Here is a 57,671-nt window from a genome sequence, read left to right as displayed (position 1 = left end):
GTTATCCGCCAGCGCCATTGTGTTATCCCGATGATGATGGGCGAGGTTGTCTAACATGAGATCCAGCGAGCCGGATACCTCTCCTGTTCTCACTAATTGCAAACAGAGCGGGCTAAACTCACCGGTATTTTTTAGCGCCAGCCAGATGGGATGACCGTTACTGATATCGTGCTGGATTTGTGTCAGAAGTTGCACCCAGTACGGGCAGCGCATTGTTTCTCTGACGCTCTCTACGCCCTGTAAAAAAGTAATGCCTGCACTTTGAGTCAGCGCCAGAATCGTAAAGATCTGCGTGAGTTTTTGTCCCCGCATCAGTGAACCCATAATCGGGATGCGTAACAGCCATTTCTGCCGCGCGATAAGCCAGGTCGGGCGGCGCATCAGCAACTTATTGGCTATTGCCAGCAGTAAGCCGAACAACAGCAGCAGCCAGCCCCATTCGCCACTAAAGTCTGCCAGCGTCATGATCCCCTGCGTTAGTACCGGTAGTGGGGTGTTGAAGGTCTTATAAATAGCAGCAAACTCCGGCAGCACAAAATGCAGCATTGCCACAACCACCATTATTGCCATCGCTAAAATGATGATGGGATAACGCAACGCTGATTTCACTTTATCGGCTAACTGACGCTGGGCTTTTTGCTGTCGAGCAAGTTCAAAGCAACATTCATCTAACTTACCGGTCAATTCCCCCGTGCGGATCATTGCCTGATAGAGCGGCGGAAATACCTCTGACCAGGGTAATAAGGCATTCGAAAAGGCAACGCCCTGTTCGAGATCGAGCGCCAGTGATTGCAGTAACGCTTGCCATTGCTTACTGGGATGCTGTTCCGCAAGCAGTGCCAGCCCTTCAGAAAGGGTTAACCCGGCTTTGAGTAGCGTCGCCAGTTGATGAATGACTTCCGCGCTTTTATCTCCTCGCCACTGCGCAGAATTGATGGCGATTCGCTTCAGGCTAAGTGGGGTAACCATCTGTTGCTGAAGTGCCATAAGCAGCAAAGCACGGCTTTCTGCCCATAGCATTCCATCTTGCGCATTGCCGTCGCCGGTTATGCCATGCCAGCGCCAGAGTTGCTTACTCGCCATGCGGCATTCCCAATACGCGGATTAACTCTTCAAAGGTGGTTAAGCCTTGCTCCACGGCCAGGCAGCCGTTTTCAAAAAGCGTTCGCATACCCGCCTGTCGGGCGTGCGTTTCCAGCGATTCAACGTCGGTATTAGCGGAAATAAGCTGACGTATGAACGGTGTTATGGGCAGAACTTCAAATAAGGCAGTGCGACCATAAAAACCGTGGTAGCAATGTACACAACCGGGTGCTTGCCAGCGGGGCAGCGGCGACGGCCATACATTGTCTGGAATATGGATGGGCTCCCCTTGCTGCAGGCGACAATGTGGGCAAAGTTTACGTACCAGACGCTGGGCTATTACCAGCGTAAGCGCCGATGAGAGCATCCAGCGGGCGACTCCCATTTGCTGTAAACGTACCAGCGTTTCGCAGGTGGAATTCGTGTGTAGGGTAGACAACACCAGGTGGCCCGTTTGCGCGGCTTTAATGGCAATTTCTGCCGTTTCGCCATCGCGGATCTCTCCGATCATGATGACGTCAGGGTCCTGGCGCAATAACGCACGCAAAACGCCCTGAAAGGTAAGACCGGCACGCGGATGGATTTGCGTCTGGTTTAGTCCGGCTATGGGGATCTCAATCGGATCTTCCACGCTGCAAATATTAATATCAGCGATATTTAGCGTTTGCAGGGCGCTATACAGCGTGACCGTTTTGCCGCTGCCAGTAGGGCCAGTTACCAGCACCAATCCCTGTGGTTGCTGCAAGGCGTAGGTAAAGTCAGTCAGTTGTGATGGTTGCATCCCCAGCGTGTTGATATCCAGCGCCTGGTCCACCTGCTGTAACAACCGTAATACCACCTTTTCACCGCCGCGACATGGCAAGGTAGCAATGCGAAATGAGACGGCGTTCCCGCCCAGTTCGACAGTGAATTGCCCGTCCTGTGGCAGGCGATGTTCCGCGATATCCAGGTTGCCCAGCACTTTTAATCTGGCGGTTAATGCGACTCCGGCATCCGGTAAAACATCCGGTAAAGGATGCAATACACCGTCGATACGCAAGCGGATGCGGTAGGCATTGTCCGCTGGTTCGATATGAATATCAGACGCGCGTTGTTCCAGCGCAGATTGTAACGTTCGAGTCAGTAACTCTGCTTTGGGCTGATGCTTCTCATGAATAGCTACGGGCAATGTCTGTTGGGTGCGACTGGCGTGACCTTCCATTTGTTGGCGCGTCCAGCAGGTGATCTCAATACGTTTGGTGGTAGCGAAATGCAATGCGTCCAGTAGCTCATGCGAAGGGGCATCGACCACCGCAACATGAACCACCTCTTTGCTGGCATCCAGCAAGACTCCCTGATAACGCAGACACAGGGCGGTGAGCTGTGGAATATTCATTGCCGCTCCTTAGTTGGCGTCATCAAAGCGAAAGACATCTTCGCAGGCTTGCTGCAATGCGCTGTCACTTTGAATATTGCAGTTGCGCGTCCAGCCGGTGACGCCGTTTGCGTTATCCCAACCCGGTGTCATGACGACGCTTAGCCCATTGAGACTTTCTTGCCCGGTCAGCGACACCACGCCCTTTGCCACACTCATGGCTGAAACATAGCGGGTGGTGGTAGGCGAGGGAATGCCATTGCTGCCACCGTCGCAGGTATCTAATCCACCATGTTCCAGCGCGCACAACTCTACGGCGGTACGGTAAGGCACAAAGGTTTGTAGCATGTCGGTGAGTGCGGCTTTGCGCAGGTAGTTTTGATAAGCGGGAATACCAATGGCGCTTAAAATGGCAATGATGCCAATAACCACCATCAGTTCGATAAGTGTAAAACCGCGTTGCTTGTCCATTTGTTTCGCTCCTTGATTTGGTTGGCGCTACTTTGGCAAACGCCATCAGCACAAGCGAGGGGCAAAAAACGAAACGGGAAAGCAGCTTCCGGAGTTTTTTATTACGTTGCAGCGAAAGACAAGAAATTTGCGAGGCGTTACGAAGAAAGTTGGGAAAGGGGAGATTATCCGCCCGCGATGGAGCGGATAAATCTGTCAGCAATCAGCGAAAACGCATTGAAAGGTCGAGTGCCTGTACGTGTTTAGTTAGCGCACCGACGGAGATAAAGTCCACGCCCGTTTCGGCAAATTCGCGCAGTGTTTTGTCAGTGACGTTGCCAGACACTTCCAGTAGCGCCTTGCCGTTGGTGCGTTTGACGGCTTCGCGCATCTGTTCTGTTTCGAAGTTATCCAGTATGATGATATCGGCACCTGCTTTCAGGGCTTCATCAAGTTCTTCCAGATTCTCTACTTCGACTTCTACTGGCGCATCTGGGTGCAGCCAGGACGCTTTTTCGACCGCCTGGCGCACTGAGCCGGAGGCAATAATATGGTTTTCTTTGATCAGGAAGGCATCAGAAAGCCCCAGGCGGTGATTCGCTCCGCCGCCGCAAAGTACCGCGTATTTCAGAGCTGAACGCAGGCCGGGTAAGGTTTTGCGCGTATCCAACAACTGCGTGTTGGTGCCCTCCAGTAATTCGACATAGTGGCGTACCTTACTGGCAACCCCTGAAAGGGTTTGCACAAAATTAAGTGCAGTGCGTTCGCCCGTTAACAGCACGCGGGATGGGCCTTCAAGTTCGAACAAGGGTTCATTGGCGTTGATGACATCGCCGTCATCCACATGCCAGATTATGGTGACATCGTCGCCTGCCAGTTGAATAAACACCTCTTCAACCCAGCGTTTGCCGCAAAATACGCCATTCTCGCGTGTGATCACTGTGGCATGAGAGCGAGAGTTTTCCGGTAAAAGTTTTGCCGTAATGTCATTGTTGGCATCGACTGTTCCGCCTAAATCTTCCCGCAGCGCCTGGGCCACCGCGCCGGGGATATCGAGATTAATGCGTTCCAGCAGCTCGTCACGTCGGGTGTCAGGGTTATAGCGGCGAGGCGGCATGTTAAAACTCCAGATAGCTAACGAATCATAAGGTAGAAACATGCTACTCTGAACCGGGTATTAGCACCACATATAAGGAGATCCTGCATGTTGTTAGAACAGGGGTGGCTGGTTGGCGCGCACCGCGTTCCCTCACCACATTACGATTGCCGCCCGGATGACGAAACACCCACCCTGCTGGTGGTGCACAATATTAGCCTGCCGCCAGGCGAGTTTGGCGGTCCGTGGATCGACGCATTATTCACTGGAACTATTGATCCGCAGGCACATCCTTTCTTTGCTGAGATCGCCCATTTGCGCGTCTCCGCTCACTGTTTGATTCGCCGTGATGGTGAAATAGTCCAGTATGTTCCTTTTGATAAACGTGCCTGGCATGCGGGAGTCTCTCAGTATCAGGGGCGTGAACGCTGCAATGATTTTTCTATTGGGATTGAGCTGGAAGGCACCGATACGCTGGCGTATACCGATGCGCAGTATCAACAGCTTGCGGCGGTTACACGGGCACTGATTGATCGCTATCCAGATATCGCTAATAACATGACGGGCCATTGTGATATTGCGCCGGATCGGAAAACCGATCCCGGTCCTGCATTTGATTGGGCACGGTTTCGTGCGCTGGTCAGCAAGGAGACAACATGACGCTATTTACAACCTTACTGGTGTTAATTTTCGAGCGCCTGTTTAAGTTGGGCGAGCACTGGCAGCTTGATCATCGTCTTGAAGCGTTCTTTCGGCGGGTGAAACATTTTTCTCTCGGGCGCACGTTATGCATGACCATTATTGCGATGGGCGTGACTTTTTTACTGTTACGCGCATTGCAGGGTGTATTGTTCAACGTTCCCACGTTGCTGGTGTGGCTGCTGATTGGTTTGCTGTGTATTGGCGCAGGTAAAGTTCGTCTTCATTATCATGCTTATCTGACAGCTGCTTCACGTAATGATAGCCATGCCCGTGCCACGATGGCTGGCGAACTCACCATGATTCACGGCGTCCCGGCAGGTTGCGATGAACGTGAGTATTTGCGTGAGCTGCAAAATGCATTGCTGTGGATTAACTTTCGTTTTTATCTTGCTCCGCTGTTCTGGCTGATTGTGGGGGGAACCTGGGGACCCGTTACGCTGATGGGGTATGCGTTTTTGCGTGCATGGCAATACTGGCTGGCGCGTTACCAGACGCCGCATCATCGTTTACAGTCCGGCATTGATGCTGTGCTTCATGTACTGGATTGGGTGCCGGTTCGTCTTGCGGGTGTGGTATATGCCTTGATCGGTCATGGGGAGAAAGCGTTACCGGCCTGGTTTGCTTCGCTGGGTGATTTCCATACTTCGCAATATCAGGTATTAACACGTCTGGCACAGTTCTCTCTGGCGCGTGAACCGCATGTCGATAAGGTGGAGACGCCGAAGGCAGCGGTTTCAATGGCGAAGAAAACCTCGTTCGTGGTCGTGGTGGTAATTGCGCTACTGACGATTTACGGGGCGTTGGTGTAAAGATTGTCGCCCTCACCCAGCACGGGTGAGGGCGTAGAGAGATTAATGCGCTTTTACGGCTTTGGCGGTTTTCTCTTTAAACAGATAGCCGATACCTAACACGATCAGCCATACCGGGATCAGGTATACCGAAATCGCCATTCCTGGGGTCATCAGCATAATCACCAGTACCGCCGCCATAAACAGCAGGCAGATCCAGTTACCCAGCGGATAAAGCAGAGCAGGGAAGCGAGTTACCACGCCTTGTTCCTGCTTGGCGCGACGGAATTTCATATGCGCCAGGCTAATCATCGCCCAGTTGATTACCAGTGCAGATACCACCAGCGCCATTAACAGTCCGAATGCGGATTCCGGTGCAAGGTAGTTAATCAGCACGCACAATGCCGTAACCAGCGCAGACACCAGAATAGTGTTAACCGGTACACCGCGTTTGTCGACAGACGCCAGCGCTTTTGGCGCGTTGCCCTGTTGTGCCAGACCAAACAGCATACGGCTGTTGCAATATACGCAGCTGTTGTACACGGAGAGCGCAGCAGTCAGTACTACGATGTTTAGCGCATTCGCCACAAAGGTATCGCCCAATTCGTGGAAGATCAGTACAAACGGACTGGTATCAGCGGTAACGCGGGTCCATGGCATCAGGGAGAGCAGGACGGCTAATGAACCAATGTAGAAAATCAGGATGCGGTAGATAACCTGGTTAGTCGCTTTTGGAATGCTTTGCTCCGGGTTATCAGCTTCTGCGGCAGTAATCCCTACCAGTTCAAGTCCCCCAAACGAGAACATGATAATTGCCATCATCATCACCAGCCCGGTGAAGCCGTGCGGCAGGAAACCACCCTGATCCCACAGGTTGCTGACGGTCGCCTGCGGGCCGCCGTTGCCACTGAACAGTAGCCAGCCGCCGAAGATGATCATCGCTACCACTGCGATAACTTTGATAATGGCAAACCAGAACTCCATCTCGCCAAACACTTTTACGTTTGTCAGGTTGATGGCGTTGATCACCACAAAGAACACGGCGGCAGAAACCCAGGTGGGAATTTCCGGATACCAGAACTGAATGTATTTACCCACGGCAGTCAGCTCTGCCATGGCAACTAAAACGTACAGTACCCAGTAGTTCCAGCCAGAGGCGAAACCGGCAAAACTGCCCCAGTATTTATAAGCAAAGTGGCTAAAGGAGCCTGAGACAGGTTCTTCGACCACCATTTCACCCAGCTGACGCATGATCAGAAAGGCGATAAAACCAGCAATGGCGTATCCCAGGATAATCCCTGGCCCTGCGGACTGTATTACGGAGGCGCTACCCAGGAATAGCCCTGTCCCTATCGCGCCACCCAGCGCGATAAGCTGAATATGGCGGTTTTTAAGGCCGCGCTTTAGCTGCTCGCCGTGCTGTTGACCTTCCATCATGAAACCTCGTACGGTGATTATTTTTTTGATCTACGCAGTGATGCGTGTGTAAGTTTGCAATTCCGTTTTTTGTATTAATTTGTTTACATCAAAGACGTTTGAATTGTTACAAAAGGACTTCCGTCAGATAAAGAATAATGGTATGCGGCAGCGAATGCACCCGCTTTATGCATGGTTGAAGATGAGTTGCTTAAAAAGGAACCGTTTGTAAAGGTCAGCCTCAAATCCCCTCAACATACAGAATGAATATAAATTCATTATTTTTGAATTAAAAATCGATAAATTGGTAAGTGAATCGGTTCAATTCGGATTTTTATAGTTTAATAATCGTTAAAAAATCCCTTTCCTACGTAAAGTCTACATTTGTGCATAGTTACAACTTTGAAACGTTATATATGTCAACTTGTTAAAATGTGCACAGTTTCATGATTTCAATCAAAACCTGTATGGACATGAGGTGAATACTTTGTTACTTTAGCGTCACAGACATGAAATTGGTAAGACCAATTGACTTCGGCAAGTGGCTTAAGACAGGAACTCATGGCCTACAGCAAAATCCGCCAACCAAAACTCTCCGATGTGATTGAGCAGCAACTGGAGTTTTTGATCCTCGAAGGCACACTCCGCCCGGGCGAAAAACTCCCACCGGAACGCGAACTGGCGAAACAGTTCGACGTCTCCCGTCCCTCCTTGCGTGAGGCGATTCAACGTCTCGAAGCAAAGGGCTTGTTGCTTCGTCGCCAGGGTGGCGGCACTTTTGTTCAGAGCAGCCTCTGGCAAAGTTTCAGCGATCCGCTGGTGGAGCTGCTCTCCGACCATCCTGAATCACAGTATGACTTGCTCGAAACACGACACGCCCTGGAAGGTATCGCCGCCTATTACGCCGCGCTGCGTAGTACCGATGAAGACAAGGAACGCATCCGTGAACTCCACCACGCCATAGAGCTGGCGCAGCAGTCTGGCGATCTGGACGCGGAATCAAACGCCGTCCTCCAGTATCAGATTGCCGTCACCGAAGCAGCCCACAATGTAGTTCTGCTTCATCTGCTAAGGTGTATGGAGCCGATGTTGGCTCAGAATGTCCGTCAGAACTTCGAATTGCTCTATTCGCGTCGCGAGATGCTGCCGCTGGTGAGTAGTCACCGCACTCGCATATTCGAAGCGATTATGGCCGGTAAGCCGGAAGAAGCACGCGAAGCATCGCATCGCCATCTGGCCTTTATCGAAGAAATTTTGCTCGACAGAAGCCGTGAAGAGAGTCGCCGTGAGCGTTCTCTGCGTCGTCTGGAACAACGAAAGAATTAGTGATTTTTCTGGTAAAAATTATCCAGAAGATGTTGTAAATCAAGCGCATATAAAAGCGCGGCAACTAAACGTAGAACCTGTCTTATTGAGCTTTCCGGCGAGAGTTCAATGGGACAGGTTCCAGAAAACTCAACGTTATTAGATAGATAAGGAATAACCCATGTCAGAACGTTTCCCAAATGACGTGGATCCGATCGAAACTCGCGACTGGCTCCAGGCGATCGAATCGGTCATCCGTGAAGAAGGTGTTGAGCGTGCTCAGTATCTGATCGACCAACTGCTTGCTGAAGCCCGCAAAGGCGGTGTCAACGTAGCCGCAGGCACCGGTATCAGCAACTACATCAACACCATCCCCGTTGAAGAACAACCGGAGTATCCGGGTAATCTGGAACTGGAACGCCGTATTCGTTCAGCTATCCGCTGGAACGCCATCATGACGGTTCTGCGTGCGTCGAAAAAAGACCTCGAACTGGGCGGCCACATGGCGTCCTTCCAGTCTTCCGCAACCATTTATGATGTGTGCTTTAACCACTTCTTCCGTGCACGCAACGAGCAAGATGGCGGCGACCTGGTTTACTTCCAGGGCCACATTTCCCCGGGCGTTTACGCTCGTGCTTTCCTGGAAGGTCGTCTGACTCAAGAGCAGCTGGATAACTTCCGTCAGGAAGTTCACGGCAATGGCCTCTCTTCCTATCCGCACCCGAAACTGATGCCGGAATTCTGGCAGTTCCCGACCGTATCTATGGGTCTGGGTCCGATTGGTGCTATTTACCAGGCTAAATTCCTGAAATATCTGGAACACCGTGGCCTGAAAGATACCTCTAAACAGACCGTTTACGCGTTCCTCGGCGACGGTGAAATGGACGAACCGGAATCCAAAGGTGCGATCACCATCGCTACCCGTGAAAAACTGGATAACCTGGTCTTCGTTATCAACTGTAACCTGCAGCGTCTTGACGGCCCGGTCACCGGTAACGGCAAGATCATCAACGAACTGGAAGGTATCTTCGAAGGTGCTGGCTGGAACGTGATCAAAGTGATGTGGGGTAGCCGTTGGGATGAACTGCTGCGTAAAGATACCAGCGGTAAACTGATCCAGCTGATGAACGAAACCGTTGACGGCGACTACCAGACCTTCAAATCGAAAGATGGTGCGTACGTTCGTGAACACTTCTTCGGTAAATATCCGGAAACCGCAGCTCTGGTTGCAGACTGGACTGACGAGCAGATCTGGGCGCTGAACCGTGGCGGTCACGATCCGAAGAAAATCTACGCTGCATTCAAGAAAGCGCAGGAAACCAAAGGCAAAGCGACAGTAATCCTTGCTCATACCATTAAAGGTTACGGCATGGGCGACGCAGCTGAAGGTAAAAACATCGCGCACCAGGTTAAGAAAATGAACATGGACGGCGTGCGTCATATCCGCGACCGTTTCAATGTGCCGGTGTCTGATGCTGATATCGAAAAACTGCCGTACATCACCTTCCCGGAAGGTTCTGAAGAGCATACCTATCTGCACGCTCAGCGTCAGAAATTGCACGGTTATCTGCCAAGCCGCCAGCCGAACTTCACCGAGAAGCTGGAGCTGCCGAGCCTGCAAGACTTCGGCGCGCTGCTGGAAGAGCAGAGCAAAGAGATCTCTACCACTATCGCTTTCGTTCGTGCCCTGAACGTGATGCTGAAGAACAAGTCGATCAAAGATCGTCTGGTGCCGATCATCGCCGACGAAGCGCGTACTTTCGGTATGGAAGGTCTGTTCCGTCAGATTGGTATTTACAGCCCGAACGGTCAGCAGTACACCCCGCAGGACCGCGAGCAGGTTGCTTACTATAAAGAAGACGAGAAAGGTCAGATTCTGCAAGAAGGGATCAACGAGCTGGGCGCAGGTTGTTCCTGGCTGGCAGCGGCGACCTCTTACAGCACCAACAATCTGCCGATGATTCCGTTCTACATCTATTACTCGATGTTCGGCTTCCAGCGTATCGGCGATCTGTGCTGGGCGGCTGGCGACCAGCAAGCGCGTGGCTTCCTGATCGGCGGTACTTCCGGTCGTACCACCCTGAACGGTGAAGGTCTGCAGCACGAAGACGGTCACAGCCACATTCAGTCGCTGACTATCCCGAACTGTATCTCTTACGACCCGGCTTACGCTTACGAAGTTGCTGTCATCATGCATGACGGTCTGGAGCGTATGTACGGTGAAAAACAAGAGAACGTTTACTACTACATCACTACGCTGAACGAAAACTACCACATGCCGGCAATGCCGGAAGGTGCTGAGGAAGGTATCCGTAAAGGTATCTACAAACTCGAAACCATTGAAGGTAGCAAAGGTAAAGTTCAGCTGCTGGGATCCGGTTCTATCCTGCGTCACGTCCGTGAAGCGGCAGAGATCCTGGCGAAAGATTATGGCGTAGGTTCTGACGTATATAGCGTGACCTCCTTCACCGAACTGGCGCGTGATGGTCAGGATTGTGAACGCTGGAACATGCTGCACCCGCTGGAAACTCCGCGCGTTCCGTACATCGCTCAGGTGATGAACGACGCTCCGGCAGTGGCATCTACCGACTATATGAAACTGTTCGCTGAGCAGGTCCGTACTTACGTACCGGCTGACGACTACCGCGTACTGGGTACTGATGGCTTCGGTCGTTCCGACAGCCGTGAGAACCTGCGTCACCACTTCGAAGTTGATGCTTCTTATGTCGTGGTTGCGGCGCTGGGCGAACTGGCTAAACGTGGCGAAATCGATAAGAAAGTGGTTGCTGACGCAATCGCCAAATTCAACATCGATGCAGATAAAGTTAACCCGCGTCTGGCGTAAGAGGTAAAAGAATAATGGCTATCGAAATCAAAGTACCGGACATCGGGGCTGATGAAGTTGAAATCACCGAGATCCTGGTCAAAGTGGGCGACAAAGTTGAAGCCGAACAGTCGCTGATCACCGTAGAAGGCGACAAAGCCTCTATGGAAGTCCCGTCTCCGCAGGCGGGTATCGTTAAAGAGATCAAAGTCTCTGTGGGCGATAAAACCCAGACCGGCGCACTGATTATGATTTTCGATTCCGCCGACGGTGCAGCTGACGCTGCACCTGCTCAGGCAGAAGAGAAGAAAGAAGCAGCTCCGGCAGCAGCACCCGCGGCTGCGGCGGCAAAAGACGTAAATGTTCCGGATATCGGCAGCGACGAAGTCGAAGTGACCGAAATCCTGGTGAAAGTGGGCGACAAAGTTGAAGCTGAACAGTCGCTGATCACCGTAGAAGGCGACAAGGCTTCTATGGAAGTTCCTGCTCCGTTTGCAGGCACCGTGAAAGAGATCAAAGTGACCGTGGGTGACAAAGTGTCTACCGGCTCGCTGATTATGGTCTTCGAAGTCGCGGGTGAAGCAGGCGCGGCAGCTCCGGCGGCTAAACAGGAAGCGGCTCCGGCAGCGGCCCCTGCACCAGCGGCTGGCGTGAAAGAAGTTAACGTTCCGGATATCGGTGGTGACGAAGTTGAAGTGACCGAAGTGATGGTGAAAGTGGGCGACAAAGTTGCCGCTGAACAGTCACTGATCACCGTAGAAGGCGATAAAGCTTCTATGGAAGTTCCGGCTCCGTTTGCTGGCGTCGTGAAGGAACTGAAAGTCAACGTTGGCGATAAAGTGAAAACTGGCTCGCTGATTATGATCTTCGAAGTTGAAGGCGCAGCACCTGCGGCAGCTCCTGCGAAACAGGAAGCGGCTGCGCCGGCTCCGGCAGCAAAAGCTGAAGCTCCGGCAGCAGCTCCGGCTGCGAAAGCCGAAGGCAAATCTGAATTTGCTGAAAACGACGCTTACGTTCACGCGACTCCGCTGATCCGCCGTCTGGCTCGCGAGTTTGGCGTTAACCTGGCGAAAGTGAAGGGCACTGGCCGTAAAGGTCGTATCCTGCGCGAAGACGTTCAGGCTTACGTGAAAGAAGCGATCAAACGTGCAGAAGCGGCTCCGGCGGCAACTGGCGGCGGTATCCCTGGCATGCTGCCGTGGCCGAAGGTGGACTTCAGCAAGTTTGGTGAAATCGAAGAAGTGGAACTGGGCCGCATCCAGAAAATCTCTGGTGCGAACCTGAGCCGTAACTGGGTGATGATCCCGCATGTTACTCACTTCGACAAAACCGATATCACTGAGCTGGAAGCGTTCCGTAAACAGCAGAACGAAGAAGCAGCGAAACGTAAGCTGGATGTGAAGATCACCCCAGTTGTCTTCATCATGAAAGCCGTTGCTGCGGCACTTGAGCAGATGCCTCGCTTCAACAGTTCTCTGTCGGAAGACGGTCAGCGTCTGACCCTGAAGAAATACATCAACATCGGTGTGGCGGTGGATACCCCGAACGGCCTGGTTGTTCCGGTATTCAAAGACGTCAACAAGAAAGGCATCATCGAGCTGTCTCGCGAGCTGATGACTATTTCTAAGAAAGCGCGTGATGGTAAGCTGACTGCGGGCGAAATGCAGGGCGGTTGCTTCACCATCTCCAGCATCGGCGGCCTGGGTACTACCCACTTCGCGCCGATTGTGAACGCTCCGGAAGTGGCTATCCTCGGCGTTTCCAAGTCCGCGATGGAACCGGTGTGGAATGGTAAAGAGTTCGTGCCGCGTCTGATGCTGCCGATTTCTCTCTCCTTCGACCACCGCGTGATCGACGGTGCTGATGGTGCCCGTTTCATTACCATCATTAACAACACGCTGTCTGACATTCGCCGTCTGGTGATGTAAGTAAAAGAGCCGGCCCAACGGCCGGCTTTTTTCTGGTAATCTCATGAATGTATTGAGGTTATTAGCGAATAGACAAATCGGTTGCCGTTTGTTGTTTAAAAATTGTTAACAATTTTGTAAAATACCGACGGATAGAACGACCCGGTGGTGGTTAGGGTATTACTTCACATACCCTATGGATTTCTGGGTGCAGCAAGGTAGCAAGCGCCAGAATCCCCAGGAGCTTACATAAGTAAGTGACTGGGGTGAGGGCGTGAAGCTAACGCCGCTGCGGCCTGAAAGACGACGGGTATGACCGCCGGAGATAAATATATAGAGGTCATGATGAGTACTGAAATCAAAACTCAGGTCGTGGTACTTGGGGCAGGCCCCGCAGGTTACTCCGCTGCCTTCCGTTGCGCTGATTTAGGTCTGGAAACCGTAATCGTAGAACGTTACAACACCCTTGGCGGTGTTTGCCTGAACGTCGGCTGTATCCCTTCTAAAGCACTGCTGCACGTAGCAAAAGTTATCGAAGAAGCCAAAGCGCTGGCTGAACACGGTATCGTCTTCGGCGAACCGAAAACCGATATCGACAAGATTCGTACCTGGAAAGAGAAAGTGATCAATCAGCTGACCGGTGGTCTGGCTGGTATGGCGAAAGGCCGCAAAGTCAAAGTGGTCAACGGTCTGGGTAAATTCACCGGGGCGAACACCCTGGAAGTGGAAGGTGAGAACGGCAAAACCGTGATCAACTTCGACAACGCGATCATTGCAGCGGGTTCTCGCCCGATCCAACTGCCGTTTATTCCGCATGAAGATCCGCGTATCTGGGACTCCACTGACGCGCTGGAACTGAAAGAAGTACCAGAACGCCTGCTGGTAATGGGTGGCGGTATCATCGGTCTGGAAATGGGGACCGTATACCACGCGCTGGGTTCACAGATTGATGTGGTTGAAATGTTCGACCAGGTTATCCCGGCAGCTGACAAAGACATCGTTAAAGTCTTCACCAAGCGTATCAGCAAGAAATTCAACCTGATGCTGGAAACCAAAGTTACCGCCGTTGAAGCGAAAGAAGACGGCATTTATGTGACGATGGAAGGCAAAAAAGCACCAGCTGAACCGCAGCGTTACGACGCCGTGCTGGTAGCGATTGGTCGTGTGCCGAACGGTAAAAACCTCGACGCAGGCAAAGCTGGCGTGGAAGTTGACGACCGTGGTTTCATCCGCGTTGACAAACAGCTGCGTACCAACGTACCGCACATCTTTGCTATCGGTGATATCGTCGGTCAGCCGATGCTGGCACACAAAGGTGTTCACGAAGGTCACGTTGCCGCTGAAGTTATCGCCGGTAAAAAACATTACTTCGATCCGAAAGTTATCCCGTCTATCGCCTATACCGAACCAGAAGTTGCATGGGTGGGTCTGACTGAGAAAGAAGCGAAAGAGAAAGGCATCAGCTACGAAACCGCCACCTTCCCGTGGGCTGCTTCTGGTCGTGCTATCGCTTCTGACTGCGCAGACGGTATGACCAAGCTGATTTTCGACAAAGAATCTCACCGTGTGATCGGTGGTGCGATTGTCGGTACTAACGGCGGCGAGCTGCTGGGTGAAATCGGTCTGGCAATCGAAATGGGTTGTGATGCCGAAGACATCGCACTGACCATCCACGCGCACCCGACTCTGCACGAGTCTGTGGGCCTGGCGGCGGAAGTGTTCGAAGGTAGCATCACCGACCTGCCGAACCCGAAAGCGAAGAAGAAGTAATTTTTCGTTTGCCGGGACATCCGGTAATTAAAAAAGCGGCTAACCACGCCGCTTTTTTACGTCTGTAATTTACCTTTCCAGTCGCCTTGCTCCGTGCTCAGAGAGACGTTCGCGTACTGCTGACCGTTGCTCGTTATTCAATCGGGCAGTACGGTTACTGTCGTTTAGACGTTGTGGGCGACTCTCCTGAACTTTCTCCCGAAAAACCTGACGTTGTTCAGGTGATGCCGATTGTATACGCTGGCGGGCGTTATCACGTTGCTGTTGGTTCTGTGGGCGCTGCTGAACTTTTTCCTTAAACACCTGGCGCTGCTCAGGCGAGGCAGACTGAATACGCTCACGCGCTGCCTCTCTTCGCTGCTGGTTCTGTGGGTTAGTCTGCATTTTCTCGCGCAACGCCTGACGCTGCTCAGGCGAGTCTGACTGAATACGCTCACGTGCCGCTTCTCTTCTCTGCTGGTTCTGCGGGTTAGTCTGCATTCTCTCGCGGACTGCCTGGCGCTGCTCAGGAGAGGCCGACTGATAACGCTGACGAGCGGCGTCCTTTTGTTGCTGGGTCAGTGGTTGGCGACGGCTGAAGTCGCGGAAGTCGTCATAGCTCCCATAGTGTTCAGCTTCATTAAACCGCTGTGCCGCTGCCTGACGTTGGGTATCTCGCGTAATGACGGGTGTGGCGTGTGTTCGTTGCTGAAACTGACTTGCTGCCGCCTGACGCTGGCTGTCGCGTGTTGGAGCAGGTAACTGCGTGGCGCTCATGCCGCCGTTGACATCGGTTTGGTGAAACCGCTTTGCCATATCCTGATCATGATAGGGCACACCATTACGGTAGTTTGGATTGTGCCGCCATGCCATATTCTTATCAGTAAGATGCTCACCGGTGATACGGTTGAAATTGTTGACGTTGATATTGATGTTGTCGCCGTTGTGTTGCCAGCCATTACCGTCACGATGACCGCCATCGTGGTGGTGATAATCATCATCGTCATGATGATGGTCATGATCGTCGTCATCCCAGTCGATGCTGCTGAATAGTGCGTATGTAGTAGCAACGCCCATGCTATAGCCGAATCCGCGCACAAAGCTGTCAACAAACGGTTCTCCGGCTGGTGGTGGCAGATAAACCGGCGGATACGCAGTATTGGCCCAGTTCCCGTAAACCACGGTTGGGTTGTAGTTGGGAATATAGATCACATCAGGATTGGCGGGCTCAATGGAAATGACGGTTGTTGCAGGCTCTGTAAAGACAGGGTTGGCAGTTGTAACGGTATTGGATGGTATGACGGGAGCCGTGACTGTCTGTTTTACCGGTATAGCTTTCTTCGTTGTGGTAATAACTTTCTGTTCGGTTGATGACTTCAGCGAGCCGGTTTGTTGCGCCAGTTGCCGCAACCGCTGTACCGAGTCCATCACCTCCTGCGGCTGCGCCAGAAAAGCATCGCCCAGGTTTTGCACCCATTGCGGGTTTTCGCCCATCAACGCCATCAACTGTGGAAAGGCTACCAGTGATTTGACGCTGGCGTCCCACGGCTGGTCAGATACCGCCTGAATAGCAGCATCGCCTTGTTTAAGTGGATTATCGTGCGACCATTGCACTGCTTGCGCAACGTTTGCCGGATAGGTTGATGCCATTAACACTTGTGAAAGCAAAGAGTCGGGGTACAGCGCGACAGGTGCAACCCATTGATCTATTTGCGCAGTGCTGAATGCGGTTTTAACGACGGCGGGCGTTACGGGCGGTGCGGAAACCGTTGCAGGAAGCGTAACTGCGGTGATGTCAGGCGCAGCCAGTTGTGTCGATTGCGCTTCCACAGGCGCTTCCACTGTGCGGCTTTTTATATATAGCCCGGCAGAGGCGGCACAAAGCCCGGCACTGCAAATTAGCGCCAGCACATGGGGTTTAAACGGCAAAGTCATTTTCATAATTCGGATCTCAAGGAAATCGCAATGGTCGGCGAACTGCCACCCGCAGGTGCTGTGAATCCGAGTATAAAGAGGCGGTAGTTTAAATTTTGACTAATCTTGGGATTCGTTGAGAAAGGTGATTATCACCATGCGAATTAACGAAGTTTTTACGGAGGGAAACAATCTCTAGACCATCCTTAACGATTCAGCCACTTTTTTATGTTGCTTTTTTGTAAACAGATTAACACATCGTCAAAATCCTGCTATTCTGCCCGTTGCGGTACTGGGCATTTACCCTACAAACTGCTGTCTCACAGGAGCGTGAAGAGAATCGCCTGCCGCACTATGACAATGAGAGCGAGGAGAACCGTCGTGCTAGAAGAATACCGTAAGCACGTAGCTGAGCGTGCCGCTGAGGGGATTGCGCCCAAACCCCTGGATGCAAACCAAATGGCCGCACTTGTAGAGCTGCTGAAAAACCCGCCCGCGGGCGAAGAAGAATTCCTGTTAGATCTGTTAACCAACCGTGTTCCCCCTGGCGTCGATGAAGCCGCCTATGTCAAAGCAGGCTTCCTGGCTGCTGTCGCCAAAGGCGAAGCTAAATCCCCACTGCTGACTCCGGAAAAAGCCATCGAACTGCTGGGCACCATGCAGGGTGGTTATAATATTCATCCGCTGATCGACGCGCTGGATGATGCCAAACTGGCACCGATCGCTGCCAAAGCACTTTCTCACACGCTGCTGATGTTCGATAACTTCTATGACGTAGAAGAGAAAGCGAAAGCAGGTAACGAATATGCGAAGCAGGTAATGCAGTCCTGGGCGGATGCCGAATGGTTCCTGAATCGCCCGGCGCTGGCTGAAAAACTGACCGTTACCGTCTTCAAAGTAACTGGCGAAACCAACACCGATGACCTTTCTCCGGCACCGGATGCGTGGTCGCGCCCGGATATCCCACTGCACGCGCTGGCGATGCTGAAAAACGCCCGTGAAGGTATTGAGCCAGACCAGCCGGGTGTTGTTGGTCCGATCAAGCAAATCGAAGCTCTGCAACAGAAAGGTTTCCCGCTGGCGTACGTCGGTGACGTTGTGGGTACGGGTTCATCGCGTAAATCCGCCACGAACTCCGTGCTGTGGTTTATGGGTGAAGATATTCCTCATGTACCGAACAAACGCGGCGGTGGTTTGTGTCTCGGCGGTAAAATTGCGCCAATCTTCTTTAACACAATGGAAGACGCCGGCGCACTGCCAATCGAAGTCGACGTCTCTAACCTGAACATGGGCGACGTGATTGACGTTTACCCGTACAAAGGTGAAGTGCGTAACCACGAAACCGGCGAACTGCTGGCGACCTTCGAACTGAAAACCGACGTGCTGATTGATGAAGTGCGATCAGGTGGCCGTATTCCGCTGATTATCGGGCGTGGCCTGACCACCAAAGCACGTGAAGCACTCGGCCTGCCGCAGAGCGATGTGTTCCGTCAGGCGAAAGATGTCGCTGAGAGCGATCGCGGCTTCTCGCTGGCGCAGAAAATGGTCGGTCGTGCCTGCGGCGTGAAAGGCATTCGTCCGGGCGCGTACTGCGAACCGAAAATGACCTCAGTCGGTTCTCAGGACACCACCGGTCCAATGACCCGTGATGAACTGAAAGACCTGGCGTGCCTGGGCTTCTCGGCTGACCTGGTGATGCAGTCTTTCTGCCACACCGCGGCGTATCCGAAACCAGTTGACGTGAATACGCACCACACGCTGCCGGACTTCATTATGAACCGTGGCGGTGTGTCGCTGCGTCCGGGTGACGGCGTAATTCACTCCTGGCTGAACCGTATGCTGCTGCCGGATACCGTCGGTACCGGTGGTGATTCCCATACCCGTTTCCCGATCGGTATCTCTTTCCCGGCGGGTTCTGGTCTGGTGGCATTTGCAGCCGCGACCGGCGTAATGCCGCTGGATATGCCGGAATCCGTTCTGGTGCGCTTCAAAGGCAAAATGCAGCCGGGCATCACCCTGCGCGATCTGGTACACGCCATTCCGCTGTATGCGATCAAACAAGGTTTGCTGACTGTTGAGAAGAAAGGCAAGAAAAACATCTTCTCTGGCCGCATTCTGGAAATCGAAGGTCTGCCGGATCTGAAAGTTGAGCAGGCCTTTGAGCTGACCGATGCGTCCGCCGAGCGTTCTGCTGCCGGTTGTACCATCAAGCTGAACAAAGAGCCGATCATTGAATACCTGAACTCTAACATCGTCCTGCTGAAGTGGATGATCGCGGAAGGTTATGGCGATCGTCGTACCCTGGAACGTCGTATTCAGGGCATGGAAAAATGGCTGGCGAATCCTGAGCTGCTGGAAGCCGATGCTGATGCAGAATACGCAGCAGTAATCGATATCGATCTGGCTGATATCAAAGAGCCAATCCTCTGTGCACCGAACGACCCGGACGACGCACGTCCGCTGTCTGCGGTACAGGGCGAGAAGATCGACGAAGTGTTTATCGGTTCTTGCATGACCAACATCGGTCACTTCCGTGCCGCCGGTAAACTGCTGGATGCGCATAAAGGTCAGCTGCCGACCCGTCTGTGGGTGGCACCGCCAACGCGTATGGACGCCGCGCAGTTGACCGAAGAAGGCTACTACAGCGTCTTCGGTAAGAGTGGTGCACGTATCGAGATCCCTGGCTGTTCCCTGTGTATGGGTAACCAGGCGCGTGTAGCAGACGGTGCGACGGTGGTTTCCACCTCTACCCGTAACTTCCCGAACCGTCTGGGAACTGGCGCGAACGTCTTCCTGGCTTCTGCGGAACTGGCTGCTGTTGCGGCGCTGATTGGCAAACTGCCGACGCCGGAAGAGTACCAGACCTACGTGGCGCAGGTAGATAAAACAGCCGTTGATACTTACCGTTATCTGAACTTCAACCAGCTTTCTCAGTACACCGAAAAAGCGGATGGGGTGATTTTCCAGACTGCGGTTTAATAAGTAAGCGCACCCGCTGCGCATAAACGAGACAATGCCCGGTGAATGAGATTCCCGGGCATTTTTTATTTCTAAACCATCGCCGTTCCGCTGTTTTTCTCCGATAAGGCTGCGATAATTAAATCAATGGCGCAATGCGATTTCGGCGCATTGCCGGGAGCAGAGGAACACACTATGGATTATGAATTTCTGCGCGATGTAACCGGAGTGGTAAAGGTGCGCATGTCCATGGGGCATGAAGTGGTCGGGCACTGGTTTAATGAAGAGGTAAAAGAAAACCTGGCCTTGCTTGATGAAGTGGAAGACGCCGCGCGCACGCTCAAAGGCAGCGAACGTTCCTGGCAGCGGGCAGGGCATGAATACACCCTGTGGATGGACGGCGAAGAGGTAATGGTTCGCGCCAATCAACTGGAATTCGCTGGCGATGAAATGGAAGAGGGGATGAACTACTACGACGAAGAAAGCCTGTCGCTATGCGGCGTTGAGGACTTCTTGCAGGTAGTGGCGGCTTATCGCGATTTTGTGCAGCAGAAGTAGATAAATCTGGCGGAGCCTGCGAGCTCCGCCAGAGCCGTTAAACAGCTGGCATATTGCGCCCGTAATAAATCTCGCGCATTTCTTTCCACAGCGCCGCGGTAATTTCCTCACGCTCGCTGTCGGTTAAATCTTCTGGCCTTGTGTGGAACATATAGTGCTTAAGGTCGAACTCTTTAAGCAACATCTTGGTATGGAAGATATTTTCCTGATAGACGTTCACATCCACCATGTCATACAGCGCCTTCATATCGTCAGACATAAAGTTCTGAATCGAATTAATCTCATGGTCGATAAAGTGCTTCATACCGTTAATGTCGCGGGTGAAACCGCGCACGCGATAATCAATGGTTACGATATCGGACTCAAGCTGGTGGATCAGGTAATTCAGCGCCTTCAGCGGAGAAATCACGCCGCAGGTCGAGACTTCAATATCGGCGCGGAAGGTACATAAACCACCTTCAGGATGGCTTTCCGGGTAGGTATGTACGCAAATATGACTTTTATCGAGATGGGCAACGACCGTTTCTGGCAGTGGGCCGGGGTGTTCTGTTTTGTCGATAAGTTTCGGGTCGACCGGTTCTTCACTCACCAGAATAGTGACGCTGGCACCTTGTGGTTCGTAATCCTGGCGGGCAATGTTAAGAATATTGGCCCCGATAATGGAACAGGTTTCTGACAGGATTTCGGTCAGACGATTGGCATTATAGAGTTCATCGATATAAGCGATATAACCGTCGCGCTCTTCGGCAGTTTTGGCATAGCAGATATCGTAAATACAAAAACTCAGACTTTTGGTCAGATTATTAAAGCCATGCAGTTTTAGTTTTTTCAATTTCTTATCTTCTCCTTAGGACGGCTGTGAGGCCAGTGCGTCTTGCAGATACTGAGGTAAGGCAAAAGCTGCCGTATGGACTGCCGGATTGTAATAACGGCATTTCAGGCCAGAGGCGAGATAACGCGCCTGAATAATTTCGGTAGAGAGATGGCGTAAGGCGTCGTTATCTGTCGCCCATGCAAAGGTCATGATGCCGCCGTAATAGGTCGGGATCGCCGCCTGATAAAAGCCAACATCACTGAAGTAATGGCTGAGTTTGCGATGACTGTCGATAGCCTCTTCCTGCTGTAAAAAGCAGACGCCGTTTTGTGCGACGAAGATACCGCCAGGATTCAGGCAACGTTTGCAACCTTCATAAAATGCTGAGGTGAACAGACTTTCGCCGGGACCGATGGGATCGGTGCAGTCGGAGATGATCACATCAAAGGTTTGGCTGGTTTGATTCACGAAATTGACGCCATCGTCGATCACCAGTTTAAAACGCGGATCGTCGTAGCTACCGGCGTTATGGTTGGGCAAATACTGACGGCAGAACGACACGACACCCGCATCGATTTCCACCATCGTGATTGACTCAACGTTTTTATGTCGGGTCACTTCACGCAGCATGGCACCGTCGCCGCCGCCGATAATCAGCACATGTTTCGCGTGACCGTGGGCTAATAGCGGAACGTGGGTCATCATCTCATGATAGATAAACTCGTCGCGCTCGGTGGTTTGTACTACGCCATCCAGCGCCATTACGCGACCAAATGCGGCGTTCTCAAAAATGATCAGATCCTGGTGATCGGTCTTTTCATGATACAGAACGTTATCTACAGCAAAGTACTGCCCAAACTGGTCGTGTAGCGTTTCATGCCACTGTTTTTTTTCGGCCATGGGTTGATACCTCCTTTGTTAACACCCGTAAAAAAAGGGCGCAACATAATAGCTAACATTGACCGCGGATGCACGGTCAATATTTCTACAAAAAGGTATCAGGGATTATTTGACGTAGGCAAGCAGGCTTAAGGAATCGCGAGCCAGGGCTTTGCATTTTTTAGCAACGGGAATGCCGATGCCGCTGAGATCGCGGTAGCTGTCTTCACCGAGGGCTTTCATGTCGAAGGTATCGTAGTTGCTGAGATCCCACTGGTTTTGCTGGGCGAAAAAGACCAGTGCGCGACGAATCTGCCCGTTTGGTAAGTTCTGGTAACCACAATCGTTCTTCAGAAAGACAAAAACTGCCGTTAAATCGGCCATATCTTCGGCTTCAGACTCGCTGAGCGCGTAACTGTTTGCGCAGACGGCCATCAGGCTGCCGAATAACACTGTTCTGAAAAACGTCTTCATTGCTTCTACCAGGGGCTTAAAGAAGATAAACGTTAGCACACTGCGAGCGAGGCGACGACCATTATTGTTGATTAAATTGTGTCTGCGGCTTGACCTTCCCGTAAGGGGAAGGACTATGCTCAACGTTTGATTTTGTTTCGCCTGCTTAAGAATAAGGAAATAACTATGCAACGTCGTGATTTCTTGAAATATTCCATTGCGCTGGGCGTAGCTTCAGCCTTGCCGCTGTGGAGCCGCGCAGTATTTGCGGCGGAGCGTCCAACGTTACCGATCCCTGATTTGCTCACGACTGATGCCCGCAATCGTATTCAGTTAACTGTTGGCACAGGCCAGTCCACCTTTGCCGGAAAAACGGCAACTACCTGGGGCTATAACGGCAATCTGCTGGGGCCGGCGGTGAAATTACAGCGCGGCAAAGCGGTAACGGTTGATATCTATAACCAACTGACGGAAGAAACGACGTTGCACTGGCACGGGCTGGAAGTACCGGGTGAAGTCGACGGCGGCCCGCAGGGAATTATTCCGCCAGGTGGCAAGCGTACGGTGACGTTGAACGTTGATCAACCTGCCGCTACCTGCTGGTTCCATCCGCATCAACATGGCAAAACCGGGCGACAGGTGGCGATGGGGCTGGCGGGGCTGGTAGTGATTGAAGATGACGAGATTCTAAAATTAATGCTGCCAAAACAGTGGGGTATCGATGATGTCCCGGTGATCGTGCAGGATAAAAAATTTAACGCTGACGGGCAGATTGATTATCAACTGGATATGATGACCGCTGCCGTGGGTTGGTTTGGCGATACGCTGCTGACCAATGGTGCTATCTACCCGCAACACGCCGCCCCTCGCGGCTGGCTGCGCCTGCGTTTGCTCAATGGCTGTAACGCCCGCTCGCTCAATTTCGCTACCAGTGACAATCGCCCGCTGTATGTGATTGCCAGCGACGGTGGTCTGCTACCTGAACCAGTGAAGGTGAGCGAGCTGCCGGTGCTGATGGGCGAGCGTTTCGAAGTGCTGGTGGAGGTTAACGACAACAAACCCTTTGATCTGGTGACGCTACCGGTCAGCCAGATGGGAATGGCAATTGCACCGTTTGACAAGCCGCATCCGGTAATGCGGATCCAGCCGATTTCCATTAGTGCTTCAGGTGCCTTACCTGACGCGTTAAGTAGCCTGCCAGCATTACCTTCGCTGGAAGGGCTGACGGTACGCAAGCTGCAACTCTCTATGGACCCGATGCTCGATATGATGGGTATGCAGATGCTGATGGAGAAATATGGCGATCAGGCGATGGCCGGGATGGATCACAGCCAGATGATGGGCCATATGGGGCACGGCAATATGAATCATATGAACCACGGCGGGAAGTTCGATTTCCACCATGCCAATAAAATCAACGGTCAGGCGTTTGATATGAATAAGCCGATGTTTGCGGCGGCGAAAGGGCAGTACGAGCGTTGGGTTATCTCTGGCGTGGGCGACATGATGCTGCATCCGTTCCATATCCACGGTACGCAGTTCCGTATCTTGTCGGAAAATGGCAAACCGCCAGCGACGCATCGCGCAGGCTGGAAAGATACTGTTAAGGTAGAAGATAATGTCAGCGAAGTCCTGGTGAAGTTTAATCATGACGCCCCGAAAGAACATGCATATATGGCGCACTGCCATCTGCTGGAGCATGAAGATACGGGGATGATGTTAGGGTTTACGGTATAAAAAGACCGTATTCAGAAATATGCCCGGATCTCTCCGGGCATTATGGTTATTTCACATCATCCGGCAACGCATAAGCCACAATATAGTCGCCCATCTTCGTACCAAATGAACCGTGACCGCCTGCGGAGATCACCACATACTGCTTGCCATTCACTTCATAGGTCATCGGTGTTGCCTGACCACCCGCCGGTAAACGGCCCTGCCACAGTTTTTCACCGTTGCTCATGTTATAAGCGCGCAGGTAGTTATCTGCCGTAGCGGCGATAAATAGCACGTTACCCGCCGTGGAGATTGGCCCGCCCAGCATCGGCATACCCATATTGAACGGCACCGGAACGGGCATCGGGAACGGCATGCTGTCCTGCGGCGTACCAATGCGTTTCTTCCACACCACTTCGTTGGTTTTCAGATCCAACGCCGAGATATAGCCCCATGCTGGCTGTTTACACGGCAGACCAAACGGTGAAAGGAACGGGTTGAGCGTAACGCCATACGGTACGCCGTACTGTGGCTGAATGCCGGATTCCGTACCCGTGCCTTTGGCATCTTTTGGCTGTTCCATCGGGTTGCCTGGACCGCGAGGGATCAGTTTCGAAACGAACGGCAGCGCCATTGGGTTGGCAATTGCCACTTCACGATTCGGATCAACGGAAATCCCGCCCCATTCGAACATCCCCAGGTTACCCGGGAAGACCAGCGTACCCTGTTCAGATGGCGGGGTGAAAATACCTTCATAACGCATCTGGTGGAACATTACGCGGCACACCAGTTGGTCAAACATGGTGGCGCCCCACATATCCGCACCGCTTAAATCTTTCGTCGGACGGAAGCTCAGTTCAGAAAACGGTTGAGTAGGGGTAACGTAATCACCTTTCGCTGCGCCTTGCGGCACCGGTTTTTCCGGGGCCGGAACCACCAGTTCACCATTGCGGCGATCAAGCACAAAAATGTTGCCGGTTTTCGCTGGAGCGTAAATAACCGGAACTTTTTGACCATTAACGGTGATATCTGCCAGCGTTGGCTGTGCCGGAAGATCCATATCCCACAGGTCGTGGTGAACGGTCTGATAGCTCCACGCCAGTTTCCCGGTAGTGGCATTCAGCGCCAGAATTGAGCTGGCATAACGTTCCTGTTCTGGGGTGCGGTTACCGCCCCAGATATCTGGCGTGGTAACGCCCATCGGCAGATACACCAGATCCAGCTTCGCGTCATAGGCCGCAGGTGCCCACGAGTTTGGCGAGTTAAAGGTAAAGGTGTGTTCGTCAGACGGGATCGCGTTCGGATCTTTCGCGCCTGGATCAAAGGCCCACAACAGCTCCCCGGTATTGACATCAAAACCACGGATCACGCCAGACGTTTCGCGGGTTGAGAAGTTATCAGTGACGGAACCCGCCATCACGATGGTTTTATCAGTGATAATCGGTGGTGAAGTCGGCTCATACAGACCCGGTTTGGTGTCCGGCATATTGCTTTGCAGATTGAGTACGCCTTTATTGGCAAAGGTTTCGCACAGCTTGCCGTTTTCAGCGTTAATCGCAATCAGGCGGCCATCATTGACCGGGAGAATGATACGACGCGGGCAATCCGCCATCACTTCCGGCGAAGCAGTTTCTGCTTTGGCTTCATGATAAGAGACACCACGGCAGGTTACATGCTGGAAAGACTCGTTGGTTTTCAGCTCAGGATCGTAATGCCATTTCTCTTTGCCGCTGGCGGCATCGAGCGCAAACAAACGCTGGTGAGCGGTACACAGGTAAAGCGTGTCGCCTACTTTAATCGGCGTCACTTCATTGGTGATTTCGCCCGGATCGTTCGGCTGTTTCACATCGCCTGTACGGAACACCCAGGCTTCTTTCAGCTTGTGGACGTTATCAGCGTTAATTTGTTTCAGTGGTGAAAAGCGTTGACCTTCCTGATTGCGACCATAGGCAGGCCAGTCTTGATCGGCAACGGGGGAGATAGCTTCGGCAGGTGTAGCATCAGCGCTTAAGGTGCCGTTGATTTCCTGTGGATCGTTAAATCCGGCCCAGGTGAGGATACCACCGCTAATCAACAGCGCGACCACCAACGCGGCAACTGCGCCGCTGGCAGGAATGACCAGGCGACGCCAGACAAACGGCAGGATCAGCCAGATACCAAAGAAGACCAGAATGTCGCTACGCGGCGTCAGCGCCCAGAAATCGAAACCCACTTCCCAGACGCCCCAAATCATGGTGCCAAGCAGCAATGCCGCGTAAAGCCAAAGTGCGGCGCGTTTGCTGCGCCACAGCATCCAGGCGACGCCGAGCATCATAAGGCCAGCGATAGGGTAGTACCAGGAGCCGCCGATCGCGACCAACCAGCCTCCGCCAATGAGAAGATACAGCCCGCAAAGCGCTGCAAATAGGGCTGTTAGCGTGACGAGTAATCGTCGCGAGCCGGTATTGTTAATTGCCATAAAGAGACACCATTTCAATTCATTAATATTTTAGTAGCAATTAATTATAGGTTTTAACATGTGTGATCGTCATCACAATTCGAGCTTTATTAACAGATTCCGCCAATGAATAGTTTTACTGGTATACTGCGTGTCTTGCGCTTTGTTGCGGTGTCAAAACCTGCCCGTGCGAAGTGATTTGTTTTTAAATCATATGGTTAGAGATATGAAACATACTGTAGAAGTAATGATCCCCGAAGCGGAGATTAAAGCGCGTATCGCCGAACTGGGTCGTCAGATTACTGAGCGTTACAAAGACAGCGGCAGCGATATGGTGCTGGTAGGCCTGCTGCGTGGCTCATTTATGTTTATGGCGGACCTGTGCCGTGAAGTTCAGGTATCTCATGAAGTCGATTTTATGACCGCCTCCAGCTACGGTAGCGGCATGTCCACCACCCGCGATGTGAAAATCCTCAAAGATCTGGATGAAGATATCCGTGGCAAGGACGTGCTGATTGTTGAAGATATCATCGACTCGGGTAATACACTGTCGAAAGTGCGTGAAATCTTAAGCCTGCGCGAACCGAAGTCGCTGGCGATTTGTACGCTGCTGGATAAACCGTCCCGTCGTGAAGTGAATGTCCCGGTAGAATTTATCGGTTTCTCGATCCCGGATGAGTTTGTGGTGGGTTACGGCATTGATTACGCTCAGCGTTACCGCCATCTGCCGTACATCGGCAAAGTAGTGCTGCTGGACGAGTAAGTGCGGATGTGCCGGATGTGTTGCATCCGGCATGGTGTTTTTATTTGTGGTTGGCGTGTTTCAGCTTGAGATTGGAAATCCCGTGACGGTAACGTTGTTCAAGGGTTTCGCGGTTGGTGGCGGTAACATCCAGATCACGCAGCAAACCGTCGTGAATGCCGTAGGCCCAGCCGTGAATGGTGACTTTCTGCCCGCGTTTCCACGCTGATTGCATAATGGTGGAGTGGCCCAGGTTATATACCTGCTCCATGACGTTCAGTTCGCACAAGGTATCCAGACGGCGCTCTTGCGGCATTTCGCCAAGCAATGAGCTATGTTTGAACCAGATATCGCGAATGTGTAGCAGCCAGTTGTTGATAAGCCCCAGTTCCGGGTTTTCAACTGCGGCCTGTACGCCGCCGCAACCGTAGTGGCCACAGATAATAATGTGTTCAACTTCGAGAACATCCACTGCATACTGAACCACGGAAAGGCAGTTCAGGTCGGTGTGAATGACCAGGTTAGCAACATTACGGTGAACAAAGAGTTCGCCCGGCTCAAGACCGGTTAAACGTTCTGCAGGAACGCGACTGTCGGAACATCCAATCCATAGAAAGCGCGGTTTTTGCGCTTGCGCCAGTTTCTCAAAAAACCCGGGATCCTCTTCCACCAGCATTTTTGACCATAGTGCATTGTTGCTGATGAGTGTATCTATGTCTTTCATGGAGGTTAACGACCTGTAACCAAATAATTACGTTTGGCTAATATAGGGCAACTCCGGGACGATTTAAACCACAGATAAAGTGTAAGAACGTAAGGTAAGTAAAAATTTATGACCATTGCACTGGAACTTCAACAGCTTAAAAAAACCTATCCAGGCGGCGTTCAGGCGCTTCGTGGAATCGATTTGCAGGTCGAAGCGGGTGATTTTTATGCGCTTCTCGGGCCGAACGGGGCCGGGAAATCAACCACTATCGGTATTATCAGCTCTCTGGTAAATAAAACCTCCGGGCGGGTCAGCGTATTTGGTTACGATCTCGAGAAGGATGTCGTGAACGCTAAACGTCAGTTGGGACTGGTGCCGCAGGAATTTAACTTCAACCCGTTTGAAACCGTGCAACAAATTGTGGTGAACCAGGCGGGGTACTACGGTGTAGAGCGCAAAGAAGCGTATATCCGCAGCGAAAAGTATCTTAAACAGCTCGATTTATGGGGAAAGCGTAACGAACGTGCGCGTATGTTATCGGGTGGGATGAAGCGCCGTTTAATGATTGCTCGTGCGTTAATGCATGAACCTAAACTGCTGATTCTTGACGAACCGACCGCAGGCGTGGATATCGAACTTCGCCGCTCAATGTGGGGATTTTTGAAGGATTTAAACGACAAAGGCACCACCATCATTCTTACCACGCACTACCTGGAAGAAGCAGAAATGCTGTGCCGCAATATCGGCATTATTCAACACGGTGAGCTGGTGGAAAATACCTCGATGAAGGCGCTGCTGGCGAAGCTGAAATCGGAAACTTTTATTCTCGATCTCGCGCCGAAAAGCCCATTACCGAAGCTCGATGGCTATCAGTATCGACTGGTCGATACCGCTACGCTGGAAGTTGAAGTGCTGCGTGAGCAGGGGATTAACAGCGTGTTCACGCAGTTAAGTGAGCAGGGTATTCAGGTATTAAGTATGCGTAACAAAGCTAACCGTCTGGAAGAGCTGTTTGTTTCACTGGTTAATGAAAAACAAGGAGATCGCGCATGATGCATCTTTACTGGGTGGCACTAAAAAGCATCTGGGCGAAAGAGATCCATCGCTTTATGCGTATCTGGGTGCAGACGCTGGTGCCACCGGTCATCACCATGACCCTTTATTTTATTATCTTCGGTAACCTGATTGGTTCGCGCATCGGCGATATGCATGGCTTCAGCTATATGCAGTTCATCGTGCCGGGGCTGATCATGATGTCGGTAATCACCAATGCCTACGCCAACGTCGCTTCATCATTTTTTGGTGCCAAGTTCCAGCGTAATATTGAAGAGCTGCTGGTTGCACCCGTACCGACTCACGTGATTATTGCCGGATATGTTGGCGGTGGCGTGGCGCGCGGACTGTTTGTTGGCATTCTGGTGACGGCAATTTCACTGTTTTTTGTGCCTTTTCAGGTACATTCGTGGGTATTTGTCGCTTTAACGCTGGTGCTCACGGCGGTGTTATTCTCCCTTGCTGGATTGCTGAACGGCGTGTTTGCCAAAACGTTCGATGACATCAGCCTGGTGCCAACCTTTGTGTTAACGCCACTCACGTATTTGGGCGGGGTCTTTTACTCCCTGACTTTGCTGCCGCCGTTCTGGCAGGGACTGTCGCACCTGAACCCGATCGTTTATATGATCAGTGGTTTCCGCTACGGCTTCCTCGGTATCAATGATGTGCCGCTGGTCACTACCTTTGGCGTACTGGTGGTCTTTATTGTGGCGTTTTATTTGATTTGCTGGTCGCTGATCCAACGTGGGCGTGGTCTGCGTAGCTAAGGCTATTTCCTCTCCTCTGGATTCGGGGGAGAGGAGTTTTGACGACTATCACCCTTTATCAACCATGGTCAGGGTAGACTGATTTTCGGCTAAGGAGGAAGGCGATGCTAGGTTGGGTTATTACCTGTCACGATGATCGGGCGCAAGAGATACTGGATGCGCTGGAGAAAAAACACGGGGCGCTTCTTCAGTGCCGGGCCGTGAATTTCTGGCGCGGATTAAGTTCTAATATGCTCAGCCGTATGATGTGCGATGCTCTGCATGAAGCAGACTCTGGCGATGGGGTGATCTTTTTAACTGATATTGCCGGAGCGCCGCCGTACCGCGTGGCTTCGCTATTAAGCCACAAACACTCCCGCTGCGAAGTGATTTCTGGGGTAACGTTACCGTTAGTTGAACAGATGCTGGCCTACCGTGAAACGTTATCCAGTGCGGAGTTTCGCGAGCGAATTGTCGAACTGGGTGGGCCTGAAGTCAGTAGTCTCTGGCACCAACAACAAAAAAATCCGCCTTTCGTCCTCAAACATAATTTGTATGAGTATTAACCCGCGATCCTGATGACGCTTTTGCTACAATAAAAGCGTTGTTTCATCCCTGGTTATTTTTTCATGTATAAACAAGCTGTTATTCTCCTGCTGATGCTGTTTACCACAAGCGTCAGTGCCGCATTACCTGCCCGTTATATGCAAACTATCGAAAATGCCGCGGTTTGGGCGCAAATTGGCGACAAAATGGTGACGGTAGGGAATATTCGGGCCGGACAAATCATTGCCGTGGAGCCCACTGCCGCAAGTTATTACGCATTTAATTTTGGCTTTGGCAAAGGGTTTATCGATAAAGGTCATCTCGAGCCGGTTCAGGGGCGACAAAAAGTTGAAGACGGTTTGGGTGACCTCAACAAGCCGCTGAGTAATCAGAACTTAATAACCTGGAAAGATACGCCGGTTTATAACGCGCCGAGTGTGGGCAGTGCGCCATTTGGGGTACTGGCGGACAATTTGCGTTATCCGATTTTGCATAAACTGAAAGACAGGTTAAACCAAACCTGGTATCAGGTCCGTATTGGCGATCGACTGGCCTTTATCAGCGCGCTGGATGCCCAACCCGACAATGGCCTGCCGGTGCTAACCTATCATCATATTCTGCGCGACGAAGAAAACACCCGTTTTCGCCATACTTCGACGACCACCTCGGTACGCGCCTTCAATAACCAGATGGCCTGGCTGCGCGACAGGGGATACGCGACACTGAGCATGACGCAGTTGGAAGGTTACGTGCAGAATAACATTAATCTCCCGGCACGTGCCGTGGTGATTACCTTTGATGATGGTCTCAAGTCGGTTAGCCGCTATGCGTATCCTGTGTTGAAACACTATGGTATGAAGGCGACGGCATTTATTGTTACCTCGCGCATCAAACGTCACCCGCAGAAATGGGATCCAAAATCGCTGCAATTTATGAGCATTTCTGAGCTTAACGAAATTCGTGATGTATTTGATTTCCAGTCACATACTCATTTTTTGCATCGGATAGATGGCTATCGCCGCCCCATATTACTGAGCCGTAGTGAGCACAATATTCTGTTTGATTTTGCGCGATCGCGTCGGGCGCTGGCGCAGTTTAATCCACATGTCTTGTATCTTTCTTATCCGTTTGGCGGTTTTAATGACAAAGCGGTGAAGGCGGCACGTGAAGCCGGATTTCATCTGGCAGTGACCACCATGAAAGGCAAAGTAAAACCGGGGGATAATCCGTTGTTACTAAAACGGCTTTATATCTTAAGAACGGATTCGCTGGAGACGATGTCGCGGCTGGTGAGTAACCAGCCGCAGGGGTGATTATCAGGCCACCTGAACTGGAATCGCTTTCGCGGTACGTTTCATTTCATTGTCGCCTTCAAAATAAGCAACGTTGGGTCGCCATGTACGGGCTTCTTCATCCGGCATAGTGACGAAGCTGGCGATGATGACAATATCGCCGACGCTGGCGCAGTGGGCCGCCGCACCGTTAACAGAAATAATTCTCGAACCGCGCTCTGCCGCGATGGCATAGGTGGAGAAACGCTTGCCGTTGGTGACATTCCAGATATCAATGGCTTCGTTTTCGAGAATACCGGCTGCGTCAAGAAAATCCTGGTCAATGGCGCAAGAACCTTCATAGTGCAGGTCCGCATGAGTCACTTTCACGCGGTGGAGTTTGCCCTGCAGCATCGTGCGAATCATAACTTCTACCTTTCTACCCTGTCGTTAACGAAGCAGGCGGTGCCTGCTTTGAGGAAATTCTCACGCAGTATTGCCCGATTTTTGTTTAGTGTCTACTCATCTGACGGCATTTGCATCAGCAGTTTGCGTACCGTGCCGAAGCGAGCCATGTAACACCTGTAACCAATTGAAATTTCTCTGAACGCTGCTCGGTAAACACTAAAGAGGCGGCTGACGACGGCGCGCCTTGACTGGATACTGCCTTCACGCAAGACAACACGGAAGGCAGGGAAGATGGATGCACCGAGTACCACACCGCATGATGCGGTGTTTAAACAATTTTTAATGCACGCGGAAACGGCTCGCGACTTTCTGGATATCCATTTGCCAGCGGAGCTACGCGAACTGTGTGATCTCGACACGCTGCATCTTGAGTCGGGGAGTTTTATTGAAGAAAGCCTGAAAGGGCACAGCACTGACGTGCTCTATTCCGTGCAAATGCAGGGTAATACGGGCTATCTACATGTTGTGATTGAACACCAAAGCAAGCCGGACAAAAAAATGGCGTTTCGTATGATGCGTTATTCTATTGCCGCCATGCACCGGCATCTGGAGGCTGACCACGATAAGCTGCCGCTGGTGGTGCCGATTTTGTTTTATCAGGGCGAGGCCACGCCTTATCCACTCTCAATGTGCTGGTTTGATATGTTTTACTCGCCGGAGCTGGCGCGACGCGTCTATAACAGTCCTTTCCCGCTGGTGGATATCACTATCACACCGGATGACGAAATCATGCAACATCGGCGGATTGCGATTCTCGAACTGCTGCAAAAACATATTCGCCAGCGCGACTTAATGTTATTGCTGGAGCAACTGGTCACGCTGATTGACGAAGGGTACACTAGCGGAAGTCAGTTAGTTGCCATGCAAAACTATATGCTGCAACGCGGTCATACTGAACAAGCGGATTTGTTTTATGGTGTGGTGAGAGACAGGGAAACGGGAGGGGAGTCTATGATGACGTTGGCGCAGTGGTTTGAAGAGAAGGGAATTGAGAAGGGGATTGAGAAGGGGATTCAGCTGGGAAGACAGGAGGAAAGGCAAGAATTCGCCCTGCGTCTTCTGAGTAAAGGAATGTCTCGGGAAGACGTTGCAGAGATGGCAAATTTACCTCTTGCTGAGCTTGATAAGCTGATTAACTAAATTGCCTGCGATATGAATAATCGCTTACAGACGTCATCGCCATGATGTGGGGCAAATTAATAATTGGCGCCATCAGCCGTAGCGCCAGTTATACTCGTCATACTTCAAGTTGCATGTGCTGCGTCTGCGTTCGCTCACCCCAGTCACTTACTTATGTAAGCTCCTGGGGATTCACTCGCTTGCCGCCTTCCTGCAACTTGAATTATTTAGAGTATAAGTATTACGCCAGTTCGACGATTTTGTTGTCGATCAGGCGAGCATCGCCAAGCCAGGCGGCTACCAGAATCACCGCTCGTTTGCTGTTTTCAGCGATTTCCAGCAAGGTGTCGGCATCGCGAATCTGAATATCATCGGAACGGAAACCTTTTTCATTCAGTTCTTGCCCGGCAATAGCAATAATTTCATCGAGATCCCGTTCGCCAGCCTGCAATTTGTCGGCAATTGAACTTAAGACCTTGTACAGACCCGGCGCAATTTTACGTTGTTCCGCCGTCAGATAGCCGTTACGGGAACTGAGCGCCAGACCGTCTTTCGCGCGCATAATCGGCACTCCGACAATCTCAATATCAAAGCCCATATCGGCAACCATTTTGCGGATCAGTGCCAGTTGCTGAAAATCCTTTTCACCGAAGCAGGCGATGTCCGGCTGGACCAGGTTGAACAGTTTGCTGACGATGGTCGATACGCCGCGAAAATGTCCTGGACGGCTGGCACCTTCCAGCATGGTGGAAAGGCCTGGAACATCGACATAGGTGTGGGTTTCTGTACCGTTCGGATAGATCTCTTTTACCGAGGGAGCGAAAACCAGATCCACTTTACGTTTGTTTAGCTTCTCGCAGTCTTCCTGCAAGGTTCGTGGATAACGAGCCAGATCTTCCGGGCGGTCAAACTGCATCGGGTTAACGAAAATACTGACGACGACCACATCGGCGCGGGCTTTGGCTTCGTCGACCAGCTTCATATGACCATCGTGCAGGTTACCCATAGTAGGCACCAGCGCCACGCGTTTGCCTTCCATTCGCAGGCGGCGAATTTGCTGACGCAGCAACGGCAGGGTTTCGATAATTAACACAACGTGACTCCTTAATGGAAACTGTGTTCTTCGCCCGGATAAACACCGGACTCCACTTCAGCTATATACTGACGCACTGCTGCGCGGATGTCGCCCGCTTCAGCAAGGAAATTTTTTGCAAATTTAGGGATATGGCCGCCGGTAATACCGAACGCGTCGTGCATCACGAGGATTTGCCCGTCGGTGACGTTGCCCGCGCCAATACCGATTACCGGAATCGCCAGCGCTTCGGTAATGCGTTTCGCCAGTTCAACCGGCACGCATTCCAGCACCAGCAACTGTGCACCAGCGGCTTCTAAGGCTAACGCATCGCTGAGCAGTTGATCGCCCGCTTCATCGCCACGCCCTTGTACTTTGTAGCCGCCAAATATATTCACTGACTGTGGGGTTAAACCTAAATGACCACACACCGGAACTGCGCGTTCAGTCAGCATTCGTACCGTCTCAACCAACCATGCGCCGCCTTCAATTTTGACCATATTGGCTCCGGCACGCATTACTGTGGCGGCATTTTCAAAGGCCTGTTCCGGGGTGGAATACGCCATAAACGGCAGGTCGGCCAGCAGCAGGCAATTTGGTGCGCCACGACGTACGGCAGCAGTGTGGTAGGCGATATCTTGAACGGTTACCGGGAGTGTGGAGTCGTGCCCCTGAACAGTCATGCCCAGCGAATCGCCAACCAACATCACGTTAAGTCCTTCTTCGGCAAACAATTTAGCGAAGCTGTAGTCGTAAGCGGTTATTGTCGCGAAGCGTTTTTTGTCCTGTTTGCATTTCTGCAATGAAGCAATGGTGGTCGGTTTCATAACGTGTCCTGATAAATGATGTTGTGCTGTTTGCATTTTATCAGTCACATTTGTGGGGGCAATGATTTCTCTATTGTTGCACCGCCATTATCAGGCGGTGCAACGTTGCTATCAGGGATAGGTCACCTGAAAAGTACTGGTGGCTTTTAACTCCCCTGACTCTATAGGAATATTTCCGTCTTGTTGTAAGGTCGCCTGGAAATGAAGAGGTTGTGAAGTACCGTTACCCTGATTTGGGTAAATCCCATCAGTGGTATCATTTTCCGTTTCGTAATCTTTATAAACAGATGTTGAAACATTGGGTTCCAGTATCATTTTTACACTTTTGTTGGTGGCTAACCCTTCAATTAATACACCAACTCCTTTTGCCGCATCATTACCTGTGAGCGTATTACCCAGAAGTTTCTTGTTTTCTGTGCCGATTTTTGTGGAGACGAGTTTTGTTTCAATATTACGAACACGGATGCAGTTTTGTAAGTTAATATCAAAAGGAACTGGGGTTGCCCCATTTTTTATTTGTTGGGAAGTATATTCACCCATTTTTACTGTTGAGCCACTGACAGCCGAACCACTCAAAACGGAGGTGAAGCATGTAGGTAATGTAATTGTGATATTAGTTAGATCAAAATCTATAAAAAGAAAATGACTATGTTCATTAATGCCAACGCCAGCGCCTTCAGCATGAAAAGCATAAAGATAGTCGCTAGTACGTAACAATTGAACCTTTTGGTTTTGTACAGGATCGAAAGAGGAGTCAGTATAAAATTCGACAGTGAGGCTCTGCATTACACCACCAATTGCCCAATACTTACTCGTTGAGTTTGCCTTGTTACATCCGTTTCTCTGAAGGTCCGGGTCAGCTACATAGAATGAAAAGTATTGCTTAGCAGCATCTCCAATATAAAGACCATTTGCGCTGATATTAGATTTTACCCAAGCTGACCACACGTTGAAAATTGACAATGTGTAATAGAGACCTGGAACAGATGTTTTAAATAATTTATGACCATTGTAAGTGAAACCAGAGTCAACCATTGCATTTGTAAGTGTCATCGGTCCACCACTGGCATTATTACTGGTGTTACAATAAATAACTCCATTTCCTACACCACCAAGTGCACTATCTAATTGTGCCCAGTATAGTTTTACTCCCGTTTGGTTAATGCCTGAACCTGTAGGTTTATAAAAAACTAAATTGTTTGCGATAGTGTTGTATCTGAAAGTTGCTTTTCCATTACCTGAGGGCCCAGCCAGACTAGTGGGCGATGGGGGGGATTTCCTACAACAAAACCAGTGTTAGCCGCGAAAGAAATACTAGAAAGAGATAATAAGAGCAGAATGCAGCACTTTAAAAATGCTTGCGTTTTATATACGATTTTTAGCGTTAACATATTATTATCTTCTTATATTAGAGGTTACTCATAGTAGACGTCGACCAGTACAGTACTTTTGACTTGACCGGATGTAATGTTAAGTGCTGGGTTAACTTTTTGCATTCGGGTATAAAATTTCCAGGATGAGTTATTCATCTCTGATGACATCACCGGATAAATTGAACGAGAAATGCCAGCTGTATTCAGAACATTGAAGGTGTTTGCCGGGTCCTGGATAGAAAAGATAACGACGCCAACATTACTGGCCCCCGAGACGTTCTCATTATTAAATATTTGCCTGGAGCCTGTTGCCATTACACCGCTAAGAGGGCGGAATTCAATATGCAACTGATTGAGTACATCTCCTGTTCCCTGAAATGCACAGTCTGTCACCGTGATGGTAAATTCTTTTCCGCTAGGTTGATGGTCTTCAGCAGAGGTATTACCGGCAAAATATCCCACACCGACGACGCCAAGATCGATATTACCTTGATTGCTAATTCCGCTTTTGCAGGTGCTATTTTTGACATTAGCCGTCATATCAATATCCATTCCCGCCATGACGGGGTGTATCATTGATAATATTAACGACAGAAATAAACCTGTTTTCTTCGTCATTTTACGTTGGGTGGGATGCATAGTAAGTACCTGATATGGCGACCAGTTAGTTGTAAGTCACGGTAAATGTTGCTGGTGCAGAAAATGTGCCAGCGGTAACGTCGCTGACAGTTTTATCTTTATCAACCACCAGACGGGCGCTCATCGGATAGTCCACTACGTTATTACCTGTGGCGGAGGCAATAATTACCTCTTTATTTGCCGGTGCTGCACAGCTAAATGGAGCCGCACTTCCCGTTGCAGGTACAGTGGTGTTCCAGACTTCTACCACAACGGCGCTTGCTTTGCCGGTACCTGTAGAACCATTTGCAAAACCTGCTCCGTCATTACTGGTCCCTTCGCAAGTTGCGCGTTTGGTCAGGTTTATCAGAGCCTTTTTCCCGGGAATACCCGCGCAGTTTTTAAACTGTAATTTGAAAGTCTTAATTTTTAATTTTTTATCGATTTCAGAAATATAAACATCGCCAAAATCCACCGCAGAAATTTGTTGATTGCTATCATTAACCAGTTGTGCATCGCAAGTCCCAGTCTCAACAGTGGTAACGACTGTCAGACCGATACTGTCGGTAGCCGCATAGGATGGCGCGACTAACTGGGATGCAGCAAGAATCATACTTACGGATAATCCATAACGTAATTTTTTATACATCATTATTGTCATCCTTGTTATTGATAGGTGAAATTAAAAGTTGCCTTAGCACGAAAATTACCTGGTATGCCTTGACCTGTACCTGTTTCACGCAATGCAACGGTCATTGAGAGACCGTCTGTATTGATTTCTGTCAGGCTCCAGCGAATTTTCTCTGCGCTGTTAGGGGTCAGAAATGTAGAATCATCAGTATTTATTTTTTTAATTCCCATACCAATATAGCTGGTTGTTGAGGATGTGTCTGATGATAATGGCGCTATCAATTTTGGGGAGCTGCCAGACTTATTCCCTGACAGCGTTGTATCAATCCAGCTGATGCCACCGCTACAACCACTGGCGATCAGTTTAAAGTCTGCCTGGGCTTCGGCTGTTTTATTAACTATTTTATCCAACCCCATATTAGGTATACGTAGTATGTAATTATCGTTACCATCATCTGTAACACTTGAGCCATTCAGTGCAGTGAGAGTAATATTACAGGTTGTCGCCTTCACCGTTGCGGTGAAATCAACATTAATATCTGTAGCAAATACTGAAGGTGAAAATAATATACCCATCAGTATTGTCAATTTATATGGTGTCATTTTTATCATGTGGAGCCCTTGTGGTTACTGAATCTGACAATTAATTCCATTGATGATAATCGTTTGTGCGATCTTTTCTGCTTCTGCGTTTTGTTGATAATGGGCCAGGCAATTTACGGGCTTACCTGCTTCGAGCCATTTAATCTGGATATTACCCTGTTGACTGATACCACGTACAAAAGCTTGCCCGCCCTGGCCGACATTTCCAATATTATTGCCTTGCTCATCATAAATATCCGCAGCAAATGGAATGTTACGACCGTCGCTACGTTTAATATTCATAATCGCTGATTGCCCCTGTACCGTTTCAAAACCAGCGAAGATGACAGAGCCCTGACGCGGTACGGCAACAGTACTGGTACTTTTCAATTCAACATCGTTCTCAAGATCGTTAATATCCAGAGCGATGCGGTTTTCATGATATGGCGACAGGGCGCTGGTTACGCCATAGCCCCAGCGATCTACAGTGCTATTACCGTAGTTGATACGGGCGCCTTTTGCTCCGGGGGCCTGAACCACTGCCAGAGTGTCGGAATCACTAAAGCTGTCGTTACTGAATGTGAGGCCTCCACTGTGTAGCACAAAACCCCCGTCGGTATTGAGCGAAAACTGACGGCTATTATCACTACTTGCGGAAACCGAACCGGCCAATGTTCCCCATGGGGATTCATAACTGGCATAACCCCCGATATAACTTAAATCATCGGTGGATTTATTCATCGTATAGCCAGTATTCACGCTGTAACTGATGCGATTGTTATCGTTGTAACCACTGCTACTGATATTTAGTTGATTATTACCTTTAAAATCGCTGTTTAGCTGAGTGTCAATATTCTGGAAACCTGAATCACGGTGTTCTGTCCCCAGGAGTTTTTCAATTGGAATGGTGAAACTGAGATAGATACTATCATCGGTTTCACCATCTTCATTCCAGGAACGCTGAGCACTAATGCTATAGCTGCCCCAGGAGGCACTATTGCTGTAGCCAATGGAATAATTGCTTTGATTTTGGCCGGAAGCCCAATAGTCGGACCAGCTTCCTGAAAGATAAAAGGAGCCGTAATCTTTTTTCTCAAATTTCAGCGGTTGGTTAATACTGACCGTAACCTGATTTTTCATGCGCGAGTAATTCCGCATGGATTGCGGTTCAAGCTCTTGCTCTGGATGCTTCACTTCATCAATGAGTGTTAAAGCGTCATTAAGACCAAGATAATTCTGCGTTGAATAGCGGTAGGCCGCGATATTTAGCGACGTACTGGTATCTTCGAATAATTTGTTCCACGATAAACGATAGCTCTGCCCCTGGTATGTTTTATCTTCAGGGATGCGGACATTGGAGTGAGTGACATCGAAAGAAAAAGCACCCAGGGACGTATTTAAACCAAGTCCCAGTAATCCGGCAGTATAGTTATTATCGGTGAGCTGAATACCTGTATACGCGGTCAGGTAGTTGTTTAGGCCATAGTAGTAGCTGGCCTGAAATAAATTAGGTTCATCCTGAATATCGTCCATTAATACCTGACCACCACTAATATCCCAGCGACCAACGCCAGGTCGTAGCATTTGCACTACCGATGAAAACGGCTGAGAGAAAGTCCGCTTTGAGCCATCAGCCTCTTCAATTGTGACAATGAGGTCGCTGCCATAGCCTGATGGACTGAGATCATCAATAGTAAATGCGCCTGGTGGTACTGTTGTTTCATAGATCTTATAACCGCTCTGAGTGATAGTCACTTTTGCGTTAGTGTTGGCGACACCATGAATAACCGGAGCAAAACTGGCTAATGCAGGGGGAAGCATCCGACTGTCGCTGTATAAGCGAACGCCACGAATGCTGACGGAATCAAAAGTTTCCCCGGTGGTATAGGATTCACCAATAATTAATTGCGAACGTAGTGATGCAATATCGCGCTGCAGATACCGATTCTGAAAGTTGTAATCGCTACCAGAATCGTTCATCCAGTTGTAGTTACCTGAAGCGCGCATTCGCCATGCGCCTAAATTCACACCACCATTAAATGAGGCATAAATACTGTCATTTTTTCTGCCAGGGCTTTCACTGTGATAACCATTAACGTTATATGAAAGCATGGCAGCATTAATACCATTTTCCCATAATGACGGATCAACATAGTTTTGGTAATTTTTCATGACCCATGCCTGTGGGACATCAATATCCAGTCGTTGATCATTCACATCATAACGCACAGATGATTGCGGGATAATTTCGGTTAGATTGAGGCAATCACCGAGCTCTTCATCTCGCTCGAGTAGTACCGCATTTTCACTATCAATATCTGGTTGGGTAATGTGAAACTGCAATATATTCTTTTGGGTGATACAAGCCTGGGCATTTTTCTTCCCGTCAATAACGACAAAAGGGATACTTTGGTTAATGACGGGTTGATCATTAACATAAACATTTACGTCGTAAATACCGGGTAGCGTAGGGTTACCTTCACTGTACCGACTAAGGTCGATATTTGAAGCATCACGCCCCATCAGGAAGGTATGGTCATATTCAACGTGTTCAGCACTTATGCTAAAGGAACTATAAAGCAGCGCACAAAGCGTAGCGATCTGCGTGAGGTTATGAGGATGAATTATTGTTATTTTTTGCACGTTTCGCTTCCTGCTGCGTAATATCCCTTGCCTGATTACAGAGTTGCATTGCCTTCTATGGCTCCGCCAAAATCATTAATGGCGTAGAAATGAACTTTTGCAGAGCTTGATTTGCCACTCATACCGTTCACTTTGATGACATCGTTACTGAATGGCGCAATCATTTTTACGTCGAGTGGATAGCGCTTGCTGCTGGTTTCTAAATCACCACTGCTAAATGAGACGTAATAAGGCGTAGGGTTTGTTACTTGCAAAGCTGTTTGGCCTCCCGCAGTTGCCCATGACCATTTAAGTGCTAACGGCGCGTCAGACGGATTGCCCTTTAACCCTTCAGGGCGATAAAACAATTTGATACGGGTACGAAATGCCAACTGCAGCAGGCTTTGATTTGTAGCTGTTGCGGCATCTGGTTTTGGAGGAACTTCCAGTACGTTAAACCAGAACACACTTTCTCTATCTTTTGGCAGGACGCTACTGGCGGTGTACATCAGTTTGATAGTTTGGCCGCGTTTTGCATCAATGCGTGATACGGGCGGAGTCGCAGTAAAGGGGACGGTAATACTGCCAGGCTCAGCATTGTCATCGCCGGTATCCAGCCAACTTTGAACAAGTAATGGGTTATTGCCTTTATTTTCCAGACGAACGCTGACACTTTTTTGGTCGCTTTTATAGATTACGCGTGTACCGGAAATTACGATATCTGCTATAGCTGATGAGCTAAAAGCTACACAGGTTGCGAAGCATAATGCTGCTGTATGTTTAGTGTTGAAAAACATAAACCATTCCTGGCAGAGTTAAAAAACAGGGAGTAGTATGAAATATCAATATTATTCCCTGTATGTATTCAATTCATGAATATGGATGGAAATGCTTACTGATAAGTAACGGTATATGCAGTGTTAGTTTTCACATAACCAGCAGTGCCTGGTTGGCTCGCATCTGCACGAACATAAGATGCTTTAAAGTCATAAGTTGCGGATTTAGAAGTTGCATCCAGTGCTTTGGAATAGATATCGCCAGGGTTGTTGATTTTAACCTGTTTGATAGCAGAACCTTCGATATTGTGCAGAGCAATATTAACACCGTCCGATGGCGTATTAATTGACATATCATTATTCAGCGTTCCTTTACTGTTACCAAAGAAGACTGAACCGAAAGTCATTTTTGCTGTGCTGCCTGGTGCCGGATTAGCTTTACTACAGTCAACAGTAATGCTGAATGGTTTAGCTTTAGCACCAACGGTAGTGTCCAGCACACCCTCAGAGATTTCTCCAACGGTTGCAGTTTGCAGCAGGATCAGGCCATCTTTGTTACCGCCGTCTACGCGGGTTTCACAGGTATTATCAACAACCAGACCACTGATATTTAACTGACCACCGTCCATATCAGCAGAAGCGGAACCTGCAACCATTGCCAGCATAAGACCAGAGAGCGCAAAACCTAATTTTTTAGACATAAAAATCCTTGAATCATATTCCATGAGTTTAACTTTAATCAGACCTCCTCAAGCAGGAAGTCTCGATAAAGAAAAGGTGAATGGTTTGTTAATGATGGATGCTTGGATTTACCGAATGTAACATCTGTTCATCATTAGGGGGGATATTGTGCATATTTAAAATTAAATATCCACTTAATTCATTTTTAAGTAAAACTAAATATCTAATGTGATGATAATGGTGTATATGGGTGGGGCTGTTGAGTGGGGTGAATATTATATTATTACGGTTATAACTTAGAGGAGGGATTATTGTAATTGCGTGAAAGCTATTTTCGGAATTTATTTATATTTGCAAAACTATTGCCTTACCATTTATTTAATTCAGCGAACTTATTTATTCGTAATAAGTTGTCTAATCCTGTCCCATCAGGAAAGACCAGCTTCGGCGCGATTTCAAACAGCGGCCACAGCATAAAGCCGCGATTCTTCATATCGTAATGCGGGACGGTGAGTCGTTCGGTATTAATGGTTTCATTACCAAACAACATGATATCAAGATCGAGCGTGCGCGGTCCCCAGCGTTCAGCTTTGCGGACGCGACCTTGCTGCAGCTCAATACGCTGTGTGTGGTTGAGGAGCTCTTCTGCTGTAAGAGAGGTTTCCAGCGCCACGGCTGCGTTTAAGTAATCGGGTTGATCTTGCGGCCCCAGCGGTGGGGTGCGGTAAAACGAAGAAACGGCAAGAATGCGGCTTTCAGGAATGTCATCTATTGCCTTCAGGGCAGCATTGACCTGCTCCAGCGGAGAGGCCAGATTGCTGCCGATGGCAATATACGCCACTGTCATGCGGTGCCCTCACGGCGCGGCGCACGTCTGCGCGGGCGACGAGTACGACGACGCGGTGACGGTTCTTCATCCAGTTCGTTAAGCATCCCTTTTTGGTCTGGCGGCGCAGAAACCTGGAACTCACCCCACCATTTCGCCAGACGTTGTAGCTCGGCGTTGCGTTCTACTTCAGCACGCAGTGCCAGCAGGTCATAAGCGGCGCGGAACTTCGGATGTTCGAGTAATTTCCATGCGCGTTTACCCTGACGGCGGGACATGCGCAACTGCAACTGCCAGATATCGCGGGTTAACGTCGTCAGACGTTTCGGGATCGCCAGTGAACGGCAGGCTTCGTCTAACACATCGTTCATTGCCAGCGCGAAAGCGTCGTGATAGGTCAGGCCACTTTCCTGGGCGATCTTCTGTGCTGTCTCCAGCAGTGGGTACCAGAACATGGCGGCAAACAGGAACGCCGGGTTCACGCGCATATCGTTATGGATACGCGTATCGGTATTCTTCAGCACCTGCTCAATGATCCGCTCCATTGGACTGTCACCATTTTCCGTAAAGTAGCGGGTAATGGTCGGGAACAGCGGCTGGAACAGATGGTATTCACACAGCAGTTTATAAGTTTCGTAACCGTAGCCCGCTTGCAACAGTTTCAGAGATTCTTCAAACAAACGCGCCGGAGGAATATCGTTTAGCAAGGTTGCCAGGCGTGGGATCGGTTCTGCGGTTTCCGGGCTGATGCGCATGTCCAATTTGGCGGCAAAACGAACCGCGCGCAGCATACGTACCGGATCTTCACGGTAGCGCGTTTCCGGGTTACCAATCAGACGGATAACGCCGTCTTTCAGATCCTTCATGCCACCAACGTAATCGCGGACCGTAAAATCCGCCACGCTGTAATACAGGCTATTGATGGTGAAATCGCGGCGCTGGGCGTCTTCTTCGATGGAACCGAAAATGTTGTCGCGCAGCAACATGCCGTTTTGCCCGCGTTGGGAGGTCGTACGGTCGCTGACGTTACCTTCGTGGTGTCCACGGAAGGTTGCGACTTCGATAATCTCTGGGCCAAACATGACATGAGCAAGACGGAAACGGCGACCTACCAGGCGGCAGTTACGGAACAGTTTGCGCACTTGCTCTGGCGTGGCGTTAGTGGTCACGTCAAAATCTTTCGGCTTTTTGCCAAGTAACAGGTCGCGCACGCCGCCGCCAACCAGCCAGGCTTCGTATCCCGCTTTATTGAGCCTGTACATTACCTTCAGGGCATTTTCACTGATATCTTTGCGAGAGATAGCATGTTGCTCACGCGGGATCACCGTCACCTGTGGACGGGCGACTGCCTGTTCAGCTTCGCTCTCCTCGCGGCTTAGCACCTTGCGGCAAAAATTAGCGACTCGGGTAAAAATAATACACCTCGGTAGTGTCAAACATCATTCAGGACAAAAAAATAGCGGCTAATCATAGCTCAGCATGAGGCATTTGAGAATGTTGAATTTACAATTGCCGACTCAGGAATGGTAGTCAGCGTCCAGTTTGTGACGGCTGACTGGAGAATTTGCTCGACGCTGAAATCCTGCCAGTGTGCTTCTGCCTGTTGACCCAGAAATTGAAGTGCCGCGATTAGTACCGGGCGTGGATCGCCTTTCGGCAACGCAGGCGCATGATTCTGCTTGGAAAGTTTAGCGCCTTGTGGATTAAGTGCCAGTGGCAAATGAATGTAATCTGGCACCTGCCAGCCAAAAAGCTGGTACAGCGAGATTTGGCGCACCGTGGGTTCGATCAAATCTGCCCCGCGGACAATTTCGCTCACGCCCTGGAAGTGATCATCCACCACCACCGCCAGGTTATAGGCAAACAAACCATCACGGCGATGAATAATAAAATCTTCCCGCGCCAGTTTTTGGTCGGCATGAATAATGCCGCGCAGCTGGTCAGTAAACTGGGTGACCGGATGCTGCTGGCGAATACGTACAGCAGCGTTTTCTGGCCCATGATGCAACTCCCGGCAATGACCGTCGTAAATACCGCCAATGCTTTGAATACGTGCGCGCGTGCAGGTGCAGTAATAACTTAACCCTTGCTCATGTAACCATGCGAGTGCTTCGCGATAGGCGTCGTGACGTTGCGATTGCCAGAGAACATCGCCGTCCCAGTGTAGACCGTAATGTTCCAGCTGGCGCAGGATGGTCTCTGCGGCACCGGGAACTTCACGAGGCGGATCGATATCTTCAATGCGAACAAGCCAGCGACCTTGCCGGGCGCGAGCCTGTAGAAAGCTTCCAAGCGCGGCAATCAGAGAGCCAAAATGAAGCTCGCCAGAAGGAGAGGGGGCGAAGCGACCAATATAGTGTGTGTCTGTCATCTCGTTGAACAAAAAATAAGGCGGGAGCATTTCCCGCCTGTGGTAAACGTGATGGAACGGCTGTAATTAGCCAGCCATCTGTTTTTCGCGAATTTCAGCCAGCGTTTTGCAGTCGATGCACAGATCGGCTGTCGGGCGCGCTTCCAGACGACGAATACCAATTTCAACGCCGCAAGATTCGCAGTAGCCGAAATCTTCGTCTTCCACTTTTTTCAGCGTTTTCTCGATCTTTTTGATCAGCTTACGCTCGCGATCGCGGTTACGCAGTTCGAGGCTGAACTCTTCTTCCTGGGCTGCACGGTCTACCGGATCCGGGAAGTTGGCTGCTTCATCCTGCATATGTGTAACGGTGCGATCGACTTCATCCCTGAGTTGATTACGCCATGCTTCCAGAATACGACGGAAGTGCGCCAGCTGGGCTTCGTTCATATACTCTTCGCCCGGCTTCTCCTGATATGGCTCCACCCCAGCGATGGCGAGAATACTCAGGGACGATGTTTTACGGTTTTGCCCTTCTTGCATGTTGCTTCTCCTTAACACGCACTATCGATCCCCATGTTCGGGGGAAAAATGAGGCCGCTATAAATAGCAGAAGCTTTTCCGGATAGCAATTATCTAAACGTAACACTTGACAACTGTGTGAGGAAAAGCGTATTTGCGCACGCGACCAGAATGTAAATTAACCAGTTACTTACTCTACTACAATGTAACCGGCAGTGATTTTTTAAGAGCCATGCCTTCAGCAGAAAGTTCTGCTTTGTAAGCCAGAATTTCTACCCCCCTCTGTTGAGCTTCTGACAATAGTTGCGCGTATTTCTCATCGATGTGGCGCGCGGGTGAAAACCGTGTAATGGCTGAATGCAGCACGGCGAAAAAGATAACCGCACGCTGGCCTTCAGCCGCTACGCTCATCAACTCCCGAAGGTGTTTCTGACCTCGTTCAGTGACCGCATCGGGAAAATATCCCTGTTCGTTCTCCGCTAACGTAACCGATTTCACTTCAATATAGCAGTCTGGACGCGAATCCGCCTGCAACATGAAGTCAATACGGCTGCGTTCGGCGCCGTATTTTAATTCGCTTTTCAGAGAGCTATATCCTGACAGTTCTGAAATGGATTCATTAAGGATAGCCTCTTTCGTCAACCTGTTAGCCCAAAGTGTATTGACGCAAATAAATGCGCCGCTTTGGCTTTGGGTTAACTCCCAGGTGTGTGGGTATTTCCGTTTTGTGTTGTCTGAAGTTGAATACCAGACGGTATCGCCAGGCGTTGCACATCCGGTCATCGCACCCGTATTCGGGCAGTGTAGCGTTAATTCGCAACCATCGGGTGTGATCACATCGGCTAAAAAGCGTTTGTAACGTTGAATTAGCGTCGCGCGCTGTAGAGGGGGAGAAAATTCCATTGCGACAATCCTTGTTATTGCGTTAGCGCCCAGCGTTTTAGCGGCGTGTAGCGTGTGCGCCCACGGGCAAACGAGGAGGCGTAAAGGGTGAACTCCGTCACCGTATACGACCAGTTAAAGCCTGGCGGCGGGATTGTCACCGCCTCGCTGGCGTCGCGCAATAAGGTGATATGTGGATGAAACGGTCGATTGCTTTGAAAACAACCGCTGCGTGCAGCTTGTGAACGAAGCATATTCGCCAACTGGATTAAGCCGCGTGGCGGCTGACGCATCCCTAACCATACCACACGCGAACGCAGCCACTGACCGGCGTCATCAAGCGTGAGTGTGAAACCGGGCTGACGAATCCGTCCGGCTAAAAGAGAAAGCGCCTTCTCTTTCTCTGCGCTGACTTCGCCTAAAAATGCCAGTGTCAGATGTAAATTATCGGCGGCGACCGGACGTCCCGCGTCTGGTGGGAACTGTGCGGCGCGCCAGTGGATAATCTGTTCGCGGATTTCTGCAGGTAAGTCGATAGCAAAGAACAGCCGTTGCGGTTCAGACATGTGAGGTACTCGGTTATGCATTACCGCGATGCTACAATGTGGCGCGAAGAATGTTAACCCTCTGGAGCGTTTTGTGTCGTCGTTGCCCGTTGCCGCCGTCTTACCTGAGTTACTTGCTGCCCTCGATGGTGCACCGCAGGTGTTATTAAGTGCGCCGACCGGGGCCGGGAAATCAACCTGGCTGCCGCTGCAACTGCTGGCGCATCCCGGCATTAACGGAAAAATTATCCTGCTGGAGCCGCGTCGCCTGGCGGCGCGTAACGTTGCGCAACGACTGGCGGAACTGCTTAACGAAAAAACAGGTGATACGGTAGGCTACCGGATGCGCGCGCAAAACTGTGTCGGGGCAAATACTCGCCTGGAAGTAGTTACCGAAGGCGTGTTGACGCGCATGATCCAGCGTGACCCTGAACTGAGCGGCGTTGGATTGGTGATCCTCGATGAGTTTCATGAGCGCAGCTTGCAGGCGGATCTGGCGTTGGCGCTGTTACTCGATGTGCAACAAGGTCTGCGTGATGACCTTAAACTACTGATTATGTCGGCTACGCTGGACAATGACCGCTTGCAGCAGATGCTGCCAGAAGCGCCCGTCGTCATCTCAGAAGGGCGCTCATTTCCGGTTGAACGCCGATATTTACCGCTGCTCGCTCATCAGCGTTTTGATGAAGCCGTGGCGGTTGCCACCGCCGAATTGCTGCATCAGGAAAGCGGCTCATTACTGTTATTTTTACCTGGTGTCGGAGAAATTCAGCGCGTTCAGGAACAACTGGCTTCGCGCATCGGTAGTGATGTGTTGCTCTGCCCGCTGTATGGCGCGTTGTCGCTGAACGATCAGCGAAAAGCGATCCTTCCGGCACCACAAGGGATGCGCAAAGTGGTGCTGGCGACCAATATTGCTGGAACCAGTTTAACCATCGAAGGTATTCGTCTGGTGGTGGATTGTGCTCAGGAACGTGTGGCGCGCTTTGATCCGCGTACGGGGCTAACGCGGCTGATTACCCAACGCATTAGCCAGGCATCAATGACGCAACGCGCCGGGCGTGCCGGACGTCTGGAGCCGGGGATCTGTTTACATTTAATCGCCAAAGAACAAGCAGAACGCGCCTCCGCGCAAAGTGAACCAGAAATATTACAAAGCGATCTCTCCGGTTTGCTGATGGAATTACTGCAATGGGGATGCAGCGATCCGACGCAGATGAGCTGGCTGGATCAACCGCCAGCCGTGAATTTACAGGCCGCGAAACGCCTGTTGCGGATGCTGGGGGCGATGGACGGTGAACGGCTAAGCACGAAAGGGCAGAAAATGGCGACGCTGGGTAACGATCCGCGTTTAGCGGCAATGCTGGTGAGCGCAAAGAGCGACGACGAAGCTGCTACCGCTGCAAAAATTGCCGCTATTCTCGAAGAGCCACCACGGATGGGCAATATCGATCTGGGCGTGGCGTTTTCGCGCAATCAACCTGCCTGGCAGCAACGTAGCCAGCAACTGTTAAAGCGCTTAAACGTACGCGGCAGTGAGGCAGACAGTTCGCTTATCGCACCGTTACTTGCCGGAGCGTTTGCCGATCGCATCGCTCGCCGCCGTGGGCAAGAGGGGCGCTATCAACTGGCAAACGGCATGGGGGCAATGCTCGATGCCGATGATGCGCTCAGCCGCCACGAATGGTTGATCGCACCGTTATTATTGCAGGGTAGCGCCTCGCCGGATGCGCGGATTTTACTGGCGCTACCGGTCGATATCGATGAATTAGTGCAATGCTGTCCGCAGCTGGTGCAGCAATCGGACACCGTGGAGTGGGATGATGCGCAAGGTACGCTGAAAGCCTGGCGTCGGTTGCAAATTGGTCAACTGACGGTGAAAGTGCAGCCGCTGGCGAAACCCTCGGAAGACGAGTTGCATCAGGCGATGCTTAACGGCATTCGTGATAAAGGTTTAAGCGTGCTCAACTGGACGGCGGAAGCGGAACAGCTACGCTTGCGTTTGTTATGCGCCGCCAGGTGGTTGCCAGAATATGACTGGCCAGCGGTTGATGATGAAAGTTTGTTGGCGACGCTGGAAACGTGGCTACTGCCGCATATGGCAGGCGTACATTCGCTACGCGGCCTGAAATCACTCGATATTTATCAGGCGCTACGCGGATTACTTGATTGGGGGATGCAGCAACGTCTGGATAGTGAATTGCCTGCGCATTACACTGTGCCGACGGGAAGCCGGATCGCCATTCGTTACCATGAAGATAACCCGCCCGCGCTGGCGGTGAGAATGCAGGAGATGTTTGGCGAGGCCACCAATCCGACGATCGCCCAGGGGCGTGTGCCGCTGGTGCTGGAGTTGCTTTCTCCTGCCCAAAGGCCGCTGCAAATCACACGAGATTTGAGCGCCTTCTGGAAAGGAGCGTATCGCGATGTGCAAAAAGAGATGAAAGGGCGTTATCCCAAACACGTCTGGCCGGATGATCCGGCAAATACCGCACCGACGCGACGGACGAAAAAGTATTCATGAAGACCAAAGTAAATTTGAGAGATATCTTCTTCTGTCTTGTTACAGAAGAACAGAAAATCGGGCTTTTGCGCCTGAATATTGCGGAGAAAAAGCATGGCCGGGAATGACCGCGAGCCAATTGGACGCAAAGGGAAACCGACGCGTCCGGTCAAACAAAAGGTAAGCCGTCGTCGTTACGAAGATGACGATGATTACGACGATTATGATGACTATGAGGATGAAGAACCGATGCCGCGCAAAGGTAAGGGCAAAGGCAAAGGGCGTAAGCCTCGTGGCAAACGCGGCTGGCTATGGCTGCTGCTAAAACTGGCTATCGTTTTTGCCGTGCTGATCGCCATTTACGGTGTTTATCTCGATCAAAAAATTCGCAGCCGTATTGATGGCAAGGTCTGGCAACTGCCTGCGGCTGTTTATGGCCGAATGGTCAACCTTGAGCCAGACATGACCATCAGCAAAAACGAGATGGTGAAGCTGCTGGAGGCGACCCAGTATCGTCAGGTGTCGAAAATGACGCGCCCTGGCGAATTTACCGTGCAGGCCAACAGCATTGAAATGATCCGCCGTCCGTTTGATTTCCCGGACAGTAAAGAAGGGCAGGTACGTGCGCGTCTGACTTTTGATGGCGATCATCTGGCGACCATCGTCAATATGGAGAACAACCGTCAGTTCGGTTTCTTCCGTCTTGATCCGCGCCTGATCACCATGATCTCCTCACCAAACGGCGAGCAGCGTCTGTTTGTGCCGCGCAGTGGGTTCCCTGACTTGCTGGTGGATACGTTGTTGGCGACTGAAGACCGTCATTTCTACGAGCATGATGGGATCAGTCTCTACTCCATCGGACGAGCGGTGCTGGCAAACCTGACCGCCGGACGCACGGTGCAGGGGGCGAGTACGCTGACGCAACAGCTGGTGAAAAACCTGTTCCTCTCCAGCGAGCGTTCTTACTGGCGTAAAGCGAACGAAGCCTACATGGCGCTGATCATGGACGCGCGTTACAGCAAAGACCGTATTCTTGAGCTGTATATGAACGAGGTGTATCTCGGTCAGAGCGGCGACAACGAAATCCGCGGCTTCCCGCTGGCGAGCTTGTATTACTTTGGTCGCCCGGTAGAAGAATTGAGCCTCGACCAGCAGGCGCTGTTGGTGGGTATGGTGAAAGGGGCGTCCATCTACAACCCGTGGCGTAACCCGAAACTGGCGCTGGAGCGACGTAATCTGGTACTGCGTCTGCTGCAACAGCAACAGATTATCGACGGCGAACTGTATGAAATGCTCAGCGCGCGTCCGCTGGGCGTGCAGCCGCGCGGTGGGGTGATCTCTCCACAGCCAGCCTTTATGCAGCTGGTGCGTCAGGAGTTGCAGGCAAAACTGGGCGATAAGGTAAAAGATCTCTCCGGCGTGAAGATCTTCACTACCTTTGACTCGGTGGCCCAGGACGCGGCAGAAAAAGCCGCCGTGGAAGGCATTCCGGCACTGAAGAAACAGCGTAAGTTGAGCGATCTTGAAACCGCGATTGTGGTCGTCGACCGCTTTAGTGGTGAAGTTCGTGCGATGGTCGGTGGTTCTGAGCCGCAGTTTGCGGGTTACAACCGTGCGATGCAGGCGCGTCGTTCGATTGGTTCTCTTGCAAAACCAGCGACTTATCTGACGGCCTTAAGCCAGCCGAAAATCTATCGCCTGAACACGTGGATTGCCGATGCGCCAATCGCGCTGCGTCAGCCGAATGGCCAGGTCTGGTCACCGCAGAACGATGACCGTCGTTATAGCGAAAGTGGCAGAGTGATGCTGGTGGATGCGTTGACCCGTTCGATGAACGTGCCGACGGTGAATCTGGGGATGGCGCTGGGGCTGCCTGCGGTTACGGATACCTGGATTAAACTGGGCGTACCGAAAGATCAGCTGCATCCGGTTCCGGCAATGCTGCTGGGGGCGTTGAACTTAACGCCAATCGAAGTGGCGCAGGCTTTCCAGACCATCGCCAGCGGCGGTAACCGTGCACCACTTTCTGCGCTGCGTTCGGTAATTGCGGAAGATGGCAAGGTGCTGTATCAGAGCTTCCCGCAGGCGGAACGCGCGGTTCCAGCGCAGGCGGCGTATCTGACACTATGGACCATGCAGCAGGTGGTACAACGCGGTACGGGACGTCAGCTTGGGGCGAAATATCCAAATCTGCATCTGGCAGGGAAAACGGGTACTACCAACAACAACGTAGATACCTGGTTTGCGGGCATTGACGGCAGCACGGTGACCATCACTTGGGTAGGCCGTGATAACAACCAGCCGACCAAACTGTATGGAGCCAGCGGGGCAATGTCGATTTATCAGCGTTATCTGGCTAACCAGACGCCAACACCGCTGAATCTTGTTCCGCCAGAAGACATTGCTGATATGGGCGTGGACTACGACGGCAACTTTGTCTGCAGCGGTGGCATGCGTGTCTTACCGGTCTGGACCAGCGATCCGCAATCGCTGTGCCAGCAGAGTGAGATGCAGCAGCAACCGTCAGGCAATCCGTTTGATCAGTCTTCTCAGCCGCAGCAACAGCCGCAACAGCAACCTGATCAGCAAGAGCAGAAAGACAGTGACGGCGTAGCAGGTTGGATCAAGGATATGTTTGGTAGTAATTAATATCGTAATAGCTCTCCGCTGATGCGGAGAGCGTAATAGATTACTATGACGTTATATAGATAAATATAATAAGTATTTATTTAATGAATTTAATGGGGTGAATTTATATTTTTAATTTATGATTTTATATTTTTGAGAATAAGAACAAATCTTTAAATTTCAGATGGTTGTAACCTTTTTATTATATGTCGTATAGACATGTAATGTCTTTTTTGCTCTAATCTAAAAATAATTTATTATTTGCATCTATTTATATTATCAATATTTATCAAGTCCTGCCCAGCCTCTCTGGAATGGAATCATGCTTTATTGACTCATAATTAAGGGATTTTTATGAATAAAAAATTGCTTTCTCTATTTGCGTCAGGAACTTTCCTGGCAGCAGTAAGTACGAGTGTATTTGCTGTAGATACTGGGATTGTTAACTTCAATGGTAAAATTGTTGCTGATACCTGCGAAATCAATGTCAATGATTCTAGTAGTACGACAGGCACGGTGACTTTTGCAGATACTTACCCTGCGGACTATACCGGGGATGGTACGATTGGGACTTCAAAAGATTTTAAGATTGAGTTGCTAAAGTGTGACCCATTGGTTACAAAACTAAACCTGACATTTTCTGGAACCACAACGGATACTGGTTCTCTTCGCCTTGAAAATAGCGAAACTGCTGCGGGTAGTGCAACAAATGTGGGTATTACGGTAACAAATAAAAATGGCGGAACAAGTAGTGTAAAATTTGATGGTTCTGTCCCTGATGAATCCACTGATGTTGATAATGCTGGCGATGTAAATCCCACGATATTTAATTATACTGCTAATGTCATCCAGATTGGTAATAACCCGCCAACTGCGGGGAAATATGCTTCATCTGCGACGTTTGAAGTCTTCTATCGGTAATATTTATAGTGTATTGAAGGACTATCTGACCATGGAGGGTTATTTATGTCAGTATCTTATCGATTCTTTTTAGGATTTACATTTCTTCTCACTGCAATACAAGCACAGGCAAGTGTTGTACTTGGTGGTACACGCATTGTCTATCCTTCAAATCAAAATGAAGTTCAAATTACATTAAAGAACAAAGACGTACATGCTCGTTATCTCGTGCAAAGTTGGGTGAGTAATATTGATGGTTCTAAAGCCCCTTTTCTCATCACGCCTCCCGTTTATAAACTTGAGGAAAACCGTCAAACACTACTCCATGTTGTATTTACAGGAAATAAAGAAAGCCTTCCTCAAGATAGAGAAAGTTTGTTTTTAGCAAATATAAAATCTATTTCTGCTATGCCGGAGGAGCTAAAAGATAAAAACACCTTGCAATTTGCAATGAAAGTACGGCTTAAGTTATTTTGGCGACCAGATTCTTTGAGTAATAGCGACGCTTTAACTGCATGGGAAAAACTTACATTTCATAAAGAATCAGGGAGGCTCATAGTAAAAAATCCAACGCCTTTTTATATTTCATTTAATGAGCTAACAGTATCAGGTGAGAGCATTACTGCTGTCGAGGAGAAATCTGAACCTGGAGCATTGTCAATGATGGTTGGTCCATTTTCTGAGAATCGGTTTAGTCTTCCTGCTGGAGCAGGTAGTGTTGTTGAGTGGTCGGTGATAACTGACTATGGTTCAAGTTCAGGGAAACGTCAACAAAAACTATAAACCGCTTAATTGTATTTTCATACCAGGGCGAAAAGGAATTTATGCCGCTACCACTGCATTGTACATTTGTTTTAACTGGAGTAGCGCTTGCGCTATCTACAGTGTATTCATTGAGCTATGCACGAGATGAATTTAACTTACGTATCCTGGAGTTGGATAGTCCGCTTGAAAATACAAAAGTGCTGGAAGAGTTTATTAATAATAACAATCTAACGCCAGGTGTCTATCTTACCTCTGTAATGTGGGGGCAAGAATATCTTGATAAGAGAAACATTACGTTCATTCTTTCTTCAGACAAAAAAAAACTTATCCCTCGTTTTACAAAGGCAGATCTCGGTGAGCTAGGACTTAACGTGGGTGCCATTCCTGCGTTACAAGTAATGGATGATGACGCTGAGGTTGGCGATATTTCACAGATTATTGATGGCGCACGTTATGACTTCCAGCTAGATAGTCAAACACTGCGGCTGCAAATTCCTCAAATTTATCAGAATTCAAGAGCCATAGGGAGTATTTCACCAAAATACTGGAATGATGGCGATAGTGCTGCCTGGTTAAGTTATTATGCCAGTGGTTCTCAACAAAATAGTGATGGTGATAACCTGAACTCAAATTGGTTGAATTTAAACTCAGGTGTGAATTTAGGTGTATGGCGGTTACGTAATAATACTGTTTATAGTGGCTCCAATTGGGATTCGATTAGCACCAGTTTGCAACGTGATATCAAAATATTACGTAGCCAGATGGAAGTCGGGCAAACTTTCACGAATGGTGAACTTTTTGATAGTGTGCAAATGACAGGTATAAAACTTGAAACTGATACCAGTATGTTGCCTGAGAGTGAACAAGGCTTTGCGCCTGTAGTACGTGGTATTGCAAATAGCGACGCACAAGTTGTGATTAAACAGAATGGCTATGTCATTTACCAAACATGGGTATCAGCAGGGCCATTTGAAATTAAAGACTTAAACCAGGTAACGGCAGGGGCCGATCTGGACGTTACCATCAAGGAAACAAATGGACAAGAACACAGCTTTATTCAGGCTAGTTCAGCGGTTCCAATCCTACAGCGAGAAAACGCATTAAAATATAGTGTTGCTGCTGGAAAATATCGTGACAGTGATAATAAATCAGAGCAACCTGTTTTTGGGGTTGCAACAGCGATATATGGTTTGCCTTATGGCATAACGATTTATGGTGGCATACTTGGAGCCTCCATGTACCGTTCTGGTGTGACCGGAATTGGTGCTGACTTAGGCCGCCTGGGATCGGTTTCTGTTGATATCACTGCAGCAAATACGAAACTGGATGGACACAATGATGCAACTGGACTGTCATGGCGTGCAATGTATTCGAAAGATTTTCCAGATACTGATACGACATTAAACCTGGCAAGCTATCGTTATTCAACATCGCAATTTTATACTTTTCAGGAGGCACTTGATCAACGTGATATTACTGATGATAAGAGTATTTATAGTTATCGCCAGACCAATAATAGACGTAACCGTTTGCAAATTAATCTTTCGCAAAATATAGGTCGTTGGGGATCGATCTATCTTAATGGTTATCAACAAGATTATTGGGGAATGCAAGGATCCGAACGCAGCATAGGAATGGGTTATAGTACTAGCTGGAGTGATATTAGCTGGTCTGTTAATTACGCACTGACAGATATGCCTGGAATGGCTGGTGAGCAGCAATTTTCATTGTCAATCAATATTCCTCTGTCTCGCTGGTTGCCGGGGGCATGGGCGACGTATAATGCAAATCGTTCAGACAAAGGTAATACCTCTCATCAAATGGGTATTGCTGGAACTGCTCTGCAAGATAATAACCTTAGCTATAATTTACAACAAACTTATGCCGATAATAACGTGGGTTATGGTGCCAGTATAAATGGACGTTATCGTAGTTCAGTAGGCGAGTTTGGTCTGGGATATAACTATGATAAAAATAGTCGACAATGGAATTATAGCGCACAAGGTGCGGTGGTTGCGCATACTCATGGAGTAACATTAGGGCAATCAGTACAGGATTCATTCGCGATTGTGCATATTGATGATGGTGCTAATGTAAAAGTACAAAATGCGCAGGGAGTTTATACTGATTATTGGGGGAACGCGATTATTCCTAATATGACAAATTATCGACATAACACCATTACGGTAAATACTCAGGGGCACGATAATCTTGATATCGTTGATGCAACACAAGATGTTATTCCTTCGAAAGGTGCCGTCGTTGGTGTCAATTTTAAAGCACGTAATGGTATGAGAGCATTATTGACATTGCTCCACGATAAAGAATACGTACCCTTTGGATCATTGCTGACATTAGGGGATAGTACATCAATTGTCGGTGAGGATGGTGAGGTTTATATTACTGGTGTGCAAAATGCCATGTCATTTACGGTACAGTGGGGAAAAGAGAACAATCAGCAATGTACAGGGATTATAGCTGTGCCAGAAACATATACCAAAGGTATCTATAAGGCCACAATAGAGTGCCGATAACAAACAGGACATGAATGAATAATGAAGCCAGGATTTTTCTCTTATGTAAAAATATTACTGACTATAATATTTCTTGCCTTAGTTGCCATTCCTGAGGCTTTCGCCGGTTGCAGCATTTCGGGAAATGGGGGAAATCCGGCAAAAATAGAATTCTCAGTTCCAGCGTTAGATGTTAATAACGATGCAGAGCCGGGAACGATTATTACCACACTCGAAGCTACTAGTAATTCAATTTCAGTTTCCTGCTCGGCGAATGGTGACATTTGGCAAGGGTTTACCGTCTTGACAAATAGCGATTTGCGTACCGATAACCCCCTTCATGATGTGTTTCAGACGAATGTTCCAGGGATTGGTTTTCGTGCTGCATGGGCGAATAACGTTAATGCGCAACTCACCTCAGGTTATTTAATAACACCATGGCATAAAGGCTCGTCAATAGTGAATAGAGGATATGTTTATCCGATAAAAATACATGCAGCTATTCAGTTTGTTGTGACAGGGCCTGTCGGTAATGGAGTCATTGACACCAGTAAATTAGTTGCTGACTGGAAGTATGACAATCTTGTTATAGGACAGCTTCGTTTTATTTCTGTGCCGGTAAATATTATACCAGGGACATGTGATCTTATTAACAAGAATATTACCGTTCCACTCGATGATATCGGAACAGATGATTTTGATGTTAACAATGTGTCACCTGTAGTTTCTGATGATAGGTTTTCAATTCATATTGAAAATTGTTCCCAGGATGTAAAGGTTGATTACCGTTTCACCTCCGCAGGATCCACGGGGATAACGAGTAATAATATTCTCAATATTGAGTCTGGATCGGGGATGGCGGAAGGTGTTGGCCTGCAGATCCTGGACAGTAATAACAATGTTATAGCATTTGATACAGAGTATAGGTGATGCTGCCAACTTACTGATTTAGTGTATGATGGTGTTTTTGAGGTGCTCCAGTGGCTTCTGTTTCTATCAGCT

General features: G+C 49.9%; 47 protein-coding genes and 1 pseudogene (1 of these 48 running past the window's edge). 21 read left to right on the top strand and 27 right to left on the bottom strand.

The window, feature by feature from the left end:
• The 4 genes from hofC to nadC form a co-directional block, all read right to left on the bottom strand.
• Window positions 1-1,083 carry the 5' portion of a protein transport protein HofC gene (hofC, locus tag BEB42_RS02400; protein WP_000157244.1) on the bottom strand. It extends 120 nt beyond the left edge of the window, so only the first 1,083 of its 1,203 coding nucleotides appear in the window; its start codon is at window positions 1,081-1,083; the stop codon falls past the left edge of the window.
• Entirely contained in the window at window positions 1,073-2,458 is a 1,386-nt protein-coding gene (gspE, locus tag BEB42_RS02395; protein WP_001025217.1) for a type II secretion system protein GspE, read from the bottom strand. Before gspE ends, hofC begins: the two co-directional genes overlap by 11 nt.
• 9 nt (window positions 2,459-2,467) lie before the next feature.
• On the bottom strand, window positions 2,468-2,908 hold the full coding sequence (gene ppdD, locus BEB42_RS02390) for a prepilin peptidase-dependent pilin (protein WP_000360904.1): 441 nt from the start codon (window positions 2,906-2,908) through the stop codon (window positions 2,468-2,470).
• Window positions 2,909-3,110: 202 nt separating this feature from the next.
• A complete protein-coding gene (nadC, locus tag BEB42_RS02380) occupies window positions 3,111-4,004 on the bottom strand; it encodes a carboxylating nicotinate-nucleotide diphosphorylase (protein ID WP_105267142.1) in 894 nt (297 codons plus the stop codon).
• Window positions 4,005-4,091: 87 nt separating this feature from the next.
• Here nadC and ampD point away from each other — a divergent pair, with 87 nt between their 5' ends.
• Both ampD and ampE read left to right on the top strand, forming a co-directional pair.
• Complete coding sequence (ampD, locus tag BEB42_RS02375; RefSeq protein WP_000923709.1) at window positions 4,092-4,643, top strand: 1,6-anhydro-N-acetylmuramyl-L-alanine amidase AmpD; 552 nt, start codon at window positions 4,092-4,094, stop codon at window positions 4,641-4,643.
• Window positions 4,640-5,494: a beta-lactamase regulator AmpE gene (gene ampE, locus BEB42_RS02370; protein ID WP_000171983.1), complete on the top strand. Its 855-nt coding sequence runs from the start codon at window positions 4,640-4,642 to the stop codon at window positions 5,492-5,494. Before ampD ends, ampE begins: the two co-directional genes overlap by 4 nt.
• A 42-nt stretch (window positions 5,495-5,536) precedes the next feature.
• Here ampE and aroP read toward each other — a convergent pair whose 3' ends face one another.
• Window positions 5,537-6,910, bottom strand: a complete 1,374-nt coding sequence (gene aroP / locus BEB42_RS02365) for an aromatic amino acid transporter AroP (RefSeq protein ID WP_074497137.1) — start codon at window positions 6,908-6,910, stop codon at window positions 5,537-5,539.
• A 540-nt stretch (window positions 6,911-7,450) separates the two neighbouring features.
• Between aroP and pdhR the strand changes: the two genes are divergently transcribed.
• The 4 genes from pdhR to lpdA all read left to right on the top strand — a co-directional run bounded on the left by pdhR (window position 7,451) and on the right by lpdA (window position 14,695).
• A complete protein-coding gene (pdhR, locus tag BEB42_RS02360) occupies window positions 7,451-8,215 on the top strand; it encodes a pyruvate dehydrogenase complex transcriptional repressor PdhR (RefSeq protein WP_000331776.1) in 765 nt (254 codons plus the stop codon).
• 160 nt (window positions 8,216-8,375) lie between these two features.
• Entirely contained in the window at window positions 8,376-11,039 is a 2,664-nt protein-coding gene (gene aceE / locus BEB42_RS02350; RefSeq protein WP_000003820.1) for a pyruvate dehydrogenase (acetyl-transferring), homodimeric type, read from the top strand.
• Between the two features lie 14 nt (window positions 11,040-11,053).
• Window positions 11,054-12,946, top strand: coding sequence for a pyruvate dehydrogenase complex dihydrolipoyllysine-residue acetyltransferase (aceF, locus tag BEB42_RS02345; RefSeq protein WP_000963544.1), 1,893 nt, complete (start codon window positions 11,054-11,056; stop codon window positions 12,944-12,946).
• A gap of 324 nt (window positions 12,947-13,270) precedes the next feature.
• The gene (lpdA, locus tag BEB42_RS02340) at window positions 13,271-14,695 is read left to right on the top strand and encodes a dihydrolipoyl dehydrogenase (RefSeq protein WP_000102485.1); all 1,425 of its coding nucleotides are present in this window, start codon (window positions 13,271-13,273) and stop codon (window positions 14,693-14,695) included.
• Between the two features lie 69 nt (window positions 14,696-14,764).
• On the opposite strand, the gene BEB42_RS02335 is transcribed toward lpdA, so the two are convergent.
• The gene (locus BEB42_RS02335; protein WP_105267141.1) at window positions 14,765-16,615 is read right to left on the bottom strand and encodes a DUF3300 domain-containing protein; all 1,851 of its coding nucleotides are present in this window, start codon (window positions 16,613-16,615) and stop codon (window positions 14,765-14,767) included.
• A 354-nt stretch (window positions 16,616-16,969) separates the two neighbouring features.
• Between BEB42_RS02335 and acnB the strand changes: the two genes are divergently transcribed.
• On the top strand, window positions 16,970-19,567 hold the full coding sequence (gene acnB / locus BEB42_RS02325) for a bifunctional aconitate hydratase 2/2-methylisocitrate dehydratase (RefSeq protein ID WP_001353458.1): 2,598 nt from the start codon (window positions 16,970-16,972) through the stop codon (window positions 19,565-19,567).
• 174 nt (window positions 19,568-19,741) lie between these two features.
• Window positions 19,742-20,104 (top strand): protein YacL, encoded by a 363-nt coding sequence (yacL, locus tag BEB42_RS02320; protein WP_001353457.1) that lies wholly within the window; start codon window positions 19,742-19,744, stop codon window positions 20,102-20,104.
• 37 nt (window positions 20,105-20,141) lie between these two features.
• Here the strand turns inward: yacL and speD are convergent, their stop codons facing one another.
• The 3 genes from speD to BEB42_RS02305 form a co-directional block, all read right to left on the bottom strand.
• Window positions 20,142-20,936, bottom strand: a complete 795-nt coding sequence (gene speD / locus BEB42_RS02315) for an adenosylmethionine decarboxylase (RefSeq protein WP_000734288.1) — start codon at window positions 20,934-20,936, stop codon at window positions 20,142-20,144.
• Window positions 20,937-20,951: 15 nt separating this feature from the next.
• Window positions 20,952-21,818, bottom strand: a complete 867-nt coding sequence (gene speE / locus BEB42_RS02310; protein WP_000818417.1) for a polyamine aminopropyltransferase — start codon at window positions 21,816-21,818, stop codon at window positions 20,952-20,954.
• Window positions 21,819-21,923: 105 nt separating this feature from the next.
• The gene (locus tag BEB42_RS02305) at window positions 21,924-22,271 is read right to left on the bottom strand and encodes a YacC family pilotin-like protein (RefSeq protein WP_001295568.1); all 348 of its coding nucleotides are present in this window, start codon (window positions 22,269-22,271) and stop codon (window positions 21,924-21,926) included.
• A gap of 165 nt (window positions 22,272-22,436) precedes the next feature.
• Here BEB42_RS02305 and cueO point away from each other — a divergent pair, with 165 nt between their 5' ends.
• Window positions 22,437-23,987 (top strand): multicopper oxidase CueO, encoded by a 1,551-nt coding sequence (cueO, locus tag BEB42_RS02300; protein ID WP_001189575.1) that lies wholly within the window; start codon window positions 22,437-22,439, stop codon window positions 23,985-23,987.
• A 46-nt stretch (window positions 23,988-24,033) separates the two neighbouring features.
• Here the strand turns inward: cueO and gcd are convergent, their stop codons facing one another.
• Window positions 24,034-26,424, bottom strand: coding sequence for a quinoprotein glucose dehydrogenase (gene gcd, locus BEB42_RS02295; protein ID WP_001353456.1), 2,391 nt, complete (start codon window positions 26,422-26,424; stop codon window positions 24,034-24,036).
• Between the two features lie 205 nt (window positions 26,425-26,629).
• Between gcd and hpt the strand changes: the two genes are divergently transcribed.
• A complete protein-coding gene (hpt, locus tag BEB42_RS02290; protein WP_000683336.1) occupies window positions 26,630-27,166 on the top strand; it encodes a hypoxanthine phosphoribosyltransferase in 537 nt (178 codons plus the stop codon).
• Between the two features lie 40 nt (window positions 27,167-27,206).
• Here hpt and can read toward each other — a convergent pair whose 3' ends face one another.
• Window positions 27,207-27,869, bottom strand: coding sequence for a carbonate dehydratase (gene can, locus BEB42_RS02285; RefSeq protein WP_000651599.1), 663 nt, complete (start codon window positions 27,867-27,869; stop codon window positions 27,207-27,209).
• A 108-nt stretch (window positions 27,870-27,977) separates the two neighbouring features.
• Between can and BEB42_RS02280 the strand changes: the two genes are divergently transcribed.
• From BEB42_RS02280 to BEB42_RS02265, 4 genes are all read left to right on the top strand, one after another.
• The gene (locus tag BEB42_RS02280) at window positions 27,978-28,904 is read left to right on the top strand and encodes an ABC transporter ATP-binding protein (protein WP_000150637.1); all 927 of its coding nucleotides are present in this window, start codon (window positions 27,978-27,980) and stop codon (window positions 28,902-28,904) included.
• A complete protein-coding gene (locus BEB42_RS02275; RefSeq protein ID WP_000972203.1) occupies window positions 28,901-29,671 on the top strand; it encodes an ABC transporter permease in 771 nt (256 codons plus the stop codon). The genes BEB42_RS02280 and BEB42_RS02275 overlap by 4 nt, the downstream gene beginning before the upstream one ends.
• Window positions 29,672-29,775: 104 nt before the next feature.
• A complete protein-coding gene (locus tag BEB42_RS02270) occupies window positions 29,776-30,216 on the top strand; it encodes a PTS sugar transporter subunit IIA (RefSeq protein WP_000901978.1) in 441 nt (146 codons plus the stop codon).
• Between the two features lie 63 nt (window positions 30,217-30,279).
• Window positions 30,280-31,509, top strand: coding sequence for a polysaccharide deacetylase family protein (locus BEB42_RS02265; protein WP_000277949.1), 1,230 nt, complete (start codon window positions 30,280-30,282; stop codon window positions 31,507-31,509).
• 3 nt (window positions 31,510-31,512) lie between these two features.
• On the opposite strand, the gene panD is transcribed toward BEB42_RS02265, so the two are convergent.
• Window positions 31,513-31,893 carry an aspartate 1-decarboxylase gene (panD, locus tag BEB42_RS02260; protein ID WP_000621515.1) on the bottom strand — a complete coding sequence of 127 codons (381 nt, stop codon included), beginning with the start codon at window positions 31,891-31,893 and terminating at the stop codon, window positions 31,513-31,515.
• A 273-nt stretch (window positions 31,894-32,166) separates the two neighbouring features.
• Here panD and rpnC point away from each other — a divergent pair, with 273 nt between their 5' ends.
• A complete protein-coding gene (gene rpnC, locus BEB42_RS02245; RefSeq protein ID WP_000339926.1) occupies window positions 32,167-33,075 on the top strand; it encodes a recombination-promoting nuclease RpnC in 909 nt (302 codons plus the stop codon).
• Between the two features lie 220 nt (window positions 33,076-33,295).
• Here the strand turns inward: rpnC and panC are convergent, their stop codons facing one another.
• The 15 genes and pseudogenes from panC to thpR all read right to left on the bottom strand — a co-directional run bounded on the left by panC (window position 33,296) and on the right by thpR (window position 47,381).
• Window positions 33,296-34,147 (bottom strand): pantoate--beta-alanine ligase, encoded by an 852-nt coding sequence (gene panC / locus BEB42_RS02240; RefSeq protein WP_000905376.1) that lies wholly within the window; start codon window positions 34,145-34,147, stop codon window positions 33,296-33,298.
• Between the two features lie 11 nt (window positions 34,148-34,158).
• Window positions 34,159-34,953: a 3-methyl-2-oxobutanoate hydroxymethyltransferase gene (panB, locus tag BEB42_RS02235; protein WP_000805465.1), complete on the bottom strand. Its 795-nt coding sequence runs from the start codon at window positions 34,951-34,953 to the stop codon at window positions 34,159-34,161.
• 111 nt (window positions 34,954-35,064) lie between these two features.
• Window positions 35,065-36,344, bottom strand: a pseudogene (locus BEB42_RS02230) (fimbrial-like adhesin).
• A gap of 24 nt (window positions 36,345-36,368) precedes the next feature.
• Window positions 36,369-36,965 carry a fimbrial-like protein gene (locus BEB42_RS02225; RefSeq protein ID WP_000553773.1) on the bottom strand — a complete coding sequence of 199 codons (597 nt, stop codon included), beginning with the start codon at window positions 36,963-36,965 and terminating at the stop codon, window positions 36,369-36,371.
• A 25-nt stretch (window positions 36,966-36,990) separates the two neighbouring features.
• Window positions 36,991-37,596 (bottom strand): fimbrial-like protein YadL, encoded by a 606-nt coding sequence (gene yadL / locus BEB42_RS02220; protein ID WP_000990209.1) that lies wholly within the window; start codon window positions 37,594-37,596, stop codon window positions 36,991-36,993.
• A gap of 14 nt (window positions 37,597-37,610) precedes the next feature.
• Window positions 37,611-38,186, bottom strand: coding sequence for a fimbrial protein (locus BEB42_RS02215; protein ID WP_000594335.1), 576 nt, complete (start codon window positions 38,184-38,186; stop codon window positions 37,611-37,613).
• Between the two features lie 15 nt (window positions 38,187-38,201).
• Window positions 38,202-40,799 (bottom strand): outer membrane usher protein, encoded by a 2,598-nt coding sequence (locus BEB42_RS02210; protein ID WP_105267140.1) that lies wholly within the window; start codon window positions 40,797-40,799, stop codon window positions 38,202-38,204.
• A gap of 35 nt (window positions 40,800-40,834) precedes the next feature.
• Window positions 40,835-41,575 (bottom strand): fimbrial chaperone, encoded by a 741-nt coding sequence (locus BEB42_RS02205; RefSeq protein WP_000465913.1) that lies wholly within the window; start codon window positions 41,573-41,575, stop codon window positions 40,835-40,837.
• A 95-nt stretch (window positions 41,576-41,670) separates the two neighbouring features.
• The gene (locus BEB42_RS02200; RefSeq protein ID WP_000038430.1) at window positions 41,671-42,255 is read right to left on the bottom strand and encodes a fimbrial protein; all 585 of its coding nucleotides are present in this window, start codon (window positions 42,253-42,255) and stop codon (window positions 41,671-41,673) included.
• 347 nt (window positions 42,256-42,602) lie between these two features.
• Window positions 42,603-43,082, bottom strand: a complete 480-nt coding sequence (gene folK / locus BEB42_RS02195) for a 2-amino-4-hydroxy-6-hydroxymethyldihydropteridine diphosphokinase (RefSeq protein WP_000215119.1) — start codon at window positions 43,080-43,082, stop codon at window positions 42,603-42,605.
• On the bottom strand, window positions 43,079-44,476 hold the full coding sequence (gene pcnB / locus BEB42_RS02190; protein WP_206781445.1) for a polynucleotide adenylyltransferase PcnB: 1,398 nt from the start codon (window positions 44,474-44,476) through the stop codon (window positions 43,079-43,081). The genes folK and pcnB overlap by 4 nt, the downstream gene beginning before the upstream one ends.
• 59 nt (window positions 44,477-44,535) lie before the next feature.
• The gene (gene gluQRS, locus BEB42_RS02185; protein ID WP_032269329.1) at window positions 44,536-45,432 is read right to left on the bottom strand and encodes a tRNA glutamyl-Q(34) synthetase GluQRS; all 897 of its coding nucleotides are present in this window, start codon (window positions 45,430-45,432) and stop codon (window positions 44,536-44,538) included.
• A 66-nt stretch (window positions 45,433-45,498) separates the two neighbouring features.
• Window positions 45,499-45,954 carry an RNA polymerase-binding protein DksA gene (dksA, locus tag BEB42_RS02180; RefSeq protein WP_001155227.1) on the bottom strand — a complete coding sequence of 152 codons (456 nt, stop codon included), beginning with the start codon at window positions 45,952-45,954 and terminating at the stop codon, window positions 45,499-45,501.
• Window positions 45,955-46,131: 177 nt separating this feature from the next.
• Window positions 46,132-46,836 carry a DNA/RNA nuclease SfsA gene (gene sfsA, locus BEB42_RS02175; RefSeq protein ID WP_000396022.1) on the bottom strand — a complete coding sequence of 235 codons (705 nt, stop codon included), beginning with the start codon at window positions 46,834-46,836 and terminating at the stop codon, window positions 46,132-46,134.
• Window positions 46,837-46,850: 14 nt separating this feature from the next.
• Window positions 46,851-47,381, bottom strand: coding sequence for an RNA 2',3'-cyclic phosphodiesterase (thpR, locus tag BEB42_RS02170; RefSeq protein ID WP_001294670.1), 531 nt, complete (start codon window positions 47,379-47,381; stop codon window positions 46,851-46,853).
• Window positions 47,382-47,454: 73 nt separating this feature from the next.
• Here thpR and hrpB point away from each other — a divergent pair, with 73 nt between their 5' ends.
• The 6 genes from hrpB to BEB42_RS02140 all read left to right on the top strand — a co-directional run bounded on the left by hrpB (window position 47,455) and on the right by BEB42_RS02140 (window position 57,599).
• A complete protein-coding gene (hrpB, locus tag BEB42_RS02165; RefSeq protein WP_105267139.1) occupies window positions 47,455-49,884 on the top strand; it encodes an ATP-dependent helicase HrpB in 2,430 nt (809 codons plus the stop codon).
• Window positions 49,885-49,977: 93 nt separating this feature from the next.
• Entirely contained in the window at window positions 49,978-52,512 is a 2,535-nt protein-coding gene (gene mrcB, locus BEB42_RS02160; protein ID WP_000918145.1) for a bifunctional glycosyl transferase/transpeptidase, read from the top strand.
• Between the two features lie 333 nt (window positions 52,513-52,845).
• Window positions 52,846-53,412: a fimbrial protein gene (locus BEB42_RS02155; RefSeq protein ID WP_001035602.1), complete on the top strand. Its 567-nt coding sequence runs from the start codon at window positions 52,846-52,848 to the stop codon at window positions 53,410-53,412.
• Between the two features lie 45 nt (window positions 53,413-53,457).
• The gene (locus tag BEB42_RS02150) at window positions 53,458-54,174 is read left to right on the top strand and encodes a fimbrial biogenesis chaperone (protein ID WP_000117027.1); all 717 of its coding nucleotides are present in this window, start codon (window positions 53,458-53,460) and stop codon (window positions 54,172-54,174) included.
• Window positions 54,175-54,215: 41 nt separating this feature from the next.
• Window positions 54,216-56,690: a fimbria/pilus outer membrane usher protein gene (locus BEB42_RS02145; protein ID WP_105267138.1), complete on the top strand. Its 2,475-nt coding sequence runs from the start codon at window positions 54,216-54,218 to the stop codon at window positions 56,688-56,690.
• A 21-nt stretch (window positions 56,691-56,711) separates the two neighbouring features.
• Window positions 56,712-57,599: a fimbrial protein gene (locus BEB42_RS02140; protein WP_236942400.1), complete on the top strand. Its 888-nt coding sequence runs from the start codon at window positions 56,712-56,714 to the stop codon at window positions 57,597-57,599.
• Window positions 57,600-57,671: the final 72 nt, after the last annotated feature.

The sequence above is a fragment of the Escherichia sp. MOD1-EC5990 genome (assembly GCF_002965285.1).
Classification (GTDB): domain Bacteria; phylum Pseudomonadota; class Gammaproteobacteria; order Enterobacterales; family Enterobacteriaceae; genus Escherichia; species Escherichia coli_F.
The sequence above is the reverse complement of the archived record's forward strand: the minus strand, read 5'-3'. Positions and strand labels throughout refer to the sequence as shown.

Excerpts from the sequence above, each read along its gene's own strand:
- gspE (WP_001025217.1), bottom strand. The coding sequence starts at position 2,458 with ATGAATATTCCACAGCTCACCGCCCTGTGTCTGCGTTATCAGGGAGTC.
- ppdD (WP_000360904.1), bottom strand. The coding sequence starts at position 2,908 with ATGGACAAGCAACGCGGTTTTACACTTATCGAACTGATGGTGGTTATT.
- nadC (WP_105267142.1), bottom strand. The coding sequence starts at position 4,004 with ATGCCGCCTCGCCGCTATAACCCTGACACCCGACGTGACGAGCTGCTG.
- ampD (WP_000923709.1), top strand. The coding sequence starts at position 4,092 with ATGTTGTTAGAACAGGGGTGGCTGGTTGGCGCGCACCGCGTTCCCTCA.
- ampE (WP_000171983.1), top strand. The coding sequence starts at position 4,640 with ATGACGCTATTTACAACCTTACTGGTGTTAATTTTCGAGCGCCTGTTT.
- aroP (WP_074497137.1), bottom strand. The coding sequence starts at position 6,910 with ATGATGGAAGGTCAACAGCACGGCGAGCAGCTAAAGCGCGGCCTTAAA.
- pdhR (WP_000331776.1), top strand. The coding sequence starts at position 7,451 with ATGGCCTACAGCAAAATCCGCCAACCAAAACTCTCCGATGTGATTGAG.
- aceE (WP_000003820.1), top strand. The coding sequence starts at position 8,376 with ATGTCAGAACGTTTCCCAAATGACGTGGATCCGATCGAAACTCGCGAC.
- aceF (WP_000963544.1), top strand. The coding sequence starts at position 11,054 with ATGGCTATCGAAATCAAAGTACCGGACATCGGGGCTGATGAAGTTGAA.
- lpdA (WP_000102485.1), top strand. The coding sequence starts at position 13,271 with ATGAGTACTGAAATCAAAACTCAGGTCGTGGTACTTGGGGCAGGCCCC.
- BEB42_RS02335 (WP_105267141.1), bottom strand. The coding sequence starts at position 16,615 with ATGAAAATGACTTTGCCGTTTAAACCCCATGTGCTGGCGCTAATTTGC.
- yacL (WP_001353457.1), top strand. The coding sequence starts at position 19,742 with ATGGATTATGAATTTCTGCGCGATGTAACCGGAGTGGTAAAGGTGCGC.
- speE (WP_000818417.1), bottom strand. The coding sequence starts at position 21,818 with ATGGCCGAAAAAAAACAGTGGCATGAAACGCTACACGACCAGTTTGGG.
- BEB42_RS02305 (WP_001295568.1), bottom strand. The coding sequence starts at position 22,271 with ATGAAGACGTTTTTCAGAACAGTGTTATTCGGCAGCCTGATGGCCGTC.
- cueO (WP_001189575.1), top strand. The coding sequence starts at position 22,437 with ATGCAACGTCGTGATTTCTTGAAATATTCCATTGCGCTGGGCGTAGCT.
- gcd (WP_001353456.1), bottom strand. The coding sequence starts at position 26,424 with ATGGCAATTAACAATACCGGCTCGCGACGATTACTCGTCACGCTAACA.
- hpt (WP_000683336.1), top strand. The coding sequence starts at position 26,630 with ATGAAACATACTGTAGAAGTAATGATCCCCGAAGCGGAGATTAAAGCG.
- can (WP_000651599.1), bottom strand. The coding sequence starts at position 27,869 with ATGAAAGACATAGATACACTCATCAGCAACAATGCACTATGGTCAAAA.
- BEB42_RS02280 (WP_000150637.1), top strand. The coding sequence starts at position 27,978 with ATGACCATTGCACTGGAACTTCAACAGCTTAAAAAAACCTATCCAGGC.
- BEB42_RS02275 (WP_000972203.1), top strand. The coding sequence starts at position 28,901 with ATGATGCATCTTTACTGGGTGGCACTAAAAAGCATCTGGGCGAAAGAG.
- BEB42_RS02270 (WP_000901978.1), top strand. The coding sequence starts at position 29,776 with ATGCTAGGTTGGGTTATTACCTGTCACGATGATCGGGCGCAAGAGATA.
- BEB42_RS02265 (WP_000277949.1), top strand. The coding sequence starts at position 30,280 with ATGTATAAACAAGCTGTTATTCTCCTGCTGATGCTGTTTACCACAAGC.
- panD (WP_000621515.1), bottom strand. The coding sequence starts at position 31,893 with ATGATTCGCACGATGCTGCAGGGCAAACTCCACCGCGTGAAAGTGACT.
- rpnC (WP_000339926.1), top strand. The coding sequence starts at position 32,167 with ATGGATGCACCGAGTACCACACCGCATGATGCGGTGTTTAAACAATTT.
- panB (WP_000805465.1), bottom strand. The coding sequence starts at position 34,953 with ATGAAACCGACCACCATTGCTTCATTGCAGAAATGCAAACAGGACAAA.
- BEB42_RS02225 (WP_000553773.1), bottom strand. The coding sequence starts at position 36,965 with ATGCATCCCACCCAACGTAAAATGACGAAGAAAACAGGTTTATTTCTG.
- yadL (WP_000990209.1), bottom strand. The coding sequence starts at position 37,596 with ATGATGTATAAAAAATTACGTTATGGATTATCCGTAAGTATGATTCTT.
- BEB42_RS02215 (WP_000594335.1), bottom strand. The coding sequence starts at position 38,186 with ATGATAAAAATGACACCATATAAATTGACAATACTGATGGGTATATTA.
- BEB42_RS02205 (WP_000465913.1), bottom strand. The coding sequence starts at position 41,575 with ATGTTTTTCAACACTAAACATACAGCAGCATTATGCTTCGCAACCTGT.
- BEB42_RS02200 (WP_000038430.1), bottom strand. The coding sequence starts at position 42,255 with ATGTCTAAAAAATTAGGTTTTGCGCTCTCTGGTCTTATGCTGGCAATG.
- folK (WP_000215119.1), bottom strand. The coding sequence starts at position 43,082 with ATGACAGTGGCGTATATTGCCATCGGCAGCAATCTGGCCTCTCCGCTG.
- gluQRS (WP_032269329.1), bottom strand. The coding sequence starts at position 45,432 with ATGACAGACACACACTATATTGGTCGCTTCGCCCCCTCTCCTTCTGGC.
- dksA (WP_001155227.1), bottom strand. The coding sequence starts at position 45,954 with ATGCAAGAAGGGCAAAACCGTAAAACATCGTCCCTGAGTATTCTCGCC.
- sfsA (WP_000396022.1), bottom strand. The coding sequence starts at position 46,836 with ATGGAATTTTCTCCCCCTCTACAGCGCGCGACGCTAATTCAACGTTAC.
- thpR (WP_001294670.1), bottom strand. The coding sequence starts at position 47,381 with ATGTCTGAACCGCAACGGCTGTTCTTTGCTATCGACTTACCTGCAGAA.
- mrcB (WP_000918145.1), top strand. The coding sequence starts at position 49,978 with ATGGCCGGGAATGACCGCGAGCCAATTGGACGCAAAGGGAAACCGACG.
- BEB42_RS02155 (WP_001035602.1), top strand. The coding sequence starts at position 52,846 with ATGAATAAAAAATTGCTTTCTCTATTTGCGTCAGGAACTTTCCTGGCA.
- BEB42_RS02150 (WP_000117027.1), top strand. The coding sequence starts at position 53,458 with ATGTCAGTATCTTATCGATTCTTTTTAGGATTTACATTTCTTCTCACT.
- BEB42_RS02145 (WP_105267138.1), top strand. The coding sequence starts at position 54,216 with ATGCCGCTACCACTGCATTGTACATTTGTTTTAACTGGAGTAGCGCTT.
- BEB42_RS02140 (WP_236942400.1), top strand. The coding sequence starts at position 56,712 with ATGAAGCCAGGATTTTTCTCTTATGTAAAAATATTACTGACTATAATA.